The following is a 57,671-nucleotide window of genomic DNA, read 5'->3' on the forward strand; positions in this document are numbered from 1 at the left end:
GAAACTAGGAGCAGATTTTTATTTTGCTACTCCTTATCATTCGTGGGAGAGGGGATTAAACGAGCATACCAATGGACTGTTAAGACAATTTTTCCCCAAGGGAACGAATTTTAAAATCGTTAAGCCAGAGGAGGTGGAAAGAGCCGTAAACTTGATTAACAATCGTCCTCGAAAATGTCTTGACTATCGTACCCCGAATGAGGTATTCTATAAAGGTAGATCAGACAGTGATGCAATTCAGACTTGAATTGGCCCAAATTTAGTAGGAATAGAGGTCCAAACAACTAATGAAAGCTATACCTCTAAATGTAGTTTCTTGGACTTAGAGTCTATTCAAAAGCAAAAAAGCTATTTAGGCAAGAGAATTAAAAGAGGACTATTCAGAAGCTCGTCGGGTTATTTCTATGGAGCAGATATTAATGGTTCCTTAAATATTGGAAGAAAGGTAGTCGGAGAGGCCGCCTTTAGCGGGAATCCGATAGAGAGGTTCGTAGTTAACCCAGTACGGGTCAAAGCGTACAAAGCTAATTCTAGATGCAATATTTGCGTACAGAATTAGTAACTATTAGGGAGTAATATTTAGATAATCAACAGCTTAACATTGCCGTCTTTTCACTGATTACTGATTACTGATTACTGATTACTGTTCCCTGAAAAGCTAGATTACTCTACGACAATTCGCCATTCATGGAGTTCGTATTCCACACAACCATTCTCGATTAAAGGATCGCGAACTATAATTGCTTGGGCTTCCTCAAGAGAATCGGCCTTAAATAATAACATTCCGCCGCCCCTTTCTGCCCAATAACCAGTTTTTGCCGCTCGTCCTTGGCTAATTAAATCACGCACATAGTCCTTATGGGCGCTGACATAGCGATCGAAGGTAGTTTTATCAACAATGCCTTTTTCTATCTTGACAAACCAGGGCATAAATTCTCAGGAGGCTAGGACTGATTAACAATCATATAATTATACCGATTAATCTTGGCCGTCGAGGGTGCAATATAACAGAGATATACAATTAGCTAGAGTTGTGGAAGACTGCTAGAATCGAGGTGACAGCTTTATTTCTGTAGCTTTGCTTGCTTCCATGAATCAACCCCAGGGATCTCTATTTTTTATCGCACTTTTGCCGCCGCCAGAAGTACAGGAAATTGCCACAAAAATCAAGTTAGAGTTTGCAGAAATTTACAATAGTCGCGCTGCCCTGAAATCGCCTCCCCACGTCACTCTCCAACCACCTTTCCGGTGGAATTTAGAACAATTACCCGATTTAGAAAGATGTTTAGAGGAATTTGCCCGCTTGCACGCTCCTATTCCCCTGATTCTCCAGAATTTTGCCGCCTTTAAACCGCGAGTCATTTATATTAATGTCCAGAAAACCCCAGAATTATTAACCCTGCAAAAACGGCTTTTACAGCAGCTAGAATCTTCCTTGAATATCATTGATAATGCCTCAAAAAGCCGAGCTTTTTCGCCCCATTTAACCGTTGGCTTCCGAGATTTAACTAAAGATAATTTCTGGAAAGCTTGGTCAAAATATGCTAATCAAGAGCTATTTTTTGAGGTGATGATCGATCAAATTACCCTCCTAATTCATAACGGTAAGCGCTGGGAAATTTATCGGCAATTTTCTCTATAATCCAGACCCTTGCAGGTTTCTATCTACAGAGGAAGGGGTTCTAGTGGTAAAATAGGAGAGAGCAGTTTTTAAAGCTTAATTTCTGGCTTTTTTGCGATATTTTAACCTATAGAGCCATTTTACTGCGACTCCGCCGCCCTGAAACCTATGTTACTCAAAAATCCCCCGAAAATCTCCCCCAATCTGATCAAACAGCTAGAAGCGATCCTTGGCAAAGATGGAGTCATCCGTCGCAAAGATGAATTATTAACCTACGAGTGCGATGGTATCACAGGATACAGACAAAGACCCGCTCTTGTGGTGTTGCCTCGCAGTACCGCAGAAATTGCGGCGGTGGTGAAACTCTGTCACGATAACGAGATTGCCTGGGTAGCAAGGGGTGCAGGAACGGGCTTATCGGGAGGGGCGTTACCCTTAGAAGAGGGGATTCTCATCGTTACGGCGCGGATGAATCAGATTCTCAGGGTTGATTTAGATAATCAAAGGGTGGTGGTGCAGCCCGGGGTGATTAATAATTGGGTGACGCAAGCAGTAAGCGGGGCGGGATTTTATTATGCACCGGATCCCTCTAGTCAAATTATCTGCTCGATCGGCGGTAATGTGGCGGAAAATTCCGGCGGGGTTCACTGTTTAAAATACGGTGTCACTACCAATCACGTTATGGGCTTAAAAATCGTCCTTCCCGATGGTTCAATTATCGATGTGGGGGGTGCGGTACCAGAACAACCGGGCTACGACTTAACCGGTTTATTTGTGGGTTCCGAGGGAACTTTAGGCATCGCCACGGAAATCACCCTAAGGATTCTGAAAACTCCGGAATCTATCTGTGTTTTACTGGCCGATTTTACCAGTATCGAGGCGGCGGGCCAAGCGGTGGCGGATATTATTAAATCGGGAATGATTCCGGCGGGGATGGAGATTATGGATAATCTCAGTATCAACGCCGTGGAAGACGTGGTGGCTACCGGCTGTTATCCCCGGGATGCCGAGTCGGTTTTATTAGTGGAATTGGATGGTTTAGGAGTAGAAGTCGCCAGTAATAAACATCGGGTTGCCGAGATTTGCCGTCAAAATGGGGCGAGAAATATCACCACGGCTAATGATGCCGAAACCCGCTTGAAACTCTGGAAGGGCAGAAAAGCGGCTTTTGCGGCGGCGGGGAAAATTAGCCCTAATTATTTTGTCCAAGATGGGGTGATTCCGCGCACTCAATTGGTGTCTGTTCTTCAGGAAATTAAGGCTTTAAGTGAAAAATACGGTTATAAAATCGCCAATGTTTTCCACGCTGGGGATGGCAATTTACACCCGTTGATTCTCTACAATAACAAGGTAGAAGGGGCCTGGGCAGAAGTGGAGGAATTAGGCGGTGAAATTCTCAAACTTTGTGTGCGGGTTGGGGGCAGTTTATCGGGGGAACACGGTATCGGCATCGATAAAAATTGTTATATGCCCGCCATGTTTAACGAGATTGACTTAGAAACTATGGGCTATGTGCGGGACTGTTTTAATCCCAAAGGTTTAGCTAACCCGGGGAAATTATTCCCCACCCCGCGCAGCTGTGGGGAAGCGGCTAATGCGAAAATACAAGGGTTTGCGGGGGTGGATGTGTTTTAGGTTATCGGTAAGTATTGACTGATTACTGATTACAGTCCACCTTGGGGTCCTAGGGGCAGATTGATATTAGAGGGGAAAACTGGGACTTGTCTTTCTAGAAAGCGTTGAGTGACTAATTCTCGGAAAATCTCTAGGTCTTTTTGCCATTGTCCCAGATATTGTTTGAGCAGATTTAATCGATCGCTACCCTCGGCCAGATTATAGTTAAAGTTGCCGGCAAATAATAGCGCCCCTAAAATTTTGCCATCGGGTAATTGTAATTTTACCTCGTTAATCCCCACAGATAACTGAGAGGTTTCTAACTGATAAAATAGATTGATGCCGGCTTGTAGGGGGGCCGTACCGAAATTGTGCCAGGGACCGGGGGCCAAAAGAGTTTCGGTGATATATTTTTTAGCGGCATCGGGGCTACTGGGGAGAGGAACAATACTTTTCGGGGCGATACTCAGGGCTTGATATTCGGCTAAAGGGAGTTTATCTAGATATAAACCAACAATTTCTGGCAGTTTCAGTTTCAGGCTATCGGGAGAGTTAATTATCTCCACAAAGGTAATTGTCCGGGGTTGGGCGACGATGCTGATACCATTTTGAAAATTAACTTGAGCGTAATTAGGATTGAGTACCGGCTGGGCATTTAATTCCCAGTCGGGGGGAACTATTCCCGAATATTTGAGGAAATCAATCGTTAGCATGGCGGGATTGAGGCTTTTGGCGGTAATTGCGATGGCAAGTTCTTGTATTTCCCGCAAACTAGCCAGAGGTTGATTGGAGTTATTCTCAGTAGTGGCAATCATCAATTTTCTCCTTTTGGATATTTATCTTTTCTTTCTAAGTGGGTGGGGGTTAAAAATTGTTCAGATATCCCCCTTATTAAGGGGGGATTAAGGGGGGATCAAAGACAAAATCTATCTTCAATTTAATTGAAACCACTAACTTAGGGTTACAGTTAAATTATTCTGGGTCTCGGTGGCTTAGTTACTAATCAACTCAGACACAGGACAAGAGAGCCATTCTAGATAAGTATTACTCAATTCTTTCACCGCTAATTCATAGAATCTCTGACCGTGTTCGGGAGTCGCTAAAGCAGGATTGGAACCCATACGACCATCGGGGTAATTTTGGCGAAAATTAGCCGCACCGTAAATACCATGACCAGAAGCCACTTTTTCGGATAAAAAGGCATTTTTAAGGCTCTCAGGGTAAAGATACTGAGTTAATGCCACTTCGCTCGGTGTAGCGTGGGAACCTTCCTGATCTCCATACAATTCTTTGGCTAAAAGATAAACTTCTCGCACCATAAACCAATTGGCCACTTGACATTTAACCTCGTTTGTGTTAGGCAAATTGAGGGTATCCAAATGATAATAGGTTTCCGAAAAAGCGGCTTTTAGGGTGGCAATATTGCCCCCGTGACCATTAATAAAGAAAAATTGACGAAAACCAGCTCTAGCTAAACAAGTCACATAGTCGAGGATGACTTGAATCAAAGTGCTAGGACGAAGACTAATTGTACCGGGGAAAGCCGTGTGATGTAGGGCCATACCGACATTTAAGGTGGGTGCTACCATTGCTCGTACCTGTGTCCCTACTCCTTTAGCGATCGCCTCCGCACAGAGAGCATCTGTACCAATAAGTCCCGTCGGCCCGTGTTGTTCCGTGGAACCAATAGGAATAATAATTCCCTGAGATTGTTCTAGATAGGATTCCACCTCTAACCAGGTGGATAACTGTAATAACATTCGGCTCTACCCCCCCGAGTGCAGGTTGACCAATTGAGATAAAATTAGGACGAATAATCAAGTATTTTTATGTTAACCCTTGACACCCCCCCCTTGTCGGCGAGTACGGATTTCGTTCCCAATCATCGGATTTTAATCGTTGAAGACGAAGAAGTGATTCGGGATATGATTATTTTGGCTTTGGAAGAAGAAGGTTACGAGGCGCTCGGTGTTAGTGATGGTCGCGCTGCTCTAGAATTACTGCAAAGTCAAGAATCTAGTAATCACGGTGAATCTCGGTTTGATTTGGTCGTTTTGGATTTAATGCTACCCCAAATCAACGGTCTTGATATCTGCCGTCTGTTGCGCTATCACGGCAATATTATCCCGATTTTAATCTTAAGTGCTAAGGCCAGCGAAACCGATCGAGTTTTGGGTTTAGAAGTGGGTGCCGATGATTATCTGACTAAACCCTTTAGTATGCGCGAATTAGTCGCTCGTTGTCGCGCTCTGATTCGTCGTCAAGGATTTACTTCCCTAGCTGCCGCTCCCGTGCGAAAATTCCGCGATGTTCTTCTTTATCCCCAGGAATGTCGGGTGACGGTGCGAGATGAAGAAATCAACCTTTCTCCTAAAGAATTCCGTCTCCTCGACCTATTTATGAGTTATCCGCGCCGAGTTTGGTCAAGAGAGCAGTTAATTGAACAAATTTGGGGGCCAGATTTTTTAGGAGATACCAAAACCGTCGATGTTCACATTCGCTGGTTACGCGAAAAACTGGAAATCGATCCCAGTCAACCAGAATACCTGATTACTGTACGCGGTTTCGGTTATCGTTTTGGCTAGGTGAGCGATTATATTTTCAAGTTTAGCGATCGCCGCTCGCGCAGACAATGACTATTTTCGCTTTTATTTTCGGAGTAGTTTTAGGTTTGAGTATTTGTTATTGGCAAGTCTCACGCTTAAATAGAGAGTTAAAGCGAACCCTAAGCGCTCTCTCGGATTCGGTGGATTTGTCGGCCTCTTTTCCCGTTACCTCCCTGGTGCGTCGAGAATTACAGTTTCTCTCCCAAAGTCTGCAAGAGCGAGAAAAGAGCTTAGAAATTCAGAAATCCTTGCTAGAACTAGCGCCGATCGCCTATCTTCATATAGATGCCGATAATCAACTGCTCTGGTGTAATCAACAGGCAATTACCCTCTTAAAACTCGATCGCTGGCAGCCAGATCAAGTGCGTCTGCTGCTGGAATTGGTGCGCTCCTACGAATTAGATCAATTAATTCAAGAAACTCGCCAAAAACAGAGTCCACAGGTGCAAACTTGGACTTTTTACCCGACTAATTATCCTGTCAACCCCATTAGCGATCGCCAAGTGATTGCTCCTAAATCGATTGCCTTGAAGGGTTACGGTTATCCCTTGCCAGAAGGTGAAATCGCTGTATTTATCGAAAATAGACAGCCTTTAGTCGAATTATCGCAAAATCGCGAGCGAGCTTTCTCTGACTTAACTCACGAGTTACGCACTCCCTTAACCTCCATTTCTCTCCTTACCGAAGCTTTACAAAAACGCCTCCAAGCTCCCGAAAGACGCTGGTTAGAACAAATGGGGAAAGAAGTGGAGCGTTTGAGTCAATTAGTCTGCGATTGGCTAGAAATCAGTGAATTACAAGCGGATGCGGGGCGATCTTTACAATACCAGATGATTAATCTAGAGGAATTAATCAGCGCTGCTTGGCAGACTGTCACCCCAATAGCCGCCCAAAAACAGATTAGCTTAGATTATTCCTCTCCGGTGGATTGGACGGTAGAAGTTGATCGTTCTCGTCTGTTGCAAGTTTTCCTGAATCTCTTTGATAATGCCATTAAGTATAGTCCCGATCAGGGGAAAATACGCCTAGAAATTCGGGAAATATCCGATACTATCGGGGAAAAATGGCTGAAAATTGACGTTATCGACAACGGTAAAGGATTTAACGAAGCTGATCTACCCTACGTTTTTGATCGCCTCTTTCGCGGTGATCCTTCCCGCACCCGTCAAAAACAAGGCACAAAGGATTATAGTACCGGTTTAGGTTTATCGATTGCCAAAGAGATTATTCAAGCCCATGGCGGTTCGATCGTCGCTCAAAATGATCCTAACACCGGCGGCGCTCGCCTACAAGTCACTCTCCCCCGTCAAAAAAAGGAGGTGGGGTGATGGGTGTGGGGTGTGGGGAGAAAAAAAATCTGTCAAGTTCTCTGGACAACTGTACAAAATCGAAAATTTTCTTGTTATCACTGTAGAGAAAGAGTAGTTTTATGTTAAGCGAATCCGACCGTGAGCCTATCCAAAGAAACCAATCATCGCGATCGCACCTATTTCGCTCGTTCTCTCCAGCGATTGGAACAGGATGTGCTGAGAATGGGAACCTTGGTCGAAGAATCCTTTCGTCTTAGTCATCAATCCCTTTTTGCTAGGGATTTAGAAATGGCGAAAAAAATCCCCCCCCTTGACAAGGAAATCGATCGCTACTATCGTCAAATCGAGTTAGATTGTGCCACTCTCATGACTCTACAGGCTCCCGTAGCCCAAGATTTGCGGCTTTTAAGTGCTTTTATGCAATTAGTGCGCGATTTGGAACGTATCGGCGATTATGCCAAGGATTTGGCGGAAATAGCACTCAAGTTATTCGCCTACACTCCCCACGATTGTATGGGTGAGATCGAGGCTATGTCCCACCATGCTCAGTATATGTTAGCCACGAGCCTTGTTGCCCTGGCCGACCTCGATCAAGAAGCCGGTCCCAAGGTCAAAGAACTAGATAATACGGTCGATCGAGCCTATGATTATCTCTATCACACTCTCGCCCATCAAAGAGATATCAAGGGTGTGGTGGAACCAATCTTGCTGATGGCTTTACTAATCCGTCATCTGGAACGCATGGCCGATCACGCCACCAATATCGCCCAAAGGGTATCTTACATCGTTACCGGACAGAGAGGCTGAGGGTGTGGAGGCTCCTGAGATGATTTCTCTGGAACTCTGGCCCTTGCTTTTAGCGTTTACGACTCAGGGGGTTTAAAATTTCACTTAACCCCTCTCCCAAGAGGGATAAACCCACCACCATCGTGGTCATTGCTAATCCGGGGAATAAAGTCGTCCACCAGATACCTGTAGATAAATCCGCCAAAGCTTCCTTGAGATCATGACCCCATTCCGGCACTTCTTCTGGTAATCCTAAGCCTAAAAAGCCTAAACCGCCTAAAACAAGGATCGCATCCGCCGCGTTGAGGGTAAAAAGAACCGGGACACTCTGGACGACATTAAAGAAAAGATATTTTGATAGTATCCGGCCTGGACTAGCGCCGATCGCTCGTGCCGCTTCGATAAATAACTCATTTTTAACGCTGGCGGTTTGATTTCTGACCACGCGAAAATATTGGGGAATATAGGCAATACTAACAGCGATCGCTACATTGACGATACCACGACCCAAAACGAAGGCGAGAGCCACCGATAATAATAACCCCGGCAAGGTGTAGAGGGTATCCATGAGAAAGAGGAGAACGCGATCGATTTTACCTCCCAAATAACCGCTAATTAACCCCAAAGGAACCCCGATGACTAAAGATAATCCTGTGGCCAAAAATACCACGGACAAGGCCGCTCGCGCCCCAAATAGGGTGCGGGAAAAGACATCATAACCGCGCACATTCGTCCCGAACCAATGGGCAGAACTGGGGGCTTGTAGGGGATAATTGCTTAAAATGTCGGTTGGATCCTGAATCAGTCCGAACGCTTGCAGAAGGGGCGAAAACAGGGCAATCAGGATAAAAATAATTGTCAATACCAACCCAACCCCTAGGAGTTTAGTGGTTAGGTTGGGTTTCAGAAAAGGATCGATCGGCAATTTAACAGGAGTCATCGACAAAATTTAGCCATTGCATAGAACGCTAATTGTACAAGAGCAGTGTTTTTTCAAACAGCCGGGGCCGAAACGACCATAAACCAGAGCAAGACTGCTAAAGCTAAAACAGTTAGTTTAATCAGGACATAAAGCAGTCCGTTGGGATAAAGGAGATCGTGAAACATATTGCCTCCTCGGGAGAGAGTAGCGATTGTCCCTCTCTATCTTTGATCCTAAGTCTTTTTCTGTTCACCTGACGCACAACTTAACAAAACGTGCGATTATAGGGAAAAAGATTTTTTTTACTAGCTATGGCATTACTGACCACAGGAAAACCATTTATTCGCGATCTGGAACAATACGGTGCTTTAGGCGTTTACGCACCCTTAGAAGGGGGTTACGAGGGACGCTATCAAAGACGTTTACGGGCCACTGGTTACAATGTCCTGCATATCACCGCTAGAGGTCTAGGGGATTTAAGTGCCTATCTTACCGGCATTCATGGAGTCCGTCCCCCCCATTTAGGTAAAAAAAATATTGGTCGGGAAGCAGCCGTGGGACCGGTTTATTTTATTCCTCCCATTGCTACCTATCAATTGGAAAATTTACCTCCCAAATCTAAAGGTTTAGTGATTTGGATTATTGAAAGTTTTGTTTTGTCCTCGGAAGAAAAACAATACTTAATTAATCTTAGTCAACAGGAACCCCGGTTAAAATTTGTCCTCGAATTGGGTGGGGAAAGATATTTCCGTTGGCAACCTTTGAGCAAATCTTTAGTCGCTGCCTAAATTACCGAAATAACACGGTTATTTAAATATCTCATCCTCAAACCCTCTCCCCGGAGAGGGAAACTTCAATTCTTGAGAGTTTGTTGTTCCTTTCTCACCCTTTGGTAGCTATTCATTTAATTTTCTTAATTTTGCGAGTTGGCCTAGGGGAATTTGCCATAATATGGGATATCGTTGCCGCAAAAAACCTAGGAGTTAGATCGTGACAGTGAGAGTTCGTATTGCCCCCAGTCCCACGGGAAATTTACACATTGGAACAGCACGCACAGCCGTGTTTAACTGGCTTTTTGCCCATCATCACCGGGGGAAATTTATCTTGCGCGTGGAAGATACAGATTTAGAACGTTCTCGACCAGAATATACGGAAAATATTCAAGCGGGCCTACAATGGTTAGGACTGAATTGGGATGAAGGTCCTTTTTTTCAAACTCAACGCCTTAATTATTATCGTCAAGCTATTCAAACCCTGCTCGATCGAGGTTTAGCCTATCGTTGTTATTGTACCCCGGAAGAATTGGAAAAAATGCGGGAAGAACAAAAAGCCCGCAATCTTGCCCCCCGTTACGATAATCGTCATCGTTATCTCACCCCCGAACAACAAGCTCAATTCGAGCAAGGGGGGAGAAAAGCAGTAATTCGTTTTATTATTGATGACGATCAAGAAATTATTTGGCAGGATTTAATCCGAGAAAAAGTTATCTGGAAAGGTAGTGATTTAGGTGGCGATATGGTGATCGCTCGTACCCCAGAAAATGCGGAAGAAAACTTCGGTCAGCCTCTCTATAATTTAGCGGTAGTTGTTGATGATATCGATATGGAAATTACCCATGTTATTCGTGGGGAAGATCACATCGCTAATACGGCTAAACAAATTCTTTTATACGAAGCTTTAGGGGCAAAAGTGCCGGAGTTTGCCCACAGTCCTTTGATCTTAAATCAGGAGGGTCGCAAGTTATCTAAACGGGATGGAGTCACTTCGATCGATGATTTCCGAAAACTGGGTTTTTTGCCGCAAGCTTTGGTTAATTACATGACTCTACTGGGTTGGACTCCTCCCGATTCCACTGAAGAAATTTTTACCCTTGAAGCGGCCGCTGAAGTGTTTAGTTTAGAACGGGTAAATAAAGCGGGGGCAAAATTTGACTGGACGAAATTGGATTGGATTAATAGTCAATATCTTCATCGTTTAACCGGTGAGGAATTAGTGCCTTTACTTCTCCCTTACTGGCAAGAAGCAGGGTATAATTTTGATGCTGAAACCGATCGAGCTTGGTTGATCGGTTTGGCTACTCTCATCGGTCCGAGTTTAACTCGTTTAAGCGATGCTGTCGCTGAAAGTCGCTTACTTTTAACCCCTGTGGCGAATTATAATCAGGAGGCTTTGAGTCAATTACAATTAGAGGGAGTTAAGGATATTATCAAGGATATTCTCGCCGCTATTACTCCCGATTTGACTGGAGAAGTTGCCAAGGGAATTGTGGAGACAACCACTAAAACCCATCGGGTTAAAAAAGGTCTAGTGATGAAGTCTCTACGCGCTGCTTTGATGGGGGAGTTACACGGTCCGGATTTAATGCAGTCTTGGCTACTTCTCAATCAAAAAGGTTGGGATCTATCCCGTCTTCAGCAAGCAGTAAATAGTTAAATTGATTGGCTATCAGTTATCAGAAAATTTCTTGCATATTAGGGTTGACAAATGCCCTAATATTGCTATATACTTTTTAGTATAATGGGAATCCGTGTCGCCCTGCATACCCTGCTCGTGATCAATTACTGAGGGGACGGGGGCGGATTTTTCCCCTAGCTGTCAGGGACGATCTAGAAACTTTCTTAATTTTTAGGCATTATCCGCAACTTTTCCCTAAATATAGATTTGTTAATCTCCTGACAAAAACCTATGGGTGAAAAAAAACGAATTGGAATTCTCACCAGTGGTGGCGACTGTGCGGGTTTAAATGCCGCCATTCGTGCCGTTGTCCACCATGCCAGTGGCAATTACGGCTGGGAAGTGGTGGGTATTCGAGAAGCAACTAACGGATTAGTTAGCCGTCCCCCCAAAACCACGATCTTTGATATTGAAGGAGTCGATCGCCTGTTGGTGATGGGGGGAACAATTCTCGGTACTACCAATAAGGGGGATCCCTTCGCTTTCCCGATGCCGGATGGAACCCTGATCGATCGCTCTCAGGACATCATCGACGGCTATCATAGTCTGGGACTGGATGCCCTGATCGGCATCGGTGGCGATGGTAGTCTGGCGATTTTGCGCCGTATTGCCCAACAGGGAGGCATTAATCTGATTGGTATCCCAAAAACCATCGATAATGATGTGGGAGCTACAGAAGTCTCCATCGGCTTCGATACAGCTACTAATATCGCCACAGAAGCCCTCGATCGCCTCCATTTTACCGCCGCTAGTCATAACCGGGTGATGATTCTAGAAGTTATGGGTAGAGATGCCGGCCATATCGCCCTGGCTGCCGGTATTGCGGGGGGGGCCGATATCATTCTCATTCCCGAAATTCCCTACCGATTAGAGAAGGTCTGCGAGAAGATCCGGCAACGGCAGCGTATGGATAAACAGTTTTCTCTGATTATTGTCTCCGAGGCTGTGCGTACCGAAACCGGCAATCGCCTAGTGCAAAAGGAAGCCCTAGGAGAAGATCGTCTCGGGGGTATCGGTCGCTATTTAGCCGAAGAAGTTGCTAGGGAAACCGGGGCCGAAACGAGAGTGACTTTCCTGGGCCACATTCAACGGGGGGGTATTCCTTCTCCAATGGATCGCTTACTGGGGGCGGCTTTTGGCGTGGCGGCCGTGGATCTGATCGCCAGGAGGGAATTCGATCGCATGGTGGCCTGGCAAAATCGGCAAGTGGTCAGTGTTCCCATTGAGGAGGCGATTAAAACCTATCGCATCGTCGATCTCGAAGAAACTTTAGTCAAAACCGCCAGGGGTTTGGGTATTTGTCTAGGGGATTGAGATTAAATCTAGGGGAATCGGTGCGAGAATTAACCCTTAAGTATCGCCCTTTCCCCACCGATTAAAATTACCCCTCAAATAAAGAAGTTATCTCACCATTAAGATAACTGCTGTAATTAACTTACGTTATGGTATAAAATTACAATATCTATTAAATTTTACCCTATCGGTACAAAAAATCTTTTTCTACCACAAGAAACTACTTTTGAGCAATTAATTAATAAAATTTAATAAGTAGAAGCACAGGCAAAACATAAAGGCTCTTCGGTTTTTGTTATGCAATGGACGGGGGTTATAAGGGATGTAACCCTTATATAGAAAGGCATTTAGCGATTTTTGTCAATTGTTTTTGATCTAGAGCGAACTAATCAATTAAGTCTCTTACCAGATAAGGATTTAGTCGATTTATGCCCCCCTATCGAACCATACCAAGTAACGAAGAACCAACATAAAACCCTCTCAACTGACTGAATGAAGGGGCATTTATGGTATTTTTGTCAGCAATTTAGCCTACTTTTATGGTTTGAGTTTGCGTTTGAGGGTTGAAGCTGCGCCGAGAGTGCCGAGGGTTAATAAGCTGAGGACTGTAGAGGGTTCGGGAACTGTAGTTGAGATCATAAAGCTTCCACCATCCCCAGCAACTGTTAGACTAGGATTTCCCTGTAGCTTGATGTTCAAGGTGGAAAAAGTCCCCAATAACTCCACAGAACCGTAAGCGGAACGAGTACCAGTAGTCGGAGGGGGAGTGAAGGGAGAAAGACCAACGCCAGTAAACGGATTCGCATCGGCGATGATTTTGTTCGTGGTATCGACTGTTAAGCCATCGCCACCACCACCGTTACCGCTCAATAAACTGAGTGCGATTGAACCATTGCTGGGATCGGAGAAATCATAGATCATCCCGTCAAGATTGGCAACGTGGAAGGTGGGATTGGTCACGGGCGAGCTAAACTGAATCGTTAAAGTCGCACTCTGGCTGCTTGCTCCTGCGAACATACCATAACCTACCCGATCACCTAAATTTTGGGATGGAGTATAGATGTTGCTGTAGCTGTATTGGGGAGTAGTATTATCGATTGTTGTTCCTGCCCAATCTGTCGGGTTAATGCCTAGAATCTGAAAGTTAGAGGAGCCACCAGCGAGTATAGAACCTGTAACGTTCACTCCCCCTAGGGTTCCCGCGAATGTTCCTGTGCCTGGTCCCCCAGGGGTAAAGGTATTCAAGTCAAGGAAAACTACTGCTGCTTTCGCTTGGGGGGTCGCGATGAGGATACTGCTTGTGAGCGCAGAGATGGATAACAATGAGACAAATTTCATTTTTTAGTGGTTTTAAGATAAACGTCGGTAAATATACACACTTCTCCCCCCCCCATTGTATTAAAAGCTACAATTTTATAAATCTTTACATTTCTCTCCCTCATGGCTGACGCTAGTATCTGCGCTACTTCCTTGTCAGCATCAGGATTTTCAGCGATTTTGGGATTTTCAGGATTATTGGATGACGATGTAAAATAATACACCACCAATGCCGGGCGATATGGAATCACTACACTCCGAAGGAAATGCGATCGCTAAAATATTGAAATGTTTCCTTAAACTGATTATTATATGAAAGAGATTGTTTTCTATTGTACCCAGTCAGGAGCCAGCCCCGTTGAAGATTTTTTAAATTCTCTGTCTGGAAAACAAGCTCAAAAAGTTGGGTTTTACGCTTAATTCAGGAGTTAGATTCTGTACCGAGTCAATACCTTAAAAAATTAGTAAATACTGATGATATTTGGGAAGTGAGAGTTTAGGTTGGCAATAATATATTCCGTCTGCTGGGCTTTTTTGGAGAAAATGATTTAATGATTTTAACGAACGGATTTGCCAAAAAGACTCAAAAAACACCATCCTAAGAGATTTATTTGGCAGAGCAACGAAAACGAGACTACTTAAACAGGAGATTCGACGATGAGTGATGTGGAACAATATATTAACAGAAGAAAACAAACTGACAGTCAATTGGCTCTCCCAGCTTTGGTGGGTAAAATGTATTCTAAGATACATTTCTCAAGAGCGAGGGGGTGGAACGAACCACAAAGACACAAAGGACACAAAGATCGATCGATCATATAGTAAGTTCAACTTATCACACAGAACCTAGAAGAGCCGTCAATTTTCCCAAGGCTTCGAGTCTGGTTATCTCAGTTTCAAGCTGGGAGTTATATTAGCGCAGGCAAGAGAAGAAGCTGGACTGACCCAGGAAGAATTAGCGCGTAAGTTAAATTGGGATAAAGCAACAGTTTTCAACCTAGAAGAGAATGTGGAATCTGTCGGTATTTCTACTTTCTGGGAAGGTCGATTAATTGCCAAGCTAATTTAGCAGCTCCCACCATCCCGGCGCGATTACCTAACTCAGCCGTTAACACCTCTAATCCTTCTCTGGAACTAGGTAAAACCCGTCTTTCGATTTCTGTGAGGAGAGAGGGAAAGAAAAACTTAGCACTGGCACTAATACCGCCGCCGATAATTACCGCCTCTGGGGTGAGAACATAGAGTAAACTGGCGATACCAGCCCCCAGTAAACAACCGTAACCCTGCCAAAATTGTAAAGCCCCTTGATCGCCTTTTTCGGCCAATTCTGCCAATTGCTTCGGTTCTTTGCCAGTCATCCGGCGAATAGCTTGCAGGGAGGCGTACTGTTCCAAGGAACCCTGATTACCGCTATTGCACAATGGACCGTCAAAATTGAGGGTTATTAAGCCTAATTCTGCGGCCGTTCCCTTACTGCCCACAAATAAGTTACCATCGAGGATAATTGCCCCTCCTACTCCCGTTCCCAAAGTTAACAGGATCAAGTTTTGAAAGCGTTTGCCCGCTCCTAACCAAGCTTCTCCCAAACCGGCACAATTGGCATCATTGGCTAAAATTGTCGGCATTCCCGTGCTTTCTTCTAACCAATCGGCCAGGGGAATATCCCGCCATCCTGCCAAATTAATCGCTATTTTGGCAATTCTTCCCTGAGCATCCGTCGGACCCGGCGCTCCCACACCGATGGCTTGACAACTTTTATCTAAATTTACTTGACAAATGCCTTGATGTATGGTATGGGCGACTTCTTTGGGTGTAGCGGGTTGGGGAGTGGGCAAGCTGAGAGATTCGAGACAATTGCCCTCCTGGTCAAATTTACCAATTTTAATAGCGGTTCCACCTAAATCGACACCTATGACTGTTTTCACCATCGGGCTTTCCTTGTTACTCTGGGAATAGGTAGGTTTATTATCACTCTTTTTGGCGGTTTTTTTCGCAGTTAGATGTGATCGAGAGGATAATTAGGCTAAACTGGCAAAACTAGCTCATTGATTAGCCCCAAATTTCTTCTATAGTTTAGATACCTGCACCTTATTTCCTGATTTTTACCCATTTTAAAAATGATGAATATTACCATCCCCACTCTCTACGATAGCGATTATCAACTTTGGTTAGAAAACACTATCAACCAATTGCGTCAAGGCGATTTTCAAGGGGTAGATTGGCAAAATTTATTAGAGGAGTTGGCAGATTTGGGGAAAAGTGAACGACGAACATTAGAAAGTTTATTAACTCGACTTTTAGAACATTTACTGAAGTTAACTTACTGGCAATCCCAACGGGATTATAATCAAGCTGGATGGAAAAAAGAAATTCGCAATTTTCGGATTCAGATCAAAAAAATTCTTAAAGAGAGTCCCAGTTTAAAGCTCTATTTAAGAGAAATTTTGCAGGAATGTTATCTCGATGCTCGCAATCTGCTTATTGACGAAACCGAATTAGATGCTAGTATTTTCCCTCTGGAAGTGTTAGCTAATCTAGAGGAGATTCTCGATCAAAATTGGCTGCCGGATTGGGAAGCTATCAGCAAGGATTCTGAACAGTGCAATTAAGGAGTAAAAAATGATGAATATGACCATTTCAAATCTCTACGATAGGGATTATCAACTTTGGTTAGAAAACACTATCAACCAATTGCGTCAAGGCGATTTTCAAGGGGTAGATTGGCAGAATTTATTAGAGGAGTTGGCAGATTTGGGGAAAAGTGAACGACGAGCATTAGAAAGTTTATTAACTCGACTTTTAGAACATTTACTGAAGTTAACTTACTGGCAATCCCAACGAGATTATAATCAAGCAGGATGGAAAGGGGAAATTAGAACCTTTCGGAAACAAATCAAGAAATTACTGAGAGATAGTCCCAGTCTCAAACCCTATTTATGCGAGATACTTGAGGAATGTTACAGCGATGCTCGGGAGATAATTATTGATATAACCCAATTAGATGCCAGTATTTTCCCTGGGGAAGTTTTAGCTAATCTAGAGGAGATTCTCGATGAAAATTGGCTGCCGGATTGGGCAGCTATCAGCAAGGATTCTGAAAAGTGCAATTAAGGAGTAAAAAATCATGAATATTACCATCCCAAATCTTTACGATAGCGATTATCAACTTTGGTTAGAGTCCACTATCAACCAATTGCGTCGGGGGGATTTTCAAGCGGTAGATTGGCCGAATTTATTAGAGGAGTTAGCAGATTTGGGAAAAAATAATCGACGAGCGCTTAAGAGTCTCTTAACTCGACTTCTAGAACATTTACTGAAGTTAACCTACTGGCAATCCCAACGAGATTACAACCAAGCGGGATGGAAAAAAGAAATCAGGAATTTTCGCCTACAAATTGCTGATCTTTTAGCAGATAGTCCCAGTTTAAAGTCCTATTTAAGGGAAATTTTAGCAAAATGTTATCTCGATGCTCGCAATCTGCTTATTGACGAAACCAAATTAGATGCCAGTATTTTCCCTGGGGAAGTGTTAGCTAATCTAGAGGAGATTCTCGATGAAAATTGGTTGCCGGATTGGGGAGATATAAACAGGGATAAATCTTCCGAGGTGAACTAAAGATTAGCTTCACCTACCCGGTTTACAGACATTATAGTCCTCGTGAGAGATCACCGCCTCTGGGACGAGAAGATTGCCGTGGTCGCGACAGATGAGGCGATAATTGCGGGTAACGGGGATACTGATAATAAAGCGATCGTGTCGCAATCGTTTACCGTGGAAATCTCGATAATTGCGGTGATTTTGCAATCCTTGCAGGATTTCCCTAGCTTTAAGTACCACATTTTTCGGTAATTCCCGCAGATCGATCGGATCCTGGGAAAAAGTGGCTTCCCAAGCATTTTTTTGACGTTTTCTTTCTTCCCAAGCGGCATCTAGTTGAGCGCAATGATGGCAGACTTGGCCATAACCCTTGTGACCACAGGGAAACTTCTTCTTTCTTCTGGACATAATACCATCTGTCTGTAAGGCTGTGAGAGACTATTCAAGAGCGGTAAAGCTTGCTTCACTTTTGGCAGATGGAGAAGAAAGTCTTTACCCAGTGATTATCTATACTTACCAGCATACAGGGATCGATACCTCGTTTGGCCATTGACCAGCCAGAAAGTTGATCTTGGTTAGTTAGGGACTGCTGTCACCAACAGGATTAAGGCTGCTTAGAATAATTCCCATTCTTGGGTTCTTAAACGTTTGAGAATAGCTAAACGGCTACTAAAATAATTAGCACAGAGACGACTATAATCGGTTAAACGCAGGTTATTTAAGCTAATTGACCAAGACCAAATATAGGCCGCTTGGGTGAGATACTGAAGACAAGATAATTCACCATGGGTTAAAGGCACTGTTTGCTCGTAACCTTGGATAAAACTGTGGCGAATCTGGCGATTTAAGCCGGATTGTAGGGAAACTTGCAAAAATTTAGCGATATCAAAAACTCGCCAACCATAACCGCACTGATCGAAATCAAATAGGGTCATCTGATTATCAGGGGTGATATGCACATTACCACTATGAGGATCGCCCCAACAAATACTCCAATAGGGAGATTCTGTCGGTAATTTGGCGGTTTCTTCCTCTATTTCCCCAATGGTTTCTAAAACACAGTCTAGGTCCCTCGGTCGTTGGTGCAGAAAAGGTGCGATAATTTGCAGGGAATCCTCGAGAAGATATTTGAGGTTGAGGGGATGACGATAGGCTAGGGGTTGAAAATCTGCCGTCACCCGATGTAAATTAGCTACGATCGCCCCTAAATGATAGGCTTGTTCTATATCCATATCCCCAATAGCAATTCCCCCAGGAGCATAGGGAAAGAGGACGGCGTAACGTTTCCCTTCCGGAGCATTAATTTCTAGGGATAAATCACCGTTTTTGCTGCGAATTGGCGCGGCGACGGGAACCTGAGAGCGATCGAGATAATCTAATAATTCTAACTCGAAGTCGATTTCCATTTTGCTGCGCCAATGGCAGTGAGATACGCGCAAAATGTAGGGAGTTGTCAGGGTTTCGAGGAGATACACATCACTTAAACCCCGATGCCAAAATTGACAATTTTTCGGCATATCAATCTCGTAACGAGAAAAAACCAAATCTGCTAGGGCAGCGGGAGCCAGAGTGGAGTAGAGTGTGGGAAAAGTCCATTCTCCAGTGCGAAAATTGGCAGCGGGAGAACTAGAAGGCAGTAAATTGAGCGAAGCCAGAAAAGTCGTCACGGTTCCCTCCCGATGCAAGTGTGGACAACGCTCGCATCATCCTATTTTATAGGCCACATATATTACAAATCGGTTCGATCGCTCCGTATATTTCGCTACATTCCTCTGTTAATCAGTCTTTAAGTAGTCAGGCAAAATTAATTACCAGCCACAGAGGGCTGAAAGCCTTGCTAGACAAGGATCGCTATGGGTAAATAATTTTACCCAGATACTTAATATCCCCTACTGCCCGCTCTCGACGATTATTTTAAATGCCTAAAAGTTTAGCCTGAAAAAATATTGCTCATCTTGATTCTTCCTGACTGAGATGACGTAGTTTATCTCGAAAATAGCCAAAGCTGGGCGATCGATTAATGTCCACATTCATCTGAGGAGAAATATTTTCTGCCCAGACTGTTTTCTCTTGACCCACAGAAGCTCCACCTAACTTAGATAATTGTTTCGCTCCACCTCTGTATATAGCATCTGCCAGTTTTTCCCAAGTACCACAGATACTATCATTAATATAGGAATCCAAGATAGCACTTTTGGCCTGGGGATAAGCAATTTTTATGGCATTAATATCACCTAAATACCAAGCTTCTCCTTCTTCAATAGCAATACAGAAGTAAATTTGGGATTGGATAGCAGATTTTTCCAGACAATTGCTTAATTCCTGTCGAAATTTCCGAAAACATCGATTATCCAGATCGCAAACCACAATCAGTACAGCAGCATAATTATCAGAGTAACTAGAAAAAGTTTTATCATATCCTTGAATCAGTTTAGGTAGTCGCTCAAGAAGAATCCGTTTACTAGGATCGGAAACAGACTGTAAGTCTCTGGGAAGATGACCACTGCCTTTATAGGAATGAACCCTAAATGTATGACCTGCATTCATGTCAATAATCCTAGGAATTAGAATATCAAGTGCTTTTTTTCCCGACAAATCCTCGACCAAAATTTCAAAGTGCATGACCTTATCTCTCATCTAAGTAATCACTATACCAAAGACTACCAAGGGGCAATCCTTCTGAGACGAGATTCTTAATTAAAGGATTGTCACTGGCCCGTTTAATCCGAGAAAAACCATCATCACCCTTTTCCAGAATCCAAACTTCTTCCGGCTGGAGAGCATCAACAAAATAAGGTTGATGAGTGGTGATAAAAATTTGAGAACTTCCTCTCTGTCCTGTGGCGTGTTTTCTAAATTCTTGAGCCAAGGTTTCTAATAGTTTATGGTATAAGCCGTTTTCTGGCTCCTCAATACAGATAAATGGCGGTGGGGAAGGGTCTTCTAACAGTAAGAGATAGGCCAATACTTTTAAAGTACCATCGGACATTTGCTGTACATAAAATGGGTCTTGGAATCCCCGATCATTAAATTTTAATAGTAGTCGATTATCGGGACTTTTTTCGGTGCTAATTTTTTCTATACCCGGTATCTTACGAGAAATACTATTAAGTATATTCTGAAATTTCTTGGAATGCTCTCTTTCCATAAACTGCACCACATTACCGAGATTATCTCCATGGATATTCAAATGTTTCTGGGGTCCGGCTAGGGGCAAACTTCTGGCGGCATCGGGAGTAAAATAGCTGAGATACCATCCCTCAATAAATCTTCGAAATAGGGAAATTCTCGGATGCTGTTTGAGAGAACCTAACGTAGCAATTCCTAGTTTGCGCTTATCATTCAGTTCCACTAACTCGGTTTCCTTGCTTTCCTCATCAGCTTCTCGTTGAATTTTTTCTATTAACTTAAATAAATCAAAATGGTCTTGACCTTCTTCTACTTGTTTCCCTTCTTCTTCTCCTTTCCAGACGATTCCTTTCCCTTCATCGAGGAGTAAAAATGAAAAAGGCCATCCGGTCTTTTGACCTTTTCTTCTCTGTCTGAGTCTTTCTTTTTTTACATAAGGTCTATTATCCGTATCTAGATCAATAGCTAACTCATAGGTAATTGGTCGGGAATTGTAATCTTCTTTATAGTAAATCTGAAATTCAATGCTTCCTTCCTGACCCTGGGAACGAAGACGCTCAAACCCGCCCCGACCTCGCGCATCACAAGCTTCTTCTACTCCTCCTTTAAGACAATCAGATAAAAAACCGAACGCATCAAAAAGTGTGCTTTTTCCCACACCATTTTTGCCGATAACGGCCGTCATCGGTGTCAGAGAATCTCGATTTTGAGTATTCCATAACTTGCCCAGGGTTATATCCTTGAGCGCTCGATAATTTTTAATCCTCAATCCCTCAATTCCGGCCATTATTTAGTCCCGTTTCTCATTACTAAAGTAATTTGAGCAATTTCTCCCCGGAGAATATATAGTATAGATTGATTCTAGACCAGTTATTAATAGAGTTCTTGCCTAATTAATTTTTGAGAGTTCAAAAATGAGAAAAATAGGCATAAAATTGCATAAAATCCTTAGATAGAGCATTTAATTGATTAATGCTCATTCTTAATTCTCCTGACTACTGACTACTGGCTACTGACTCCTCACCTAAGGTCAGATTTTTGATTTTTGCCAGAGGTCTAATTACTGACCCGATTCGATCGCTCCTTCGGCCTCATGGACAATTGCCCTCAATTGATCTAAAGTTTTCTGGTCCACCTGAGTCCATAATCCCCGTTGTTGAGCTTCTAATAATCTTTCGGCCATATCTCGCAATGCCCAGGGGTTTTTCTCCTGAATAAATTGTTGTACCTTCTCGTCAAATAAATAAGCTTCGGCTACTCCCTGATAGATAAAATCCTCCACCAGATGAGTAGTGGCAGAGTAGGCAAAAATATAATCTACGGTCGCAGCCATCTCGAAAGCGCCTTTATAGCCGTGTCGCATCACTCCCGCTATCCATTTGGGATTAACCACTCGCGAACGGTAAACCAGGCGAATTTCTTCCTCTAGGGTTCTGATGCGGGGATTTTCCGGACGGGAATGATCACCAAAATAGGTGACGGGATTTTTGCCGGTTAATGCCCGGACACTGGCAGTTAAGCCGCCTTGAAATTGATAGTAGTCATCGGAGTCGAAAATATCGTGTTCTCGATTGTCCTGATTGTGCAGCACTATCTCTAATTCTTGCAGTCTATTTCTCAATACTTCCGGTAAAGAATGGGCAGTTCCTTGGCTATCATAGGCATAACAACTCCAGTTAATATAAGCATTAGCTAAGTCTTGATCATTTTGCCAGTTTTGTGACTCGATTAACCCCTGTAAACCGGCCCCATAAGCACCCGGTTTGCAGCCAAAGATTCTGGCAGTAGCTCTCAGTTTCGCCTCTTTTTCTCCTAAGCCCTGATTTAGCCAAAACTCCCTCTCTGTCTTCACTTTCGCCGCTAAAGGATTAATTTTTTCCTCTTCCTCTTGACAAGCTACCGCATTTATGCCAGAATTAAGAAGATGTAGTATGCTGGGGAAACTGTCCCTAAAAAAGCCCGATACCCGAACGGTCACATCAATACGAGGACGGCCTAAGCTAGACGGGGTAAGGATTTCAAACCCGACCACCCGACGGAAAAAACCATCCCAAAGGGGACGAATTCCCAGTAAAGCCATGGCTTCGGCCACATCTTCGCCACTATTTCTCATCGTCGAAGTTCCCCAGATAGAAATCGCCAAAGTGCGGGGATATTCGCCATTTTCTTGGGTATAACGTTCAATTAGTGCCTCTGCAGCCTTTCTTCCCACTTCCCACGCGGTTTCTGTGGGGATTGCGCGGGTATCGACGGAATAGAAATTTCTGCCGGTGGGGAGAACATCGGGACGGCCGCGGGTGGGAGCGCCGGAAGCACCACTGGGGACGTATTGGCCAGCGAGACCTTTTAAGAGATAGGTAAGTTCATCTGGGGTTTGTTTTAAAGCAGGAATTAACTGATTTTCTAGCCAAACCAATTCTTTTGCCGTATTTTCGCCTACAGGTTCAATTTTCTGGCTAATTAAATCCTGAGCGAGACTTTCCAGATAAGTAGTGGTATCGTTATATTCCGTCAGGGGGTCGCAGTCGAGATGGAGGTCAAGGGCGATCGAACGGGTTAAACCGGGGCGGTCGGGACTAGGAGAACGGGCGATCGATTGGATTAAATCAATTAACTGCTGACCCTGGGGACATTGACCGAAGATATGTAAACCGTCGCGGATTTGTGCTTCCTTGAGTTCACAGAGATAACCATCCACGAGGGTGAGAAATTGACCAAAGGAGGCGCTAATCGTGCCTAGCTCTCGATCGAGATTAGTTTTCGCCACCAGATCGTTAATCCGCTCGCGAATCAGAGCTAAACGAGAAGGATCAAGAGATTCTGCTTGATAATATTCATCGATGAGGGACTCTAACTTTTCCCAATCCCCATACAATTCCGCTCGCGTCATTGGGGGAGTGAGATGGTCGATGATAACAGCTTGGGAACGTCTTTTAGCGTTGGAACCTTCTCCGGGGTCATTGACAATAAAAGGATAAAAATTCGGCAGCGACGAGAAAGCGATTTCGGGATAACAATGGGGAGAAAGAGCGAGACTTTTCCCCGGTAGCCATTCTAAATTGCCGTGTTTACCGAGATTAATCACAGCAGTGACTTGGAATTCCTGTCGTAACCAATGGTAAAAAGCGAGATAGCTGTGGGTAGGTTCCAGGTCGGGGGAATGATAATTAAGAGTCGGGTCAAGGTCATAACCGCGAGAAGGTTGAATACCGATAAAGACATTACCTAACTGGATGCCGGGGATAGGAAAATCCTTGTCTGGATATCCCCAACGGTCAAGCAGAGCGCTTTGATTATCGGGGGGAAGGGAGGAGAAATAATCTAGATATGCTTCTAGGGAGAGAGATTGATAGATAGGTTTTAATTCCCTTGTCTCCAGGTCATTAGTGATACCGGAAATCAGCAATCGCATTAATTCATCACTATGGTCGGGGAGGTCGGTGAGGGTATAACCTTGGGTTTGTAGTGCGCGAAGAATTTCCAAACCACTAGCGGGAGTATCTAAACCAACTCCGTTAGCGATACGACCATCCTTATTGGGATAGTTGGGGAAAATGAGAGCAATTTTTTTCTGGGAGTTGGGAAGGGAGGAGAGTTGACAATAGTTTGCGGTTAAATCAGCGACAAAATCAACCCGGTGGGGGAGGGGTTGATAGATAACTATTTCCGTTTCTAGTTTGGGATGTCGGGTGAGGACAGATTTAAAGGAAATAGCGCGGGTGATAATTTTGCCATCCATTTCCGGTAAAGCGATATTCATAGCCACATCCCGGGGGGAAAGACCTTGATAACCCTGTTGATAAGCTTCTAAACTGCTGCTGCTGAGGATTACTTGGAAGATGGGTTTATTGAGGGACTGCCAGAAGTGATGATTTTGTTTGTCTTCCGGTCGCTGGATAGAGAAGCTAGTGGTGTCGAGAATTAGGTCTGGGGGATGGTGGGAAAAGAGGGTTAATAGTTCCTCTTGCACTTCGATTTCCCGGAGAGAGGAGAGAAAGATAGGGACAGTTTCAATGTTTCTTTGGGTGAAAGCACTGATTAAAGCATCGATAGCTTTGGTGTTACCCGCGAGATAATGGGAACGATAGAAAAGTATCCAAGTCCGTGCTTGGGGTTGGGATAGGGTTATCTGGGAATAGATTCCCAACCTAGGGACAACCCCAGGAGGAGAGGGAAGATAGTCGAGATGGAGACAGGTATGCGCGATAAATTTAGCAGCATTAATCCAGTTATCTATCCCTGCTTCCGTGAAATAGCACCATAACTGGTTAACAGTAGTCAGGGAAGCAGTGGAATGACTCATCAACTCTAAATCCGGTTTATCCTCTCCCGGGAGGACAAATAAAGTCGCACCGGTTTCCTCGACAATTTCCTTAACTACTTCCAACCCGTAGGACCAACTCCCCCGTCCCCCCAATAAGCGAAGAATAATCACCCTTGCTTGGGATAGTACCTTGTCCCCATAGTTATCAATACTGTATTGCTGCTGTAACTGTGATAAATTCAGGGCGCGAATTGCGGGAAAATTATCCGGTAGATGGTCGATAGCTGCCGCTAGAGTTTGAATATCGGTATCAGCCATGGTGAGGAGAACAATCGGGGCCGGATTTTGGTCAATAATAATCACCCCTTCGGTATCTGCTGTCCAACCACCCGCTTGGGGAGCAATTCGGTGCATAAGTTTTGAGAGTCAGGTTAAATAATGATTAGGTTTTGAGAATCAGGGTCTCGATCGAGGGATCATTCTTAGGTAGATAGAGATGATTATATCTGTCTGCGGCAATTTAAAGAACAGGGAATAGGGAATAGGGAATAGGGATTAAGAAAAATCTTCACTAAAACCCAAACCCCAGTCCCCTTACTGATAACTGGGGTTTGGGAAGTGGGAAGTGGGGAAGTGGGGGAATTTCAACTAAAACCCTAAAACCCTAACACCCCAAAAACCGAACACCCCAACACCCCACCACCCTATCTCCTGCCTCCTGCCTCCTGCCTCCTGCCTCCTGCCTCCTGCCTTCTGATAACTGATAACTGATAACTGATAACTGATAACTGGTAACTGATAACTGATAACTGATAACTGATAACTGATAACTGGTAACTGATAACTGATAACTGATAACTGGTAACTGATAACTGATAACTGATAAATGAACGCTTCTCCCGCTTATGTTTGCTGTCAAGTGTTGTCATCTACTCACCTCGAACAAATTCGTTCTTGGTGGGGACAGTTGGCAATACAGGTAACAGGGCCCAGGATTAGTCTCAGTGAAAGAGATATTCCCCCACAGACGGGGGAAATCTATCAACTCTTGCTTTCCACTGACCTACAAGCTTTATTGTTAGCCAGTCCCCAAGCACATAACTTTGAGTACGAAGTCCGCATTAGTTTTGAAGCGAACACGATTAAAAATTTTCTGCAAGGACTGGCCGTCAAGTCTCTCCACCACCCAAAAATTCAGCAGGGTTATCAAATTTTAAATCTGCCTCTGTCCATTAATGTCAGCAGTTTTCAAAATAAAATTTTAGTCAAAATTCTCTCGATAATTTCTTCTCCGGCTGCTCAGGGGGGTTGTCCCCGCGTCTTCTCTGTTTGTCAACCGGTAGAAGCGGCCCTATCCCAACAAATCGAACAGGAAAGATTATTAAACCAAGTCATCACCCAAATGCGTCAGAGTTTGGAGTTACCGGTGATTCTGGAAACCGTGGTCAGGGAAGCGCGGGAATTTCTGCAAGTGGACCGATTGTTAATTTATCAATTTTTCCCCGGTATCGGTGAGGGAAAGGGAAAAATAACTTCCGAGTCGCGCGTTTCTGACCAGATAAATTCCGTGTTAAATTTAACCCCCGAAGACGATTGTTTTTCCTATATTCCCCAATACAAGGAAAAGTATCGTCAAGGATTAATTCTGGCCGTGGATGATGTGGATGTTAACTATTCTTCTTCCTTCTGTTTGTCCGAATTTTTGCGACAAAACCAAGTGCGATCAAAATTAATCGCTCCCATTGTGGTACAAGAAGAATTGTGGGGTTTATTAATTGCCCATCAATGTGGAGAAAAACGCCAATGGTTGCCGCAGGAAAAGAAATTTTTAGGTCAGATTGGTGAACATCTCGCCATCGCTATCTATCAAGCGCAATTATATTCCCAAGTACAGGAACAAAAAGATATTTTTGAGCGCCGGGTAATCGAAAGAACCCAAGAATTACAAGATACTTTAATGGCTGCGGAAGCCGCTAACCTCTGCAAAAGTGAATTTTTAAATAATATGAGTCATGAGTTATTAACTCCCCTAACTTGTATTATCGGTTTGTCCAGTACCCTGCAAAAATGCTCGGCAACCAGTAATTTTTTACCTCCCGATAAACAAAAACACTATCTAAAAGTTATTCAGGATAACGGCAATAAATTATTAGAATTAATCAATGACTTGCTTAATTTCTCGCAAATTTCGGCAGGCAAAGCCGTTTTAGATATTAAACAATTTTCGCTAAAATATCTCTGTAATCATGTTTTAGAAATTATCAAAACAGAGGCAGAAATTAAAGAAATTAATCTGATTTTAGAGATGAAAATCACCGAAAAAGAGCATTATTTTTATGCCGATTATGATCGAGTTCAGCAGATACTTTTGTACTTGTTAAAAAATGCCCTGAAATTTACCCCCGAACAGGGTGCTGTCACGCTGAGACTGTGGAAAGAAGGCAGTCAGGTCATTTTTCAGGTAGAGGACACGGGCATCGGCATTCCTGCTCAAAAAATACCGCTTCTGTTTGAAAAATTTACCCAGTTGGATGGCTCTCGTAAACGTCGTTATGGTGGTATGGGATTAGGACTGGCTTTAACTAAACAATTAGTGGAACTCCATCGCGGCACGATCGAGGTAGAATCTTGCTTAGATAAAGGTTCCATCTTTACCGTCCGTTTACCTCAACAAAAGCCACCCAAATCTCAACCCCAACCCTCGGATCATAATCCCCATTTTAATCAGCACCATCCCACTATAGTTTTAATTGAAAGTGACGAAGAAATTGCCAATCTTATTTGTGAGTTATTGATGGTGGCACATTATCAAGTTATTTGGTTAATCGATAGTGTCTCCGCTATCAAAAAAATTGAGATCGTGCAGCCAAGTATTATAATTGTCGATCGAAAAATGCCCGATATATATCATCTCTGTCATCTCTTAAAAAAATCCAGGCAAACTCAAGCCAGTAAAGTGCTAATCTTGAATGATACCCCTGAAATCAGCGTTAATTTCCTCGGTCGTCATGGCATTGATGACTATCTCCTCAAACCGATTCAACCCTCCCTATTGTTGGAAAAAATCCGCTATCTAACCGCTTTATAAGTGGGGTTTGCGGCAAAAAGTTTTTCGGTGGGGGTGGGGGTGTGGGGTGTGGGGTGTGGGGTGTGGGGTGTGGGGAGAAACAATTCATAACTTGAGAGTTAATCACACTATTAAAAAGGGATTTGGTATCATTTTTGTCAATCTACTAATTTGGGATTTTTCAGGGGAAACTTTCTCCTAAAATTGGGTGTGTTACTTTCAGTTTTATCACTCAATCCAAGCTTTTGGGGGGTTCTACCCCCCAACCCCCCCGCGCATTAGGTTAACTGTGAGATGCTTACACGCGATTGTTCATATTTTTTTACCAATTTCAGAGTCACTGATAATTGCTGATTGTCGGTATTTCTGCAAATGTGGGATGCAGCCGGGGGCAGGGTGTGGGGTCTGGGGTTTTACCCATTTTCATCTGGTCAATTTTTTCTTTTTTCTTCAGAAAATAGGACTTGGAAACTAACTATAAAATAGCTAATTTTCAAGTCCTTAATTGTAGGAATCCTAGGCTAAATTAGGATTCACTTTCGATATAGATAAATAACAACCCCATAACCACGGCTGGCATTAACCAACAGACGATTGGGATTAAAATCCAAGGCAGATAAGAAGCTGCGTAGGCACCAGTCATGTCAAATGCTCCTAGTAAAAAAATAAGGAAATGATAATCAGGTAGAACAAGGGTTAATTATTGATTAAAAACCCCGCGCATGATGCCATCAACGACACCAAGATTTTCTAGGAGGAAATAGGCCACAAAAGCGCCACCCATACCACCAATAAAGAAACCGGCGGCGAATTGACTCCAACCCTCGGAGGATTGCAGAGGATCACCACTAGCGGCCTTACCTTGGAAGGAGACAAGACCATAACTAGCTAAACAACCCGTAGCCAAGAGAACCATGGCCAAAGCGGGGATTAAGCCGCCGAGATTAGCATATTCCGAGTCTCTCAAGGGACCCAGGACAACCCAGGGACCACCGAGGAAATAACCGTGGGCCATACCCACTTCTAGACCGCGCAGAATCGGAGCTAGACCGGGACGATAGGCAGGTAAGTTACCAATAAAAGCTTTGGTAAAACCAGAAGCGGAAATGGGGGTAGCTAGATGACCAATGAACGGATCATCATTGTAGGGTGTCACCACCTGTTTGTATCCAGTTTCAGCCATTGTGTTTGAGTTCTCCTTTTTCCGATCAACAGGAAAATTGATCATAAAACTTTAAGATTACACTTTAGGCCTAAGAATTACTTCAAGCAACCCCATCGATCGAGTTTTCAAGGGTTGACGGCTGAAACTCTCACAATTCGTTACATTTCTCTCAGAAGACGGGGGAGTGGGGAGTGAGGGAGAAGGGAGTGGGGGAGCTTTTTTTCAGTGATCAGTAAACAGTAAACAGTAATCAGTGAACTGAAAACTCACATCTGATAACTGCTCACTGATAACTGATCACTGATTAAGGGATAATCAACACTGGACAGGGGGCAAGGTTAATAACTTTGGTGGTGACGCTTTCGGACACACCTTCGCTAGTTAATCCTAAACCGCGACAACCCATAACAATCAGGTGAGCATTAATTTCATCGGCCACATCACAGATGACAAAAGAAGGCATTCCCTCCCTTTCAATCATTTCCGCCTTGATGCCAGCTTGGGCGAAAACGGCCTGTGCCGATTGTAACAATCTATCCACCGCTTCGATCGAACTCATCTTATCGTCGGCGGCAATTTCTCCGGTGGGTGTCGTTTCCACCACCGACAACAGCACCAAACGACTGTCAAAGATTTTGACTAATTCGATCACACTACTGGTAGCGTCACGACTTTCGCGGCTGTGGTCGATGGGAAATAAAATCGTCTCAAACATAATTAGCAAGTCTCTCCAATCAAATTTTTCTGGGCAAATCAGTCTTGGAACTGCAACACTGATCCCCAAATCTGAAATAATCTTTGTCAAAGTAATTGCCGCAAGTAGCGATACCCTGATTTAATCTTTATTGTACGGTAAGCAATCTAGGAGGTTATGGGCTGTGCCAAAAAAAACAGTAGCGAATTTAACAGAGGCTGATTTAGCGGGCAAACGGGTTTTAGTCCGGGTCGATTTTAACGTTCCCATGGACAAAGCCACCGGGAAAATCAGCGATGATACCCGTATTCGGGCAGCACTGCCAACTATTGAGGATTTAATCAAAAAAGGGGCTAAGGTTATTTTATGCAGCCACATGGGTCGCCCCGACGGTCAAGTTAAAGAAAATTTGCGTCTGACTCCTGTAGCTAAACGTCTCTCGGAATTATTGGGCCAAGAAGTAATCATGTGTCCCGATTCTATTGGTGAGGGAGTGACGGCAGCGATTAGTCAAATGTCTAACGGTCAAGTGGCCCTGTTAGAAAATCTGCGTTTCCACGGTGAAGAGGAGGCAAATGACCCCGATTTTGCCAAAAAATTAGCCGCTAATGCCGATTTATACGTTAATGATGCTTTTGGTACCGCCCACCGCGCTCACGCTTCTACGGAAGGCGTTACCCACTATCTCAGCCCCTCGGTGGCGGGTTATTTGATTGAAAAAGAGTTAAACTACCTACAAGCAGCTATTGAAACTCCCCAACGTCCCCTAGCGGCGATTATCGGCGGTTCTAAGGTTTCTAGTAAAATTGGCGTGATCGAAACTCTATTAGAAAAGTGCGATAAACTGCTCATCGGTGGCGGTATGATCTTTACTTTCTACAAGGCCCGCGGTTTAAGTGTTGGTAAGTCTTTGGTGGAAGAGGACAAACTGGAATTAGCCAAATCCCTGGAAGCGAAAGCTAAAGAAAAAGGGGTGGAATTTCTCCTTCCTACTGATGTGGTGTTAGCGGATAAATTCGATAAAGATGCCGAGTCCCAAATCGTCAAGGTCGAAAATATTCCCGATGGTTGGATGGGATTGGATATCGGACCTGAATCAGTTAAAGTTTTCCAAGAAGCTTTATCTAACTGTAAATCTGTCCTCTGGAATGGCCCCATGGGGGTGTTCGAGTTCGATAAATTTGCGGCGGGTACAGATGCGATCGCTCACACTTTAGCCGATTTAACCGCTACGGGTACAACTACTATTATCGGTGGTGGTGACTCGGTAGCGGCGGTGGAAAAAGTGGGAGTGGCGGAAAAAATGAGCCATATTTCCACCGGTGGCGGTGCTAGTTTGGAATTACTCGAAGGGAAGGTTTTACCCGGTATTGCCGCTCTCGATGAAGCCTAATTATCGCTAATATCTCAGGTTTAAACAAGGTGGGTGTTGCCCCACCTTTTTTTATGAATTAGGGAGTGGGTTTTTAAAGTTGGATTGGGAGTTAATCATACCATGACTTTTGCGGCAAAAATAGTTGAGCCACTAGGATACTTCAATCGCGGTAAAATCGACACGCTGATATAAATCTGTCAGGGATATTTGAAAATCTAGAGAAAACAAAGTTAAAATCGCTTCTTGATCGTGATAATCCCGGAATGCCCAATGATCGCCCCTTTTATGAAATTGTTCTATATAATAACCATATTGATCGATTAAAATATATTCTTCAAAACTATCAAGAGAGCGGTAAAATTTAAACTTATCACCCCGATTATAGTCTTGAGTAGATTTTGATAAAACCTCGATAATCACCTGTGGATTGGTAATCGTATCGGTGCGTCCTCTTTCAAGAATTGGTTCTCCCTTAACGATCATAATATCGGGATAGGTGTACATATTATAGGCGGGTATGGCCAAGCGTAGATCGTTGATAAATATATCATAGGCTTGATTCTGGATAGTTAAGGGAAATTTTCTACAGAAATTCAAGGCAATGCGATTATGGTTAGGAGTTCCCCCAGTCATAATAATAATTTCTCCATCTCGATACTCGTGTCTGTCGGTGGCAGTTTCCTCTAGTTGAAAGTATTCTGCGACTGTGTAGCGTTTCTCAGTGGTTGCGACCATATTGCCCCCTTGAAAGCAAAGCTCTGTTTTTATGATAACCTGTTTTCTGAAAAGCTACAATTATCGGTTTTAATCAGGTGCTGACTGCTGTATAAATATCGAGAGACCTTGTTAACAAGGTCTCTCCAAAGTGGGTGGGATTATTGTTGCTAATTTGTTAATCCGGTTGGGATAATTTGAGGATAGCGCTAGTGACTTTCATGCTTTCTTGATAAAGCACGTCCTGGCCCCAACGCTGTAACTGTTTACCTAGGAGAGTTTCTGTTTTTTGGTCTTCCAGATGGGACACTTGTTCAACCCGGCAAGATTGGGCCCCTCCCGAAGCTTCCATCCGCATACAGCCAGTAGTTCCCGAACAAATTACCGTACAACAATCAGCCTGAAGATTAGTAGAAGTGAGTTTAATACTAATCAGATCCCCTTGTACCTCACCCCAATCGGCCACGGGAACACCGGCTAATTCCGCCTCAATTAAACGCTGGTCCTGACCGAGGAAGCTAATCCGATGAATAGCGTAATCTCCCGACCGGTGACTATATCCCACCGGTCGCCATTGTAACCGGCTGGCCATCCAACCGAGGAACATAAAAGCTTGACAAGGATTGCCCTTTTCGTAATCAATAGTGATGCGATCGACTTCCAGAATAGCATCCCGGCGCTCCGGTGGATCAAAAGCCTCGGCGGTTAGTTCTTGCCAGGGAGCGAGACGACTCCAGTTTAGGTCAGCTAATGGCACATCTGTTGCTAATAAATCCCCCACTTGCAGCAGTTCCGTTTCCGGTTCCCGAAAAGTGCTGGAATCGACGATAATCGTATCACATTGACTGGCCAGACGCTTAAATAGTCCATATTCCCCATCGGGACTGGCTTTCCACCAGAGAAATTTGGGCAAACTGGGAATAGTTAACTCGGAAATAATGCCACCAATTCGTTCCAAGGCTTCCGCTGTGCCGCTTAAAGTGACGTATTCACAGCAAACTAAAGTGTTCTGACTACGTTTGTTAACGGGACAATAGGCAGAAACGGAGGCTTTTACCCCTTCATCGGCCTCGGCAGTGGGACAGAGGGTAATAATGCGACAGGGATTGGAAGCAGCGATCGCATCTGCCACCCCAATCGCATCCAAATCGGCGGCGTATTGACGATGATTAGCCCCATCCTCGGCGTTTTTTTCCGCTTCCCAGGCCGCCCTTAACCGAGCGACAAATTCATCGCTAGAAAGCCCAGTTACTTCTAGTTCTAGGTCCTTCTGGGCCACTTTGATGGCGGCGTGGGTCCGCGGACCGGCAATACCATCAATCGGGCCAGTGTAATAGCCGAGAAGGGTTAACAATTCCTGTACCGCATCGGGTTCATAGACAATAAAGCTAAAGGTGGTGGCCCGGGTGGCGGCCATCCCATCCTCATTATTATTATAGGATTGCCAGATATCGCGCAGTTCCTGCTCGATCACATCGATGGAAACATCTTTTGGTGCTTGCAGGGAGACAATGGGGGGGCTTTGGGTAGTCATGTCAGTTATCAGTTATCAGTTATCAGTTATCAGTTATCAGTTATCAGTTATCAGTTATCAGATGTGAGTTTTTAGTTTACTGTTTACTGATTACTGTTCACTGTTTTAGAGTCGTCGCCAACGACGGCCATCGCGGTTAAGGAGAAATTCCGCCTCTGTGGGTTCCCAGGTACCCGCTTCGTATTGGGGTACGGAGGCGGGATCGGCGGGGGCATCCCAAGCGGCGAGAGCGGGAGTAACGATGCGCCATGCTTCTTCTACCTCATCAGAACGGGTAAATAGGGTTTGATCTCCCAGCATAGCGTCTAAAAGTAGGCGATTATAGGCATCGGCGCTGGTGACACCGAAGGAGGAACCATAACTAAAGTCCATTTCTACCGTGCGTGTGCGTAATTCTGACCCCGGCATTTTTGCCTCAAAACGGAGGGCAATACCTTCGTTAGGCTGAATCCGCATACTCAGTACATTTGCATTAGTTTGTTGAGCCGCCGATTGGAAGATTAATAACGGCACATGGCGGAATTGGATGGCAATCTCGGAAACTTTTTTCGGCAGACGTTTACCGGTACGCAGATAGAAAGGGACACCCTGCCAACGCCAGTTATCTACCATTAATTTCATGGCCACGTAGGTGGGAGTGGTCGATTCGGGATTAACCCCCGGTTCTTGCCGATAGCCCAGAATGGGTTTTCCTTTCATCCAACCGGCTTTATACTGGCCGCGGATGGCGGATTTTTCTAGGTTATTAATATCGGCCAGGTGAGTCGCTTGCAGGACTTTGACTTTTTCGCCACGGACACTATCAGCGTTAATAGCGTTGGGTGCTTCCATCGCCGTCAAGCAGAATAACTGCATCAGGTGATTTTGCACCATATCGCGCAAAGCTCCCGATTTTTCGTAATATCCGGCCCGCTCCTCCACTCCCACGGTTTCGGCCACGGTAATCTGGACGTGATCGATAAATTGACGATTCCAGAGGGGTTCAAAGATGGCGTTAGCAAATCGGAACACCAGTAAGTTTTGGACGGTTTCCTTGCCTAAATAGTGGTCAATGCGATAAACTTGGTTCTCCTGACAAACCTCTTGTACGACTCGATTGAGAACTTGGGCAGAACTGAGATCTTTGCCAAAGGGTTTTTCGATCACTAACCGGTGTTTAATTGGGTCTTTCAGCATTCCAGCCGCGCCAAGGTTTTTAAGACCGGGAGGGAAGAAATTAGGAGAAACCGCTAGATAAAAGACTCGATTGCCACGGGTTCCCCGGATTCCGTCTAATTCTTCCAGAAAAACTTTCATTTTGGCGTAACTTTCCGGATCGTCCATGTTGCCGGGGAAATAGTACAACCCTTGGGCGAAGTCTTGCCAATATTCCTCACTACCAATCCCGTCGGAAAATTCTTCGATGCCTTGGCGCATCTGTTGGCGAAAATAATCATGACTCCACTCTCGGCGCGCTGTACCGACGATGGTTAATTCGGCCGGTAGTCGTCTTTCCCGTTTCAGTTGATAGAGAGCAGGAACCAGTTTTCTTTGGGTTAAGTCTCCCGATGCCCCAAAAATGACTAAGATTAAGGGTTCTGGGGTTCTTTCTTGTCGCAATCCCACTCGGAGAGGATTTTCGAGCAGCTTTACCATAGGATTTTGTCTAGCCGAGGTGCATTATTTTCCAGTCTAGCGGGAATACTCGACGGCATACCTAAAGTAAAAATTAATAACCACAATCAGTAATCAGTAATCAGTGACCAGTAATCAGTAATCAGTCATCGGTCATCGGTCATCAGTCATCAGTAATTGGATAATATCTTTAGGCCTTTTTGAGATCAAAAAGTTCTGGGCATGGGAGTGAGCGGGGGGAAAATTGGGGGACTTTTTCCCTGAAAATTAGGTAATTGACCACCCAAAAATGGGTGAAACCCCACAACCTACCCCTAGGAAAAACTTTTTGCCGCAAACCCTACTTATTTTTTGGCGGTTTTAACACAATCGAGGGTACGGACGATGGCGGCCGCTGCGTAGTTACGACGGGTGGGATCATTTGGTACAAAAGCACTACCCTGTTCGTTCAAGGGAGAGGCCACAGCGCAAAATCCCGACATCTGGGTAATTAAACCAGCGGCCCAATGACCAGAAGTATCGGAAAAATTGGCGGGGGTTTTAGTTTGGGCCAAATCGGGGGCTTGTTTTTGCTGAGTTTTCAGGTAGGTGGCGGCCTGTTTGAGGATCGCCATCAATTCGGCCCGGGTGATGGGGTCGCCCGGACGGAATTCGCCGTTAGCTTTGCCGGCAACAATACCATTAGCCCGGGCCCATTGGATTTTTTTGGCACTCCAACGCGTCGCGTCCACATCGTTAAAACTGCCGCTGCCGGGGGGAATCTCTTCTAGGTTAATTTTGGTGACAGTTCCCATCCCTTCAATAATCATCGAGACGAATTGTTCCCTAGTGACGGGATTTTCGGGGCGGAAGGTGTTATCTTCTTTAAAACCGGCCACTATCCCAAGGGCGATCGCTTTTTCGATCTCAGTTTTATAGATATCGCCGCTAATATCCCGGAAACTGGCCTCAGCAGTAGGGGGAGGAGAGGTTTCGTTGATAGGAGGTCTGCCGGCGGCTGCGAGAACTTCTGTTTCTTTGCCGCTAAAGTAGAAGTGGCCTAAACTTTTGCCTTGGAAAGTACGACGGCTAAATCTCCAACCCGGTTCGAGGATAATTTTCATAAATCCCGTTTGCATTCCTCGGGTTCTTCCCACCACTAATTCCGGTCTGCGAGCATCCCGGGGAGTTCCCACTAAGTATAATTCGCCATTGCGTTCCACAATACGCAGGATGTAATCTAGCCCAAAATCCCGGCCATCGAGACGGATAGAATAACCATTACTATCGGTGGCGCGGCGACAAATGCCGGTAAAGTCAAAGTTGAGAAGCAGCGGGTCGATCATGACGGGATTTGAGCCGCTTTCGCTCCAACACTTCTGTTTTCCCTGGATTTGTTCCAAGACTAGCAGGTCAAATTTATTACCTCCGTAGGGACGAGCGATCGCTACTACCTGGGTCTGCTCGATGTCCTGTTCGTCAAAGTTGGCCGCTGGTGTGGCAGTTATGCCCAAGGTCATTAGGGCGGTTAGGGCGATCGATAATCTAGCTTTCATGATCTTTATCTATAAGACGATTTTTGCAGTAAAAATAATAGACGTGCTAATCCCACTATTCTAAGACTGAATACTTCCGGTTGTTGTTCCAGACTGCGCCGGATTGTTGTCTGTCTGCACAACTTTTCTCTCAATCTTCAATTTCCAAACCTATTGATCCTAGCAATATTCTGCTTGAACTGGTGGGTTGATCAATATTAATTCGGTTAGCTGTTGAAACTGGCGAGATGTTGGCGAATTGTTGAAAATTTTAGCCAGCCATTCGAGTCTTAGGCTAAGATGGGGAGAGAGGCTTTTAATTGGCCGCAGCCCTTGACTTCCCCACAGGATTTAAGCCCAATAATTGCCTAAAAAATGGCAATTAATCGATTGAGGGCTATCAGTGCCGCGGTGAATTATCATAGTTCATTAGCTCTGGTGAGCCATTGCCCTTTCTTTGGTGTGTGTGAGGTAGACAATTATGAGTAACTCCCCCGGTGATCCTTCTCCTCGTCCTAATCTTTTTCTGAGTATCGGTCGATTTGTCCGCCGGCCTTCTACTTTAATTGTCGGGGGAATTACTCTCCTAGGAATTACCTCCCTTGGCTATTTTACGACTCGTTATTTAGTTTATGAACGTCTAACCCCAATTTTAGACAATATCTTCAGTGAAATGCTGCACAGACCTGTCAGGGTAGGTAAGATAGAGGGCTTTTATTTTAATCGCATTCGTATCGGTAAATCGGAAATTCCAGCTACGGCCAATTCTGCTGATAGTGTATCTGTTGATGCGATCGAATTGGGATTAAATCCGCTGCCCTTACTTTTAGGTCTGCCGCTGCCAGTTGATGTCAAGTTAATTAATCCCAGTATTTATCTCGATCAGGATAAAAATGGTCAATGGCTCGATAATTTAGAAAAAATAGCTAGTAACTTAGATCGGGAGGCACTCATCAGGTTAAACCTGGGTTTTCAGGTGGAGAAGGGAGACATTACTATCCAACCCTATGCCCTGAAAAAACCGATAGAAATTAAGGCCAATGGTCAGGGAAGATTCATCGATAATCAAAGGCAACCTCTCACCTACGATTTTAGCGCAGAAATTCTCAAAAGTCAAGTAAAAATTCAAGGAGAAACGGCGTTAAAAACGGGCGAAAGTCAAACTAATCTTCAGATTGATAGTTTGAACTTAAATGAACTATTAACTTTAATTCCTCGGAGCAATTTCCAATTAAATCAAGGACAAGTAAATGCTAATATTGCTCTCAATATTCCCAGTTGGGCAAAGCTAAATCAAACCGAAGGAAATGGCAATTTTCAGGTGACAGATTTGGCGGGAAAATTCCAACCGTTCCAGTATCCAATTAAGCTAACAACTAAGTTAAATTTACAGGGAGATAAAGTATTAGTCGAACAGGCGACCGCAAGTATTGGCAAGATTAAAACTGAGGTGAAGGGAGAAGTAAATTGGCAAACTGGTTATCATCTCAAGGTCGCGCTAGAATCGGTGGATTTACAACAGCTTTTAAGAATTATTTATCTGCAATCACCTCTAGATTTACGGGGAGAGGCACGCTCTACTTTTCAAGTGACGGGAAAATTAGATCAACCTCTAATTAAAGGAACCGTTAGCAGCAGCAAACCGATTATTTTTGAGCAAATTCCCATTCAATCAATAACCAGTAATTTTCAAACAAATCTCAATCGTCTTAGTTTAGATAAAATTCAAATTAAACCCGTCGCAGGTGGAGAAATTAAAGGAGAAGGAAAATTGCAATTAAATATTCTGCAATCCCTGCAAAAAAATCAACCTCTTGACGGGACAAAAATGCCGATTGATTTGAATTTACAAGCAAATTTTCCCACAAGAAAAATTTTATCTAAATTGGCCACAATTCCTGATCAAATTAATATAAGCGATCTGCAAGCTAACATCAAAGCTAGAGGTAGTTTAGGACTGCCCCAATTATTAATTAATTGGCAAATACCCGCGGTTAATCAGTCAGGATTAATCAATGTTGCTGGGGAGGGCAAAGTATTTTTAGGAGGCAACAAAATCAATTTAACCGATACGGTCATTAAAACAAATACTGGCAAACTACAGGTTAATGCTAATAGTGATTTTACTAGCAAATTAGTCCAAGCAAAAATCACGGGTAATAACTTTTTATTGACTCCTTTTGTGCCTATCTTTTGTCAATATGTAGATATTATTTGCCCCTACTTAGAAACCTTAGAACCCTTAAGTTTAGAGACAGCTAATATTCAAGTCAGTGGCAAAATTGATCAACTCAATGTTAATACTTTAAACGGAATTGCTAACTTAAAAATTAGCAGTAAACAAGGCATAATTTTAGTCAATAGTCAAGTATCGCAAGGAAATCTTCAGGCTAAAGCTGTCTTAGCGGGATTGCCGATTAATTCCCTATTGCCTAACTTACCAACTCAGGTTAAATTAACGCAATCGCAAATTAATTTACAGGGTTATTTAGGGGAATTGCTGGATAATAAAAATAATATTTTCAGCAGTTGGCAAGGTCAAGGGAATATGGAGTTATTAGTAGATAATAATCCTTTAATTGCCACAGCCAAACTGAATCGAGGTTTCCTGACAGGAACAGTTAACACCGGGGGAATTAGTCTCAATCCTCTAGTGGAAAATTTAACAGTTCCCGTTAGTTTAGGCAGGACAAAAATCAGCTTTGCTGGTGGAATAAATTCTCTGATTAGTGGTACTTTAACGGATTTAAAAACTTGGCGCGGAGAAGGAGATATACAGTTATTTGTCAATAATCGATTTTTAAGAACGACAGCCCAACTGGAACAAGGTATTTTAAGCGGTATAATTAATACGACTGGGATTAACTTAAATCCGTTTTTACCCAAGATAAATATTCCTGTTAGTCTAGGAAAAACCCAAGTCAATTTCACTGGTGCAATCAATAATTTACTAGCGGGGAAAATACCAAATCTGTCCACCATCAATGCTAGAGTAAATACTCGCTTGTTAGTGGATAATAATCCGATTAATACTGATATTCAGTTAAACAAAGGTATTTTTAATATTCTTGGTAGTTTAGAGCGTTTTCAGACTAATATTCCCCTAGCGTTGAATATTTACCAAACGAAGTTTCAAGCAACAGGAAATGCCCAAACTATTTTCGACTCTCTGCTAGAAAAACGACTGAACTTAAGCAGTATTAAAGCAGTTTTTAACTCTCGTATTAATGTAGCTAAAGGAGAGATTAAAGCTAAGGCACAACTGAATAATAATTTCTGGCAAAGTGATATTATTGCCGCTAATCTTGATCCCGCTGTCCTACTAAGGCAATTGGGGGGAGTAAAATCAATCTCGATTCCTAACCTAGATTTTAGTGCCAATTTAGCGGGAAATATTAAAGAAATTTGGCAGGGAGTAACACCAATTCAGATTAATAATCTTTCGGCACAGTGGGGAGAAAATAGCTTTAATGTGCGAGGAAATATTCTTTTAGCTAATCTTACCAGTCAACCCGATATCGCTGAGGTTAACTTAAATCTACAGGCAAAAACCGACCTTGCTGCTGTACGGCTAACTCAGATTATATCGCTTTTACCGATTGATTCTAACCTAAAACCCAAAGAATCGACACTAACAGGGATCGGAGAATTTCAAGGACAAATCACGGGAAAAAATCTCTTAAGTGCTTGGCAAAAAGTGGGAAATATACGAATCAAAGGAGATATAAATTTAGCTAACTTTAGCATTAATGAGCGACTCTTTGAACCCCTACTAAAAGGAACAATTCAAGCAGGAATCGGTCAAAATATTAGTTTAAATCTGCGGGGAAATCAGGACATTATTAACCTAACTTTCGATCCTTGTCAACAAAATAATTGTCTGCTGCCCTATCTTCCCTTAGGGATAAATATTCGCCAAGCTTTTGGAAATAAAACTCCTTTTTTAGCAACAGCTAAACGAAGCGGAGAAAATTTAAATGTTCAGATTGCCGATTTTCCCCTAGAAATCCTGAAAATATCTCCGACGGCAGCCTACAATATTCTGGGGATTATTACTGGCCAATTGAGTGCTAATTTAGACATCAATTTATTTAACCTACAGGGTGAGGGACAACTAGAGATTAATCGACCTAGTTTAGGTAACTTAATCGGGGAAAAATTAACGGCAAATTTGGTTTATCGGGATTCTATAGTTCAACTGCAAGAAGGTAGTTTACAAGCGGGTGCAAGTCAATATAATCTGCAAGGTTTATTTAATTGGCGAACCCAGGAAATAGAAGCTAAACTCAGGGTAGATCAAGGTTATATTCAAGATTTATTATCAGTTGCTAGTATCTATGATTTAACCAGTTTAATCAACTTTTTCTCCTCTGAGAATAACCCAGCTATTCAACTTAGTCCCCTAGTAGTAGGTAATCCCGAAGCTTCCCTAGCAGAACAGGTAAATTTGCGGGCAAAAATTGAAGAAATAATCCAGCAATTAGCAGGGGAAAGGGGGGTAGTTGGGATACCGTCTGAACTAGATTTTCGTGGTCGCTATCAAGCAAATATAGCCTTAACTGGGACTTTAAAAAATCCCGATCTTAGCGTACAATTTCAGGGCAATCGATGGGAATGGCGACCCCAAAGACCGACAGTAAATATTGTTAAACCTCTCGGAATTGTCACCACCGATACCCAATTAATTCCCATTGATGAAGTAACAATTAATCTTAACTTAAATCGTCAGTTGCTCAGGATAGAACCGATTAGATTAAAATCACGAGATTCTTCCGTATTTTTAGCGGGTGATTTTTCCTTAAAAAAAGTAGAGGGGACTTTTGCCGTGGAAAATCTTTCTCTCGATCTCTTGAGAAATTTTGTGCAGTTTCCCTTGGATGTATCTGGTAGTCTAAAAACTCAAGGTCAAATTACAGGAACTTTATTAAATCCTCGTATTCAGGGTAACTTTGGCTTTATTGATGGTGCAATTAATGCCCAAAATATTAATCAAGATATAATTGGTTTATTTACCTATAATCAGTATCGTTTTGATTTGCGGACAACCTCCTCCGAATCAATCCAACTCTATGCCAGCATTCCCTATCCTCCCTTACCGAGTAATGATCAATTAAAAATCCAAGCAAAATTAGGAACCGATGCACTCAAATTAATTGAAGCTATCAGTCAAAACGCCATCGAATGGGTTAAAGGTGAGGGAGAGGTAGTTCTTTCAGCGACGGGAAGATTAGATATAAAAGAAGGCTTAAAAATCAAAGATTTAGAAGCAAATGGTATAGTTACTCTCAATAATGCCGCTATCCGCAGTGTTGCTTTTCCAGAGATTTTAACCGTAAATGGCCGCATTGGGTTAACCCCTGAAAGCTTAACAGTAGAGGAATTACAAGGCTCGATCGCTGACAGACAAATTTCTGTGGTGGGAGTTTTACCTTTCTTTCAAGCCATCAAAAATAATCCTAATCCCTTAACAGTTAATATTCAAGAGGGAGATATAGCAATTAATGGTCTTTATCGGGGATTAATTGCTGGGAATGCCATGGTAACGGGAACAATTCAACAACCAATTATCGGGGGTAATGTACGTCTTTCTCGGGGTAAAGTTTTTCTTCCTCGCACCCCAGAAATTAATCAAGAAACGGATAAACCAGTGAGTCGCTGGCTGCAGCCTCTCAACATTCCTCAGACGACCAATATTACTCCAGTTTTAAATAATTTCCAAGTGTCTTTAGCGGGATTATCCATCGAACAAGAACCTTTGTATCAATTTGATTTTAGTGGTGCTTTAACCTTGAACGGTTCGCTCACTTCACTGGAGAAATTACAAACCAATGGAGTGATTAATCTCGATCGGGGACGGGTTAGCTACATCGATACTCGTTTTCTTCTTAACCGACGCAATCAAAATGTTATTGTTTTTGATTCTAGTCGCGGGTTGGGACTTTTTAATCCCTTTGTTGATATTCAACTGCGAACAATTCTCAGCGAATTTTCTCAATCTCGCGATTTTGCTATCTCCCGTCCGGGGGGGGATTTTCCTAGTAATGAAATTCCCGATGATAGTCTGAATCGCATTCAAAGGATCGATGTCACCCTCAGCGTTGAAGGGGAATTAAACCGCTTGCTACCAAATTTAGGCCGTAATATTAATGAAGTGTGCCAAATTCGTCCCAATAGTCCCCCTTTTCCCCTAGAGGAAAACTATACAAATGCAGAATTACAAAAAGCTGCTAATTGTTTACAAGGAGTGGCTTTTGCTAGAGGTGAAGATGAGGGATTGCTTAATACTCCCCTAGTTAAATTAACTAGCACTCCCCCCCGCAGCCAAGGGGAAATCGTTCGACTGTTGGGGGAACAATTGCTGTCGGTTTTTAATGGTTTACAGGGGAAAAACACAGAACAATTAATTCAGTTTGGAGTGGTTCAGTTGGCGATTCCCCTCTTAGCTCAAGGAGTCGTGTATGATGTGGAGAATGCGGTTAGTAATGCGATTGGAGCAACGGATTTTAATATTCTTCCCAATTTGGAAACCGTCTATCGAGTTAATTCCCAGTCTTTTATCCGCTTCTCCTACGATTACAATTTGAATGAGTTTACCGTCCGCTATCAAACTCAATTTTAAGGTAAGATTGAGAGATATAGGAGAGTTCAGAAGTTAGGAGACAAGGCAAAATTAGGTTATACTTCATCTTACTTGATATTCTATGATTATTCGCGAGGCTAAAGAAACAGATTTACCAACAATTATCGAGATTTATAATGCTGCTGTTCCCACTCGCAAGGCAACCGCAGATTTAAAGCCTATTTCCCTCGAAAGTCGGCGAGAATGGTTTAAAAAGCACGATCCTGAACAGTATCCCATTTGGGTAATAGCGATCGAAGGTCGGGTGGTGGGTTGGCTAAGTTTACAGATGTTTTATGGTCGTGTCGCTTACCAAAAAACGGCAGAGGTTAGTTTATATATTTCCCCCGATTATCAAGGTCGTGGAATCGGTAAATTATTAGTAGAATATGCCCTGAATTGCTGTCCGAAATTGGGTATATCTAATCTTATCTGTATTATTTTTGCCCACAACCAGGCCAGTATTCGTCTCTTTGAAAAATTCGGCTTTCAACGATGGGGTTATTTACCCCAAATTGCCGCTCTAGACGATTTTCTGGCTGATGTGGTCATTTTAGGGAAAAAAGTCGCTTAAATAGGCAATTTCTCCATAGCTAGACTAAATTCTAGACTTAATTGAATATCAGTATTTTCTGGTTCGCCTAGAGATGATTTCTAGGTGAGAGAAAAGAGATAGTATTTATGGCTCTTCCTTAGCATAATTTTTTCCTCATCAAGAAACTACTATCAAGGCTTAAGTTTTCTTACCAGACTCAGTTAATTTATCGATTAGGTCAAGCTGTGTATCGAGATCATCCCAGATATCCTATACTTATTTTACAGCGTTTCTGGTCAAGACGAAGTATAACCTAATTTGGTATCGACCATCGACTCCCCAAAAAGGAAAACTTTGTACATCATCATTAAGATAACTGCTATGACCATGAATAATTTTAAAATACTGCTCATCGGCTATGGTAATACTTTAAGAAATGATGACGGAGTGGGAGTGAGAATAGCCGAAATTATTGCCGAGGAGAATTGGTCTAATCTAGAGGTCATCGCTACCCATCAATTGACTCCTGAGTTAGCGGCCGATATAGCTGATGCTTCTCTAGTTATTTTTGTTGATGCGGTATTATCTAATCAAACTGATATCCAGATAGAAAAATTAGCGGCAGTTACCGAATGGAATAATTTCGGTCATGCAGAAAGTCCTGCTTCTTTATTAGCATTAACTCAAGCAATTTATCAACAAACTCCTAGGGCCTGGGGAATATTTATTCCTGCTATTAATTGTGAATTTGGTGAAGAATTATCAACAATAACTCAAAAGGGCTTGACAAATGCGATTAAAGCTATTAGGAAAATTATTACTTCTGAGGATTTGACTGAATACCAAAAGCAGGACTTTGATAATCTTCCGGCAGATAATTTTCAGGAATAGTGCTGTGATTGCCATCCCGGAGAGCCTTGTAGTGAGGAGACATAATTTCGATACCGACTTCGTTACATTTATCCTGAATATTTTGGTGTAATTCAGAATAAATATACACCATTTTGTTAGGATGATCGGTGTAGGCATTTAGCTGATAGCTGACATAAAAATCATCGAGACTGGTTTGCAAGACAAAAGGAGCAGGTTCTGAGACAATAAATTGGGTGGCTAAGGCTGCTTCTTTCAGGGTTGCGTGAACCTTACGCCAAGGTAAATCATAACCGAGAGTGACTGTGGTTTGCAAAATTAAAGGCTGTTTGAATTCCCTTTGAGAGACACTAAAGTTAATCACATTAGTGTTTAACAGCGATGAATTAGGAATCGTGATAATTCTATTAGCTGGTGTGCGAATACGGGTGACTAATAATCCTTTTTCAATCACATCTCCAATAACATCACCAATAGAAATTTTATCTCCTAGTTGAAAAGAGCGGGTATAGATGAGGATAATTCCCCCCACCACGTTAGCAATAGCAGAGGTGGAACCCAAGGAAAATAGTACCCCTAAAAATACCGACACCCCCTGAAAAGCAGGAGAATTAAATCCAGGTAGATAGGGAAAAGCGATGACTATAGCTAAGGCAATTATCAGCAGTGACAGTAAATTATAGGTTGGTTTTGCCCAATCGGGATAGAAACCATTAATTACTAAATTTTCTCTTTCCAATCCAGTGAAAAATGGTTTAATTGCTCTCAACAGATAGTGAGTTATAAAAATAATTAGCAGTATGATAAAAATACTGGGTAAATATTTTGCTATCTCTTGGGAAACAACTTCTAAAGCACTAAAAAAGTATTGCAGAAAACCATCACCAAATTTTCTAGTCCAGGGAAAAAGACGAAGGACAAAAGTTAAATAAAAATAGAGAATAGTTAAAATAATTAGAGTGCGGATAAATTGCAAAACTCTTAGGGAAAAAATTCCTATTGTCTGGGAACTAATAATCTCAAAATTTTGGAATACGACCCCAGGAACTAGGGAGGTGATTAACCTCTGAATCTGGGGAAAAACCCGCGAAGATATAAAAATTATTACCCAGAAAATTAAGACCGTGGCCAAGGTAGCACTTACCGTCAAAACTGCATCTTTTAAGAGGTTATCCGGTTGACGTTCTTGACGATAACGGACAATGGCCGCTTTAATCTTTGCTAAAGCTCGTTCGGCTAATACTTCTTGACTGACCGCCTGTAATTTGGCATCTTTAGAAGTAATAGTAGCAATAACCGTATCTCCCAAAATAATCGAAGGGTTTTTGTCTTCAGGATCAATTTTTATAGTTAAATCTTCAGGAGAAAGAGCATCGTCATCGGCAATTTTTTCAATTCTGTCTGTAATCGATTTCGCTCTTTCTTGCGCTGAAAAAGAACCTATTCCCTGCCGAATCGTAAAAAGTTCTTGATTATCAAGCATGACGGGAAAAACTTCTCCCAAAGTTTCCAGGGGTGTTTCCTGTCCCTGTTTAGCAGGATTATTCTGGGCTGCTATCATGAAGATAGGGGATAAAGTCAGTAACAAAACTAAACAAAACAGTCCTAGGTAACGCCAGATTTTTTTCATCTTCTAAGCCACAATTGTACAGGAGCGATCGAGTTTAATACCTCTTTTTTTCATCGTAGCATGGAATAGTTCTGTGGATAACACCTGTTCCACGGGATAAATCCCAGCTTTTTGGAGTTTTGCCGCTAAGATTAATTCTGCCACGCTGCCAGTTCCCCAACCCGCTGCTTGAGCAGTATTCTCGTGAACCATAGTTGCTTGATAAACTGCTTTTTGCTGCCCTTGCCATCCGACGACTTTTGCCAACATTGCCACCCCAATTCCCGAAAATTTATCGGTTACTTCTGTCATGCGATAACTAACTTGGGAAAAAAACTCAATTCCCCGATAACTTTCTACCCAAGCATCGGGAAAAATATGGGCAGTAATCCAAGTTAAATGATTATAAAAATCGGGAATAGAACCAAATTTTGTGATCACATTTTGCACTGGAAAAGATTCGGCAAAAGTATAGGTTTCTGGCATATCAAACCAATAAACACCAGTTTTACCCAAAGGAGCGGGAAAGTCAATTACTTCCCTGGCAGTATAGGGTTTAATCTCTTGCCATTTTCCCTCAATCCAAGCTAAAAAAGGCTTTTTTAAACCGAGAAAAGTTGTCCGCATCACAGTTAATCCCGCACCTCCTGAACCGGCTACGGCATAATTTAAACGGATCGTTTCTACCCTATCTAAGTGTTCCACTCCCTCCCGCACTATACTATTAGAAATACCAGGAAAAATTCCCGTATTAACCACGGCAGTTATTCCCGCTTTTATCGCTAATTCTCGATAGGGAATTAACTTTTGATAAAAAGAACGATGATCACTAACATCAATATAATTGACTTTTTCTTCGATGCAAATTTTTACTACCCTGCCATCGCGATAATGAAAGGGACCGGCACAATGAATAACTAAATCACTCTTTTTAATTGCCTGTCTAAGCTTGTCTATTTCTTCTAAATCCAAAGCCAAAAACTGCATTCTTGGCAGTAATTTAATCGCTTTTTCCTTGCGTCCTGTGATAATAACTTTAGCTGAAGTATGATTAATAATATCTAGGGCGACACTTTGACCAATGCGACCGGTGCCACCTAAAATTAAAACAGTTTTTTCCATGGCAACTATCAATAATATTTGTTGCCCTAGTATAGCATCCTCTTGGCAATTTTGCCTATTTTACAAGATGAAAATTTTAGAATAATCCCAACTTATTTAATGCGTCCGAGGGGCAAGAAAATAGTTAAAATCTCACCTTCTTCGGGTTTTTCACGCACAATCAATTTACCTCCCAAAGCTTGAAAAAGGTTTTTAGTCACCTTCATATTCAGACTTAAACTACCGGTTTCTGGTTGAAACATTAGGACTTTTCCCAAAGCTTTGAGGGTAAGATTAGGTGATTTTATTTGAGTTTGAAACTGCATTTTTAATTGATTTCCTGCCGTTGATATATGTACTTGCAACAGTCCACCACTAGCCATACTGCGAGTACATTTTTCCACGACTCCATTTAACATTTGATCCAATAAATTCGGGTCGCTAATTACCGAAGGCAATTTTTTCGGTACATTAACTTCTAAATTGACATTGCGCCGTTTAGCCTGTTTTTGCCACCGAGGAATACTATCTTGAAAGACTTTTTCTAGAGCAATTGGAATTAATTGAATTGGTTTATCTCCCAGAGGATTAATACCCAATTCTGCGGCTCGGAAAATTAATTCCATGCGCTGAATTTGTTCACTACATTCTAAATCGATTGTTTCTAAATATTTTTCTACATCTTCCGTTACTTTGGCCCGTTTTAACAATAATCTGGTAATGGTGCGAATGGTGGTTAAAGGAGTGCGAATTTCGTGGGTTAAAGCTCGCAATAATTCCAAATCACAACCCGATTCTAAATTAGAATTATCTTCCTTTGGCGGAGTGATTTCGGCATTGATAGGCGATTTCGTTTTTTTCAGGTCTAAATTAGGCTGGTTGGGTAAATTTTGCAGTAATTGGCGACTAAATTGGCTAACTAGACGATAATCCGGCGAGGGACTGCCATTAGCCTCGATAATTGCCTCTAAAGTCTCGATTTGCGGATAACGCAGATTAACTAATCGTTGCCGCAACTGCTGCCAAGCTTGCTGAGTGAGGACGGGATCAAAGGAAAATTGAAAAGAGGACAAACCCCACTGATCCTCGCCTAAAACCAGCAAAAGAGCGAAACTTTCGCTAAAAACCAGACAAAATCTTTCATTAGCAATCGGATCCGTTGGCAAGAGAGGCAATTCATGAATCTCTGTCGGGGAAATATCGGCGGCGGATTTTTCCTGAGAAGGCAATTGCAAACCCAGCCATTGTAAATGTTTTAAAGCTTTAACGGTAAAAACACCGAATTTAAAACCCGTTAAAGCCTTGCTTTCTCTGACTAAAGCCGTCGGACCGGAGAGAATTAAACCCCGACTGGCGGCATTATTTGGGTTTTGTAATAAGATATTTTCTAAAGATGCGATCGCTGCGAACCATTCACTTTCCGCTTTCAGTTGCGAGCGCTTGAGCCATTCCGATAAATTAGGATAAAAAGCATTGGGGGTGAAAGTTTCCCGGTCCTGATGGTCAGTCGGCGGGAAAATATCGCTTAATTTCGGTAAAGACCCCTTTAACATCGTCTTCATCACTGACTAGATACAAATTCCTTACCTAGAATATTACCCCCGTTAATGCCCATCCCATAACGGTAAAACCGAACTCTATTGGCAGTGATATCCGCGTTTTGATAACAGTTATCTTAATGGTGAGGTACAAAGTTTTGCTTTTGGGGAGTCGGTCGTCGATAGCAAATTAGGTGGCTCTTCTGGTTTCTGTGTGGAAACGAGGTCTATACTGATAGTCTCTTCGACAAAATAGTCCTAAAAGTGTTACCCGATAAGTATTTCACGATTCCATAAGCAAAAATTATCACACAAAGTCGAGAAGAGCCATTAGGTTACACTTCGTCTTGATCGGAAAGGCTGTCAATCGGCTTAATGATTTGTAATATAGGTTAGTCCAGTTGATTACCTATGCCAGTTGTGGGTTTAGTAGCTCAATTCAACCTCGATAAGTCTAATATTTAACTACACCTCCCGACTTATGTGTTTTTTTGTTACATTTAAGTATTTTTTTTGTTTATCTATGGTTATCATAGAGCGAGTTAAATTGTTCCCAAATGATTTCCCTAACTAACCGATCTTTGCTCCCAAACCCTTTGTCCTTGACATTACGTCAATAGGAGGAACCATCGGCTCTTGGTTTGCCTGTTTAAGTGTTGCTTTCAAGCTAGGTAAACAGTTGAGTAGTGGTAACTTTCGAGCAATAGTTGGGGTCGGTTATTGACTATATTTTGCCGTGAGCAAATTCTGAGAATTAATCAGAACTAAGTGCGCTTGTCTGTCTTCCGAACCCGTCGATGCTGCGGATTTGAGGTTCATTTATCCTTTGTCTGAGAGAGAGTAAAAAATATGCTGCACATTCATATTCTTCAGGATACGTTTTTCAAGTCTTCCACAGCTTTTTCTGAAACCCTCAATAGTGGGCAAAAATCCTTAATCAAAGCGGGAACTAAACTGCCAATTAAATCTTATTTTCGCCAAAATAATCATTATTCTGTCAAGTTAGCCGCAGAACAAGGTTCAGTGGGGAAAGCGGGATTTTTCTTTGATGATCATGTACAAGTAGAAGAAATACGGGGCGTTTGGCTCACCAATGTTGACAGTGATATTCTCAAGTCTAAAGATAACCTAAAAGCTGGGTTGGAAAAACTTAAAAATTTAGGATTTAATACTCTTTATCTAGTAGTTTGGAACAAAGGCTATGTGTTTTTTCAATCACAAATTGCTGATAATGTTTTCACTGCCGATAAGGAAAAACTCAAAAAAGTCAACCTTGAAAAAGAGTTAGTCGGTAGAGATCTACTAGCAGAAATCATTGAGATTAATCAGACAGAAAAGTATAACTTTCGGATTATTGCTTGGTTTGAATATGGTTTAATGGTTCCCCCAGCTGCTCCCTTAGTTGCCCAAAAACCAGATTGGTTTATGCTTACTCATCAACAGAAAAATACCGTTGATGGTGATGGAAATTGCCGCTTAAATCCCGCTCATCCTGAAGTTAAAGATTTTTGGGTTAGTCTTATTCGTGAAGTAGTTAAAAACTATGAAATTGATGGTATTCAATTAGATGATCACTTCGCTATTCATCACGCAAAATTCTTGCCTAATGGTACTAAAAATTTTGATTTTAGCATGGGGTTTGAATCCTTTACTATCAAACTTTTTCAAAAGGAAACTGGTTCAGTTAGTCCCTTAAGCAATCCCCAATTAGCGAAATTTAAAGATTGGCGTAAGGAGAAGTTAACTCAATTAGTGCGATTGATTTTTAAAACCATTAAAGCGGAAAAAGACGATTGTATTCTCTCCATTTCTCCCAATCCTTTAGGATTTTCTGTTGATCATGCTTTAGCTGATTGGGAAGCATGGGAAAAGGAAGGATTAATTGAAGAACTGGCATTGCAAACTTATCGTGGAGATGTCCAGAGTTTTGAGAGAGAAATCGATAAATCAGAGGTAAAAGCAGCGCGGGAACATATTCCCACCGTCATCGGTATTCTCACAGGTTTAAAACCCAGTGATAGACGAGTAAATTTCCAATTAATTCAAGCACAAACTCAGGAGACTCGTGAGCGAGATTTTGCTGGTTTTGCCTATTTTTTCTATAGCAGTTTATTAGACCATATTCCCACCACAGAAACCGTGGCTGACAGGGAGAAGAAATTGGCTCAAATTCTTGCTACCGATCAATTTGTTTAATTTATTCTTTGAGATTCAAAATTATCCATAAAAGGAGCTAAATTCATGACTCAATCTTCTCTTTCCTTGCATAGCATGGCTATAAAAACTGAAAAATTTTTGCTAAATAATCCCTTCTGGTTTTTGCTATTTCTAGTCGGATTGGTGGCTTTTCTACTGCTTGCTAATATTGCCATTTTTCCCTCATTAACTCTGAGAGGAGATATCGCCCTAGATAAGATTTTCATTGGCACAATTGCTATTGTTGCGGTGGTGGAACGTAGCGTAGAATTATTTATTGCTGCTTGGCGTAATCCTCAGAAAGAGGTTTTAGAACAAGAGATTAGTCTTTTGAAAAATATTGCCCATCGAACGGAGGAACAAGAAGCACAATTAATCTCAAAACAAAAAGAGTTACTCCAGTACATAACTCTAACCAAAAAATATGCTCTCCTCTTAAGTCTTGTCTTTGGTTTTATGGCAAGTTTTACAGGGATTCGTATTTTAGAACCTTTGGTAAATATGACGACAACCAAACCTGATCAAATCGCTACATTCTACAAATTAGATTTAGTTTTGTCAGCCTTAGGTATTGCCACAGGAACTAAGCTATTTCATGGTTTGCCCGCTTTAGTCTCTGATACCATTACTGCCACCAGAGGGCAAGTTAATAAATAGTTAACTGTTATCATTAAGTCACGAAACATCAATAAATTCTAGATTTCCTGGTTATAAAAACTGGGAAGATTTCTGTTGAATTAATTTCAAAAATACTTAATAAGAAATATTAAATATTTGCCAATTATGTCGAGGTTTATGAGAGTATAATAGCTGTACGAAAAATAGTCAAAATTTGACTATCCTCAAGAGGAAAATTAAATATGGAAATTTCGCAAATCTGTCTTGACTTAATTAAAAAATGGGAAGGATTTCGTGCCAATGCTTACTTAGATCCAGTGGGAATACCTACTATTGGTTATGGAACGATTCGTTATCCCAATGGGCAACCTGTGGAGTTAGGAGATATTGTCACCGAAGCAGAAGCGGAGGACTTATTAAAATTAGAGGCTGACGATTTTGCTGAGTTAGTTACCAAAAAAGTAACAGTAGGACTCAATCAGAATCAATTCGATGCTCTAGTTTCTTTTTGCTACAACGTGGGTGGTGGGGCGTTTCAAGGAAGTACCCTACTGAAAAAACTTAATAGTGGTGATTTTACTGGAGCGGCAGAACAATTTTTAGTTTGGAATAAAGCAACAAAAAACGGAGTGAAAATTGTTTTAGAAGGTTTAACTAATCGTCGCCGTGAGGAAAAGGCTTTATTTGAAAAATCTGGAAGTGAAGGAAAACCTTTAGACAAGCCTGAACCCTCCTTACAAGCTCAAGTTGATTGGTTAGAGGGCTATCGAGACAGAAATAATGATGATACGATTATTGTGGCTCGAAAAGGCTCTGATGTTATAGAAATTTTGACTGTAGAAAGCCCGGATAAAGAGGACTTAATTACCGTCATACGTCAATATCCTAATGCTAAAAATTTCCTCATTGCCCCCCAGGAAAAACAAGTACCTGCGGGGGAAAGAATCTTAATTCAAAAAAGGGAATTTGCGACAATCACAAAAGTTGCTGCTCCTCCCTCATTGGATAATCAACTTTTAATAATTGGAATGGGAGCAGACGAAGATACTCCCGCCAGTTTAAAGCAAGATATTGAGGAATTGCAGGTACGTTTGCGAGATTTGGGCTACTATCAAGGGGAAATTGACGGCAACTTTGGTTCAGGAACGGATCAAGCTGTTAAAGCTTTCCAAGCCAAATTTTTTGGAGCTAATGAAGCAGATGGCAAAGTCGGCCCCCTGACTTGGAAAAAACTGTGGGAAGGAAATCCAGTTCCTGTAACTCCTCCTGTCGGCGTATCCAGTCCGGGTAAAAATTATCTTAAATTAACCAAAATCAACAAAAAAGATGAATTTGGTTGTTTCGTTTTAAAAATGGAATACTTTAAAGATGGACAACTGAAAGACAGTCTTAATGTGTGTTCTGGTACGCCATCGAGACAGATTTTTAAGACGGCTACCGCTAGTGTACCTAAATCATTTGAGCCGCTACCAGAAGGGTTATGGCGAATTGAGAATATTAAATGGGCAGGGGGTCCTGCACACAAAGATGATTACTCTGGAAAATTTGTATTTCCTGATCCTGGAGTTGGTCCAGTGTCAACGCCTTTAACTTATCAAAAGCCCAATTCAACCCGTAGAAGTGCTATTGAAATTCACATCGACTGGAATCGCCGCAAGAAGTCTCCTGGTACCGCAGGATGTGTGGGAATTTATACGATTGGCGATTATCAACGTTTTGTTCGTTGGCTTCGGGAAACTGACCCACGAGACTTTTTTGTGGATTGGGGTTTAGGAACTTGTCCCAAACCCTAGCCTATCTTTAACAAGGGGCAATTGAATTGTTTAATGATGGTTCAATTGTCTCTAGTAATTATTGGTATATTGAAAATTTTTCTAACCATAAATGTTACGCAAAATCACCGTTTTTACCTTATCTTTATTGCTAACAGGTAACTCAATTATTGGCACAGAATCTTGTCAAAAATTTTTTGTTACTGCCACCGATGGTTATGTGAATATCCGTTCCTATCCTCAAATACAAGGGAATAACGTTATTGCAACTTTACCTAGCGGCAGTTCTGTACAATTAAGTGAGGGTCATCAAAAATGGCTGAAAATTAAATTACCTCTTGCTGGTTGGTTAGCTGGTAGTCAAATTTCTCGAATTTCTTGTGATCAAGGTCGTGATTTACTTATATAATTGGGACTGCCGACTATAATTAAACTTGGAAACAAAGCAGCAAATGGCTATCAAAAAGATGCGGAAACTTTGGTTAAAATGTCTCCATATATAGATGGAATAGTAGAGGAAAATTATGCCACAGTTATTGTACAATGGGCTAATCAAAATCCGAAATTTTTAGTTGCCATTCTTGATCGTCAAAGTCCAACCATTCGCCGAGCAGTTTTATCTTCTCTCGATTTTGGATTAGGGACTAACACAAATGAGCGTAAAAACTTGGAAAAATTTATGCAAAATATTTCTCCAAAAAGTTTAACCTACGTTGATTGGTATAGGCGTAATCCTGTTTATCCTTAGTAGCAAATACAAGATCAATATTATTCTTTTAATTCATTAAGGAGGCTCTTCATTGAAACCTAGCGCAGTCATCAGAACATCAATTATAACTGTCATGGGAACTATTTTAGTTGCCTGTGGAGCTTCCCTTGAAGAATATCAGAAGTTTGCCAAATCTGGTCAGGAATACGCCACCGCTCTTGATAGCCTGTTAGTTATTTCTGGTGATTATTTTGTGGATGCCAGTTCGGAAAATTTGATTGCCAATGATTTACAGGATCAAGATAGAGACAGTAGTAACTATGCTGAGACTACCAAAGAAGATGATGAGTGGCTCACTTTAATTGCCGAAATGCGTCAACACAATCATCTATTAAAAGAATACTTTTTTGCCTTAGAAGATTTAGCCACTTCTACTGCTCCTCAAGAAGCGAGAAAAGCGACTGATAATATTTTTAAACAGTTAAATAGTATCAGTAACATTATTCAGGCTAACCCTAGAGTTGGTTCGATTCCTGTACCTTCGATTTCCGAGATTATCCTAAGTCAAAAAATCAAGGGTGAACTAAGAAAAGAACTAGAGGCAAGGAAGGAAGCAATTTATCGAGAAATTGCTATACAGGAAGCTTTACTGAAACTGCTTACCAGTCAGATTAAAACTGATTTAAAGGATATTCAAAACCTCAAAGATGAGCGCTCTGTTTTACCCGCATTTGCTGCTGAACAACCAATTGAAAAACCCGATGATTGGATAATTAGACGCAGACAAATTAGAACGATGACTCTCTCAGTTCAAGGTTTAGATGACGCAACTAAAGCAACAGAATCTTTTAAGGAGTCTTTTAAATTGCTCTTGGAAGATAGATTTACTATCGGACGTGCCAATGCTTTATTATCTGAGATCGAATCTCTCATCAACATATCGGAAGATTTAAAAAGATCAATCAACCAAAACAAGACTACCACAGGAGTAAAAGACAATGACCACAAATACTGATACACAAAAATTACTTGAGGCACTGCAAGAATTTCTCGATGAAATTAGTGCAATTCAAAATCAATTGACCATTCCTGGTATTCTGGGTAAGTTTCCTGATGATGACCAAAAAAGGCAATTTAAGCAGTTTCGTACAGAGTGGAAAAGACTTGTTAATAAAACTCGTATCAATATTGCTAGTGTTTTAGTTAGTGAACTAAAAGCTAATGAAATTGAACTACATGAAGGAATAGATGCTATCAATAAAGAAATAAAAAAACTTGATGATACGGTTGGTTTTCTAAACCTTTTGGGTAGAACAATCGAAATCCTTGGCAGAATTATTAAACTTTAGTTTATGTCACTGCTTTTTGTAATAGTTCGCCAATTCAAAAAAGATAGCAAAAACAGTTGTTATTTGATATAATTTTAGAAAGTCTTGGTACTCTAATTATGACACTCGAAAATTTTTTTAACCTAGAAGGAATTAGTTATTCAAATTAATCCTTTCTCAGATTATTTCTAGTCATTTTTTGTCCTTTTATCTTTTATTGCCTATAATTTTCTTAATCCTCACTTTTTCAGTTAATAAGGAGAAGACAATCATGCAACCTCTGAACTTTTCTATTATCCAAGAAATCAAACATCAAGGAATTTGTGATGCTTCTGCAGCCACTGCTTTAGGAGAAAATAAATTTGTTATTGGTAATGATGAGGCAGATGTAGAATTAGGTAATATTCTCTGGATTTATTCCTCTCAAGAGTCGGGAAAAGCGCTGGAAACCATTGACATTAATGGTTGGCTAAAAAACAATCCTAAAAATAGAGAAATCGACTTAGAAGGGGTAACTGTGCTAAATGACATAATCTATTGGATTACTTCCCACGGTCGCAATAAAAATGCTGAACAAAAACTCCCTCGTCATCAATTTTTTGCTAGTAAAATTACCGATGACGGCTCTAGTATAGTTCAAGTGGGTGAGTCTTATACTCAGTTAGTATTGCGCGATATTATCGAAGACTCTCAATTGGCTAAAATATTTGATTTCAAAACAGCAGAAACCAAAGCTCCCAAAGCTGAAGGAGGATTAAATATTGAAGGTTTAACGGCAACTCCAGACGGAAATATCTTAATCGGTTTTCGTAATCCTGTCCCCAACGGTAAAGCTCTTTTATTACCCCTAAAAAATCCCAAGAGTTTAGTTACTAATTCAACCACGGCTAAAGCTGAATTTGGTGATCCTATCCTGCTAGATTTGGGAGGATTAGGAATTCGTAGCCTTGAATTTTGGCCAGCTTTAGAAGTATATTTAATTATTGCCGGAGAATTTCATGGAGGCGATCAATTTGTTTTCTATACTTGGTCAGGAAAAAAAGAAGATGCACCGGAAAAGATAGAATCACTGCAATTCCCTGACGGGTTTCGTCCAGAAGCTTTGTTGTTTTATCCCCATTTCCCAGATCGCTTTCAGATTTTAAGCGATGATGGTACAATCGAGCGAGTTGGTAATACTCCCTGTAAAAATACCGATAAAAATAATCCCGAAAAATATTTCCGCAGTATTTGGGTAAAAGTTAATTAATACCAATTCTCACCCATAAAAACTACAGATCGAATTATCGAATTTAAGTTCCCCTTTTCCCCTTTTTCCCATTTTAAGGGAGACGAAGGCAGAGGGATCAAACTCCTGTAGCCGGATTTTGGGGAATTGCTATAATTAGCCATCCTTCTTAGTGGAACCTCAACAAAACCTAGAACAAAAATAGCTTTAAACCCATATAGGGATAAGCTTTAAGCTCAAAAAAACCGTTGATCACGTCTTCTCAATGGTTTTTTATCCTAGAAGCTCTATTAACCTTTTTCTCTGATCCAGAGGACTTCTGGGTTCGCAAAGGGACAAAAAAGTGTGGAGAATCCTCCCATAATCGCTACAATTTTTCTAGAGGCTAAGTATTGCCCTCATTTAAGTTCTTTTGTACTCATTAAAAACCATGAAAATTCTTCACGGTACTTGGATTCCCCAATCAACGGATGAATTTATTCAGAAGGGTAGCTTTTATCTTTGGGGAGAAACTAGCACCCCGAAAAAGAGTCGCACCACTGCCGATAATTATCATCCTTTTCAGTTAAGCAAAGAAGAATTAACTAGCTTTCTCACTGGAGAGTTAGGAATAGTTCAATCGAATTATAATCCTCTTAGTCGGCAATTTGTCCCCCGCTACTTTCTTTTACCTAGTCACGAGAATCAACCTTTACCCTCCTTAGAATTACTGCGTTATCTAGAAAAAGAACCCCCAGAAAATAGCCAATGGCAATCTTGGCAAATTGATTGTTATCCCCTTAATCCTGTACTTAAACTGCTCAATGATCTGCACTTTATCTGTCTTTACAACTCCTCAGAGATTCAGTTAGGTGCAGATCTACTTTTTTGGTATCACTACAGTCAAGCTTTTAAAGAAATAATTCTCAAAGATAACTATATTCCTGCCTTTAAATATCGAGAATTAACCACAAATAA

At 42.1% G+C, this 57,671-nt stretch carries 49 protein-coding genes and 2 pseudogenes (1 of these 51 running past the window's edge); 29 read left to right on the forward strand and 22 right to left on the reverse strand.

The window, feature by feature from the left end:
- A partial coding sequence (locus tag H6G40_RS04505) for an IS30 family transposase (protein ID WP_190537171.1) occupies window positions 1-247 on the forward strand: 247 nt, incomplete at its 5' end.
- A gap of 12 nt (window positions 248-259) precedes the next feature.
- Window positions 260-559: pseudogene (locus H6G40_RS23110) on the forward strand (RNA-guided endonuclease InsQ/TnpB family protein); the annotation flags it as partial.
- Window positions 560-663: 104 nt separating this feature from the next.
- Here the strand turns inward: H6G40_RS23110 and H6G40_RS04510 are convergent.
- On the reverse strand, window positions 664-930 hold the full coding sequence (locus H6G40_RS04510) for a YciI family protein (RefSeq protein ID WP_002736524.1): 267 nt from the start codon (window positions 928-930) through the stop codon (window positions 664-666).
- 160 nt (window positions 931-1,090) lie between these two features.
- On the opposite strand from H6G40_RS04510, the gene H6G40_RS04515 reads away from it, so the two are divergent.
- Window positions 1,091-1,642 (forward strand): 2'-5' RNA ligase family protein, encoded by a 552-nt coding sequence (locus H6G40_RS04515; protein ID WP_069473888.1) that lies wholly within the window; start codon window positions 1,091-1,093, stop codon window positions 1,640-1,642.
- A 147-nt stretch (window positions 1,643-1,789) separates the two neighbouring features.
- Window positions 1,790-3,256 (forward strand): glycolate oxidase subunit GlcD, encoded by a 1,467-nt coding sequence (gene glcD / locus H6G40_RS04520; RefSeq protein ID WP_002736423.1) that lies wholly within the window; start codon window positions 1,790-1,792, stop codon window positions 3,254-3,256.
- A gap of 29 nt (window positions 3,257-3,285) precedes the next feature.
- Here the strand turns inward: glcD and H6G40_RS04525 are convergent, their stop codons facing one another.
- The gene (locus tag H6G40_RS04525; RefSeq protein WP_069473887.1) at window positions 3,286-4,050 is read right to left on the reverse strand and encodes a hypothetical protein; all 765 of its coding nucleotides are present in this window, start codon (window positions 4,048-4,050) and stop codon (window positions 3,286-3,288) included.
- A gap of 177 nt (window positions 4,051-4,227) precedes the next feature.
- On the reverse strand, window positions 4,228-4,995 hold the full coding sequence (locus H6G40_RS04530) for a creatininase family protein (RefSeq protein ID WP_069473886.1): 768 nt from the start codon (window positions 4,993-4,995) through the stop codon (window positions 4,228-4,230).
- A 69-nt stretch (window positions 4,996-5,064) separates the two neighbouring features.
- On the opposite strand from H6G40_RS04530, the gene H6G40_RS04535 reads away from it, so the two are divergent.
- The 3 genes from H6G40_RS04535 (at window position 5,065) to phoU (ending at window position 7,958) form a co-directional block, all read left to right on the forward strand.
- The gene (locus H6G40_RS04535; protein ID WP_123230947.1) at window positions 5,065-5,820 is read left to right on the forward strand and encodes a response regulator transcription factor; all 756 of its coding nucleotides are present in this window, start codon (window positions 5,065-5,067) and stop codon (window positions 5,818-5,820) included.
- A gap of 47 nt (window positions 5,821-5,867) precedes the next feature.
- Window positions 5,868-7,169: a sensor histidine kinase gene (locus H6G40_RS04540; RefSeq protein ID WP_002737703.1), complete on the forward strand. Its 1,302-nt coding sequence runs from the start codon at window positions 5,868-5,870 to the stop codon at window positions 7,167-7,169.
- 120 nt (window positions 7,170-7,289) lie between these two features.
- Window positions 7,290-7,958 carry a phosphate signaling complex protein PhoU gene (phoU, locus tag H6G40_RS04545; RefSeq protein WP_002737378.1) on the forward strand — a complete coding sequence of 223 codons (669 nt, stop codon included), beginning with the start codon at window positions 7,290-7,292 and terminating at the stop codon, window positions 7,956-7,958.
- A 49-nt stretch (window positions 7,959-8,007) separates the two neighbouring features.
- Here the strand turns inward: phoU and H6G40_RS04550 are convergent, their stop codons facing one another.
- Complete coding sequence (locus H6G40_RS04550; protein WP_190537325.1) at window positions 8,008-8,877, reverse strand: ABC transporter permease; 870 nt, start codon at window positions 8,875-8,877, stop codon at window positions 8,008-8,010.
- Between the two features lie 293 nt (window positions 8,878-9,170).
- Here H6G40_RS04550 and ndhN point away from each other — a divergent pair, with 293 nt between their 5' ends.
- From ndhN to H6G40_RS04570, 3 genes are all read left to right on the forward strand, one after another.
- Window positions 9,171-9,647, forward strand: a complete 477-nt coding sequence (gene ndhN, locus H6G40_RS04560) for an NAD(P)H-quinone oxidoreductase subunit N (protein ID WP_002735370.1) — start codon at window positions 9,171-9,173, stop codon at window positions 9,645-9,647.
- Between the two features lie 202 nt (window positions 9,648-9,849).
- The gene (gene gltX, locus H6G40_RS04565; RefSeq protein ID WP_190537327.1) at window positions 9,850-11,292 is read left to right on the forward strand and encodes a glutamate--tRNA ligase; all 1,443 of its coding nucleotides are present in this window, start codon (window positions 9,850-9,852) and stop codon (window positions 11,290-11,292) included.
- Window positions 11,293-11,544: 252 nt separating this feature from the next.
- Window positions 11,545-12,627 (forward strand): ATP-dependent 6-phosphofructokinase, encoded by a 1,083-nt coding sequence (locus H6G40_RS04570; RefSeq protein ID WP_002735114.1) that lies wholly within the window; start codon window positions 11,545-11,547, stop codon window positions 12,625-12,627.
- 516 nt (window positions 12,628-13,143) lie between these two features.
- Here the strand turns inward: H6G40_RS04570 and H6G40_RS04575 are convergent.
- On the reverse strand, window positions 13,144-13,944 hold the full coding sequence (locus H6G40_RS04575) for a PEP-CTERM sorting domain-containing protein (protein WP_069473883.1): 801 nt from the start codon (window positions 13,942-13,944) through the stop codon (window positions 13,144-13,146).
- A complete protein-coding gene (locus H6G40_RS04580) occupies window positions 13,941-14,174 on the reverse strand; it encodes a hypothetical protein (RefSeq protein ID WP_141705403.1) in 234 nt (77 codons plus the stop codon). The genes H6G40_RS04575 and H6G40_RS04580 overlap by 4 nt, the downstream gene beginning before the upstream one ends.
- Before the next feature lie 273 nt (window positions 14,175-14,447).
- Between H6G40_RS04580 and H6G40_RS23120 the strand changes: the two genes are divergently transcribed.
- Window positions 14,448-14,525 carry a type II toxin-antitoxin system RelE/ParE family toxin gene (locus H6G40_RS23120; protein ID WP_230458611.1) on the forward strand — a complete coding sequence of 26 codons (78 nt, stop codon included), beginning with the start codon at window positions 14,448-14,450 and terminating at the stop codon, window positions 14,523-14,525.
- 257 nt (window positions 14,526-14,782) lie between these two features.
- Window positions 14,783-14,992 (forward strand): annotated as a pseudogene (locus H6G40_RS23125) (helix-turn-helix domain-containing protein); the annotation flags it as partial.
- On the opposite strand, the gene H6G40_RS04595 reads toward H6G40_RS23125, so the two are convergent.
- Window positions 14,952-15,851, reverse strand: a complete 900-nt coding sequence (locus H6G40_RS04595; RefSeq protein WP_004162188.1) for an ROK family protein — start codon at window positions 15,849-15,851, stop codon at window positions 14,952-14,954. The pseudogene H6G40_RS23125 and the gene H6G40_RS04595 overlap by 41 nt on opposite strands.
- Window positions 15,852-16,040: 189 nt before the next feature.
- Between H6G40_RS04595 and H6G40_RS04600 the strand changes: the two genes are divergently transcribed.
- Genes H6G40_RS04600 through H6G40_RS04610 form a run of 3 tightly spaced genes read left to right on the forward strand, consistent with a single transcriptional unit; the run spans window position 16,041 to window position 17,539 of the window.
- Complete coding sequence (locus tag H6G40_RS04600) at window positions 16,041-16,532, forward strand: DUF29 domain-containing protein (RefSeq protein WP_190537329.1); 492 nt, start codon at window positions 16,041-16,043, stop codon at window positions 16,530-16,532.
- A 10-nt stretch (window positions 16,533-16,542) separates the two neighbouring features.
- A complete protein-coding gene (locus tag H6G40_RS04605; RefSeq protein ID WP_190537330.1) occupies window positions 16,543-17,034 on the forward strand; it encodes a DUF29 domain-containing protein in 492 nt (163 codons plus the stop codon).
- A 13-nt stretch (window positions 17,035-17,047) separates the two neighbouring features.
- Window positions 17,048-17,539: a DUF29 domain-containing protein gene (locus H6G40_RS04610; RefSeq protein WP_036387316.1), complete on the forward strand. Its 492-nt coding sequence runs from the start codon at window positions 17,048-17,050 to the stop codon at window positions 17,537-17,539.
- 9 nt (window positions 17,540-17,548) lie between these two features.
- On the opposite strand, the gene H6G40_RS04615 is transcribed toward H6G40_RS04610, so the two are convergent.
- The 5 genes from H6G40_RS04615 to cobN form a co-directional block, all read right to left on the reverse strand.
- A complete protein-coding gene (locus H6G40_RS04615) occupies window positions 17,549-17,929 on the reverse strand; it encodes a DUF7682 family zinc-binding protein (RefSeq protein ID WP_002747647.1) in 381 nt (126 codons plus the stop codon).
- 206 nt (window positions 17,930-18,135) lie between these two features.
- Window positions 18,136-19,188, reverse strand: coding sequence for a phosphotransferase enzyme family protein (locus tag H6G40_RS04620; RefSeq protein ID WP_190537331.1), 1,053 nt, complete (start codon window positions 19,186-19,188; stop codon window positions 18,136-18,138).
- 283 nt (window positions 19,189-19,471) lie between these two features.
- Complete coding sequence (locus H6G40_RS04625) at window positions 19,472-20,143, reverse strand: DUF4276 family protein (protein WP_081330792.1); 672 nt, start codon at window positions 20,141-20,143, stop codon at window positions 19,472-19,474.
- Window positions 20,144-20,147: 4 nt separating this feature from the next.
- A complete protein-coding gene (locus H6G40_RS04630) occupies window positions 20,148-21,437 on the reverse strand; it encodes an AAA family ATPase (protein WP_024969407.1) in 1,290 nt (429 codons plus the stop codon).
- Window positions 21,438-21,710: 273 nt separating this feature from the next.
- A complete protein-coding gene (gene cobN, locus H6G40_RS04635) occupies window positions 21,711-25,328 on the reverse strand; it encodes a cobaltochelatase subunit CobN (RefSeq protein WP_190537333.1) in 3,618 nt (1,205 codons plus the stop codon).
- Window positions 25,329-25,800: 472 nt separating this feature from the next.
- Here cobN and H6G40_RS04640 point away from each other — a divergent pair, with 472 nt between their 5' ends.
- The gene (locus H6G40_RS04640; RefSeq protein ID WP_190537335.1) at window positions 25,801-28,002 is read left to right on the forward strand and encodes an ATP-binding protein; all 2,202 of its coding nucleotides are present in this window, start codon (window positions 25,801-25,803) and stop codon (window positions 28,000-28,002) included.
- 505 nt (window positions 28,003-28,507) lie between these two features.
- Here H6G40_RS04640 and H6G40_RS04645 read toward each other — a convergent pair.
- From H6G40_RS04645 to H6G40_RS04655, 3 genes are all read right to left on the reverse strand, one after another.
- Complete coding sequence (locus tag H6G40_RS04645) at window positions 28,508-28,624, reverse strand: photosystem I reaction center subunit VIII (protein ID WP_002737043.1); 117 nt, start codon at window positions 28,622-28,624, stop codon at window positions 28,508-28,510.
- 57 nt (window positions 28,625-28,681) lie between these two features.
- On the reverse strand, window positions 28,682-29,164 hold the full coding sequence (locus tag H6G40_RS04650) for a photosystem I reaction center protein subunit XI (protein WP_002737469.1): 483 nt from the start codon (window positions 29,162-29,164) through the stop codon (window positions 28,682-28,684).
- A gap of 286 nt (window positions 29,165-29,450) precedes the next feature.
- Window positions 29,451-29,861, reverse strand: a complete 411-nt coding sequence (locus tag H6G40_RS04655) for a universal stress protein (protein ID WP_002736789.1) — start codon at window positions 29,859-29,861, stop codon at window positions 29,451-29,453.
- A 163-nt stretch (window positions 29,862-30,024) separates the two neighbouring features.
- Between H6G40_RS04655 and H6G40_RS04660 the strand changes: the two genes are divergently transcribed.
- The gene (locus H6G40_RS04660; RefSeq protein ID WP_002737838.1) at window positions 30,025-31,233 is read left to right on the forward strand and encodes a phosphoglycerate kinase; all 1,209 of its coding nucleotides are present in this window, start codon (window positions 30,025-30,027) and stop codon (window positions 31,231-31,233) included.
- 132 nt (window positions 31,234-31,365) lie between these two features.
- Here the strand turns inward: H6G40_RS04660 and H6G40_RS04665 are convergent, their stop codons facing one another.
- The 4 genes from H6G40_RS04665 to H6G40_RS04680 all read right to left on the reverse strand — a co-directional run bounded on the left by H6G40_RS04665 (window position 31,366) and on the right by H6G40_RS04680 (window position 36,612).
- Window positions 31,366-31,950 (reverse strand): Uma2 family endonuclease, encoded by a 585-nt coding sequence (locus H6G40_RS04665; protein ID WP_002736563.1) that lies wholly within the window; start codon window positions 31,948-31,950, stop codon window positions 31,366-31,368.
- Window positions 31,951-32,107: 157 nt separating this feature from the next.
- The gene (gene opcA, locus H6G40_RS04670) at window positions 32,108-33,463 is read right to left on the reverse strand and encodes a glucose-6-phosphate dehydrogenase assembly protein OpcA (RefSeq protein ID WP_190537337.1); all 1,356 of its coding nucleotides are present in this window, start codon (window positions 33,461-33,463) and stop codon (window positions 32,108-32,110) included.
- 105 nt (window positions 33,464-33,568) lie between these two features.
- Window positions 33,569-35,098 (reverse strand): glucose-6-phosphate dehydrogenase, encoded by a 1,530-nt coding sequence (zwf, locus tag H6G40_RS04675; protein WP_002736082.1) that lies wholly within the window; start codon window positions 35,096-35,098, stop codon window positions 33,569-33,571.
- A gap of 323 nt (window positions 35,099-35,421) precedes the next feature.
- Window positions 35,422-36,612 carry a DUF3747 domain-containing protein gene (locus H6G40_RS04680; RefSeq protein ID WP_069473873.1) on the reverse strand — a complete coding sequence of 397 codons (1,191 nt, stop codon included), beginning with the start codon at window positions 36,610-36,612 and terminating at the stop codon, window positions 35,422-35,424.
- Between the two features lie 460 nt (window positions 36,613-37,072).
- Here H6G40_RS04680 and H6G40_RS04685 point away from each other — a divergent pair, with 460 nt between their 5' ends.
- The 3 genes from H6G40_RS04685 to H6G40_RS04695 all read left to right on the forward strand — a co-directional run bounded on the left by H6G40_RS04685 (window position 37,073) and on the right by H6G40_RS04695 (window position 44,636).
- Window positions 37,073-43,210 (forward strand): translocation/assembly module TamB domain-containing protein, encoded by a 6,138-nt coding sequence (locus tag H6G40_RS04685; RefSeq protein ID WP_190537339.1) that lies wholly within the window; start codon window positions 37,073-37,075, stop codon window positions 43,208-43,210.
- Window positions 43,211-43,292: 82 nt separating this feature from the next.
- Entirely contained in the window at window positions 43,293-43,784 is a 492-nt protein-coding gene (locus H6G40_RS04690) for a GNAT family N-acetyltransferase (protein WP_002735254.1), read from the forward strand.
- A 348-nt stretch (window positions 43,785-44,132) separates the two neighbouring features.
- Entirely contained in the window at window positions 44,133-44,636 is a 504-nt protein-coding gene (locus H6G40_RS04695) for a hydrogenase maturation protease (RefSeq protein WP_002738268.1), read from the forward strand.
- Here H6G40_RS04695 and H6G40_RS04700 read toward each other — a convergent pair.
- The 3 genes from H6G40_RS04700 to H6G40_RS04710 form a co-directional block, all read right to left on the reverse strand.
- On the reverse strand, window positions 44,563-46,245 hold the full coding sequence (locus H6G40_RS04700; RefSeq protein ID WP_016516022.1) for a mechanosensitive ion channel family protein: 1,683 nt from the start codon (window positions 46,243-46,245) through the stop codon (window positions 44,563-44,565). The genes H6G40_RS04695 and H6G40_RS04700 overlap by 74 nt on opposite strands.
- Window positions 46,246-46,248: 3 nt before the next feature.
- Window positions 46,249-47,346, reverse strand: a complete 1,098-nt coding sequence (locus H6G40_RS04705) for a saccharopine dehydrogenase family protein (RefSeq protein ID WP_002736382.1) — start codon at window positions 47,344-47,346, stop codon at window positions 46,249-46,251.
- A 92-nt stretch (window positions 47,347-47,438) separates the two neighbouring features.
- Complete coding sequence (locus tag H6G40_RS04710; RefSeq protein WP_002736280.1) at window positions 47,439-48,878, reverse strand: sensor histidine kinase; 1,440 nt, start codon at window positions 48,876-48,878, stop codon at window positions 47,439-47,441.
- An 834-nt stretch (window positions 48,879-49,712) separates the two neighbouring features.
- Here H6G40_RS04710 and H6G40_RS04715 point away from each other — a divergent pair.
- The 9 genes from H6G40_RS04715 to H6G40_RS04755 form a co-directional block, all read left to right on the forward strand.
- A complete protein-coding gene (locus H6G40_RS04715; RefSeq protein ID WP_002736163.1) occupies window positions 49,713-51,059 on the forward strand; it encodes a glycoside hydrolase family 10-like protein in 1,347 nt (448 codons plus the stop codon).
- 45 nt (window positions 51,060-51,104) lie between these two features.
- Window positions 51,105-51,716 (forward strand): hypothetical protein, encoded by a 612-nt coding sequence (locus H6G40_RS04720; protein WP_069473871.1) that lies wholly within the window; start codon window positions 51,105-51,107, stop codon window positions 51,714-51,716.
- Between the two features lie 203 nt (window positions 51,717-51,919).
- On the forward strand, window positions 51,920-53,470 hold the full coding sequence (locus H6G40_RS04725) for a glycoside hydrolase family protein (protein WP_069473870.1): 1,551 nt from the start codon (window positions 51,920-51,922) through the stop codon (window positions 53,468-53,470).
- A 91-nt stretch (window positions 53,471-53,561) separates the two neighbouring features.
- Window positions 53,562-53,858 carry an SH3 domain-containing protein gene (locus H6G40_RS04730; RefSeq protein WP_069473869.1) on the forward strand — a complete coding sequence of 99 codons (297 nt, stop codon included), beginning with the start codon at window positions 53,562-53,564 and terminating at the stop codon, window positions 53,856-53,858.
- The gene (locus tag H6G40_RS04735) at window positions 53,859-54,197 is read left to right on the forward strand and encodes a hypothetical protein (RefSeq protein WP_002738181.1); all 339 of its coding nucleotides are present in this window, start codon (window positions 53,859-53,861) and stop codon (window positions 54,195-54,197) included. It begins immediately after the preceding gene.
- Window positions 54,198-54,291: 94 nt separating this feature from the next.
- Window positions 54,292-55,173, forward strand: coding sequence for a hypothetical protein (locus H6G40_RS04740; RefSeq protein WP_002737178.1), 882 nt, complete (start codon window positions 54,292-54,294; stop codon window positions 55,171-55,173).
- Complete coding sequence (locus H6G40_RS04745) at window positions 55,157-55,507, forward strand: hypothetical protein (RefSeq protein ID WP_002736715.1); 351 nt, start codon at window positions 55,157-55,159, stop codon at window positions 55,505-55,507. Before H6G40_RS04740 ends, H6G40_RS04745 begins: the two co-directional genes overlap by 17 nt.
- 250 nt (window positions 55,508-55,757) lie before the next feature.
- Window positions 55,758-56,735, forward strand: a complete 978-nt coding sequence (locus H6G40_RS04750; protein ID WP_002737462.1) for a DUF3616 domain-containing protein — start codon at window positions 55,758-55,760, stop codon at window positions 56,733-56,735.
- A 409-nt stretch (window positions 56,736-57,144) separates the two neighbouring features.
- Window positions 57,145-57,671 carry the 5' end (the start) of a DEAD/DEAH box helicase gene (locus tag H6G40_RS04755; RefSeq protein ID WP_069473868.1) on the forward strand. Its footprint extends 2,596 nt past the window's final position, so only the first 527 of its 3,123 coding nucleotides appear in the window; its start codon is at window positions 57,145-57,147; its stop codon lies beyond the right edge, outside the window.

The sequence above is a fragment of the Microcystis viridis FACHB-1342 genome, from assembly GCF_014698335.1.
Taxonomy (GTDB): Bacteria; Cyanobacteriota; Cyanobacteriia; order Cyanobacteriales; family Microcystaceae; genus Microcystis; species Microcystis ichthyoblabe_A.

Excerpts from the sequence above, each read along its gene's own strand:
- H6G40_RS04510 (WP_002736524.1), bottom strand. The coding sequence starts at position 930 with ATGCCCTGGTTTGTCAAGATAGAAAAAGGCATTGTTGATAAAACTACC.
- H6G40_RS04515 (WP_069473888.1), top strand. The coding sequence starts at position 1,091 with ATGAATCAACCCCAGGGATCTCTATTTTTTATCGCACTTTTGCCGCCG.
- glcD (WP_002736423.1), top strand. The coding sequence starts at position 1,790 with ATGTTACTCAAAAATCCCCCGAAAATCTCCCCCAATCTGATCAAACAG.
- H6G40_RS04525 (WP_069473887.1), bottom strand. The coding sequence starts at position 4,050 with ATGATTGCCACTACTGAGAATAACTCCAATCAACCTCTGGCTAGTTTG.
- H6G40_RS04530 (WP_069473886.1), bottom strand. The coding sequence starts at position 4,995 with ATGTTATTACAGTTATCCACCTGGTTAGAGGTGGAATCCTATCTAGAA.
- H6G40_RS04535 (WP_123230947.1), top strand. The coding sequence starts at position 5,065 with ATGTTAACCCTTGACACCCCCCCCTTGTCGGCGAGTACGGATTTCGTT.
- H6G40_RS04540 (WP_002737703.1), top strand. The coding sequence starts at position 5,868 with ATGACTATTTTCGCTTTTATTTTCGGAGTAGTTTTAGGTTTGAGTATT.
- H6G40_RS04550 (WP_190537325.1), bottom strand. The coding sequence starts at position 8,877 with ATGACTCCTGTTAAATTGCCGATCGATCCTTTTCTGAAACCCAACCTA.
- ndhN (WP_002735370.1), top strand. The coding sequence starts at position 9,171 with ATGGCATTACTGACCACAGGAAAACCATTTATTCGCGATCTGGAACAA.
- H6G40_RS04570 (WP_002735114.1), top strand. The coding sequence starts at position 11,545 with ATGGGTGAAAAAAAACGAATTGGAATTCTCACCAGTGGTGGCGACTGT.
- H6G40_RS04575 (WP_069473883.1), bottom strand. The coding sequence starts at position 13,944 with ATGAAATTTGTCTCATTGTTATCCATCTCTGCGCTCACAAGCAGTATC.
- H6G40_RS04595 (WP_004162188.1), bottom strand. The coding sequence starts at position 15,851 with ATGGTGAAAACAGTCATAGGTGTCGATTTAGGTGGAACCGCTATTAAA.
- H6G40_RS04600 (WP_190537329.1), top strand. The coding sequence starts at position 16,041 with ATGATGAATATTACCATCCCCACTCTCTACGATAGCGATTATCAACTT.
- H6G40_RS04605 (WP_190537330.1), top strand. The coding sequence starts at position 16,543 with ATGATGAATATGACCATTTCAAATCTCTACGATAGGGATTATCAACTT.
- H6G40_RS04610 (WP_036387316.1), top strand. The coding sequence starts at position 17,048 with ATGAATATTACCATCCCAAATCTTTACGATAGCGATTATCAACTTTGG.
- H6G40_RS04615 (WP_002747647.1), bottom strand. The coding sequence starts at position 17,929 with ATGTCCAGAAGAAAGAAGAAGTTTCCCTGTGGTCACAAGGGTTATGGC.
- H6G40_RS04625 (WP_081330792.1), bottom strand. The coding sequence starts at position 20,143 with ATGCACTTTGAAATTTTGGTCGAGGATTTGTCGGGAAAAAAAGCACTT.
- H6G40_RS04630 (WP_024969407.1), bottom strand. The coding sequence starts at position 21,437 with ATGGCCGGAATTGAGGGATTGAGGATTAAAAATTATCGAGCGCTCAAG.
- cobN (WP_190537333.1), bottom strand. The coding sequence starts at position 25,328 with ATGCACCGAATTGCTCCCCAAGCGGGTGGTTGGACAGCAGATACCGAA.
- H6G40_RS04640 (WP_190537335.1), top strand. The coding sequence starts at position 25,801 with ATGAACGCTTCTCCCGCTTATGTTTGCTGTCAAGTGTTGTCATCTACT.
- H6G40_RS04645 (WP_002737043.1), bottom strand. The coding sequence starts at position 28,624 with ATGACTGGTGCCTACGCAGCTTCTTATCTGCCTTGGATTTTAATCCCA.
- H6G40_RS04650 (WP_002737469.1), bottom strand. The coding sequence starts at position 29,164 with ATGGCTGAAACTGGATACAAACAGGTGGTGACACCCTACAATGATGAT.
- H6G40_RS04655 (WP_002736789.1), bottom strand. The coding sequence starts at position 29,861 with ATGTTTGAGACGATTTTATTTCCCATCGACCACAGCCGCGAAAGTCGT.
- H6G40_RS04665 (WP_002736563.1), bottom strand. The coding sequence starts at position 31,950 with ATGGTCGCAACCACTGAGAAACGCTACACAGTCGCAGAATACTTTCAA.
- opcA (WP_190537337.1), bottom strand. The coding sequence starts at position 33,463 with ATGACTACCCAAAGCCCCCCCATTGTCTCCCTGCAAGCACCAAAAGAT.
- zwf (WP_002736082.1), bottom strand. The coding sequence starts at position 35,098 with ATGGTAAAGCTGCTCGAAAATCCTCTCCGAGTGGGATTGCGACAAGAA.
- H6G40_RS04680 (WP_069473873.1), bottom strand. The coding sequence starts at position 36,612 with ATGAAAGCTAGATTATCGATCGCCCTAACCGCCCTAATGACCTTGGGC.
- H6G40_RS04685 (WP_190537339.1), top strand. The coding sequence starts at position 37,073 with ATGAGTAACTCCCCCGGTGATCCTTCTCCTCGTCCTAATCTTTTTCTG.
- H6G40_RS04690 (WP_002735254.1), top strand. The coding sequence starts at position 43,293 with ATGATTATTCGCGAGGCTAAAGAAACAGATTTACCAACAATTATCGAG.
- H6G40_RS04695 (WP_002738268.1), top strand. The coding sequence starts at position 44,133 with ATGAATAATTTTAAAATACTGCTCATCGGCTATGGTAATACTTTAAGA.
- H6G40_RS04700 (WP_016516022.1), bottom strand. The coding sequence starts at position 46,245 with ATGAAAAAAATCTGGCGTTACCTAGGACTGTTTTGTTTAGTTTTGTTA.
- H6G40_RS04705 (WP_002736382.1), bottom strand. The coding sequence starts at position 47,346 with ATGGAAAAAACTGTTTTAATTTTAGGTGGCACCGGTCGCATTGGTCAA.
- H6G40_RS04710 (WP_002736280.1), bottom strand. The coding sequence starts at position 48,878 with ATGTTAAAGGGGTCTTTACCGAAATTAAGCGATATTTTCCCGCCGACT.
- H6G40_RS04715 (WP_002736163.1), top strand. The coding sequence starts at position 49,713 with ATGCTGCACATTCATATTCTTCAGGATACGTTTTTCAAGTCTTCCACA.
- H6G40_RS04720 (WP_069473871.1), top strand. The coding sequence starts at position 51,105 with ATGACTCAATCTTCTCTTTCCTTGCATAGCATGGCTATAAAAACTGAA.
- H6G40_RS04725 (WP_069473870.1), top strand. The coding sequence starts at position 51,920 with ATGGAAATTTCGCAAATCTGTCTTGACTTAATTAAAAAATGGGAAGGA.
- H6G40_RS04730 (WP_069473869.1), top strand. The coding sequence starts at position 53,562 with ATGTTACGCAAAATCACCGTTTTTACCTTATCTTTATTGCTAACAGGT.
- H6G40_RS04740 (WP_002737178.1), top strand. The coding sequence starts at position 54,292 with ATGGGAACTATTTTAGTTGCCTGTGGAGCTTCCCTTGAAGAATATCAG.
- H6G40_RS04745 (WP_002736715.1), top strand. The coding sequence starts at position 55,157 with ATGACCACAAATACTGATACACAAAAATTACTTGAGGCACTGCAAGAA.
- H6G40_RS04750 (WP_002737462.1), top strand. The coding sequence starts at position 55,758 with ATGCAACCTCTGAACTTTTCTATTATCCAAGAAATCAAACATCAAGGA.